The following is a 44,390-nucleotide window of genomic DNA, read 5'->3' as shown; positions in this document are numbered from 1 at the left end:
CACGAGAAAATCAGGCTAAATGTCTTTCATAAAGGCGATGAAAGACAAAACGCACGAGAAAATCAGGCTAAATGTCTTTCATAAAGGCGATGAAAGACAAAACGCACGAAAAAATAAAGCTAAATGTCTTCCATAAAGGCGTTGAAGGACAAAACGCACAAGGGTAGAGTCCATATCAATGCAGGATAAAATAGCGTCATAAATTTTGGGGAGGTACTTCCTTTTTTGCATCCTGAAAGCCTTACAGCTCAAGGGATGATATTTATGAAATTCATTTACTTCAATAAATATTTGATTTCCTTGTCATCTTCATATGGATTGAGTACATATCTGGCCGGAAAAGGCCTTTGTAGTATTCGATTAAATCACCATCCGGATTATACATCATCCGCTCGGTTGTTAACAGGTACATCTGATTGCTGATTTCCAAATTTTCAGCGTCATCATCACTTGGAGGCTCGCAAGAAACAATTTGTTCCGATTCCCAAAATTTGATTTTCAAATGGGATTCAAGAGTATCGTAAAGAATCGTCTGGGTAAGATCATAATTAATAAGCTGTTCCCCTAATGTAATAGGATAAAAATGTCTTTCTATGGCCACTGGTATTTGGTCTTTCAGCCTGAGTCTTTCAATGTAGTAGCACTCATTTTCATAATCAGGGATGTGTTTTAAATGTTCAGGTGCTGGCGTTTTTTTGCATTCCAGCAATTTAATTTCCAGATTTTTCGTTGCCTCCGTAAAACTGGACATTTTTAGCCATTCCTGCACAGGCTTGTTAGAGACAAACGTTCCTCTGCCGTGGCGTTTTTCCAAGATGCCTTCCTGAACCAGAGTGGACACCGCTTCACGCACTGTACTGCGGCTGACATCATACATATCCATTAGTTCACGTTCGCTAGGGATCTTTTCTTTATATAAACCGTCCAGTATTTGTTTTTCCAAGATGTTTGTCAATTGTACATGTAAGGGGATAGGATTATTTTCATCAAGCTTCACGAGGCATTCCTCCAAAAATTGTTGACACTACAAATAATTATACTAATTATTTCATGAAACATGAAATGAAAGCAAAGGTTTTTCCAGAAAAGCGAGTGGTTTTGAATGATTAAAAAACATAATGATCATTATTATAAATTATGATGTCGAAAAATTTGAAAATATCTGTTGACTTATAGATGAAAGCGCTCTATTATGAAAAAGAAGGAACTGGTACGGACGTCATGTTGTTTCAGTAATGTTTTTACACTGACTGGTACGGACATCATGTCGTCAATGACCCAAATCCAACAAAACGAAAAAGGAGCGTCCGAGATATGACTAAAGTTGAAACTGAATTAAAAAGCACCAAGGTTAAAATGACACCTAGCGAAGCAATTGTAGAAACACTTTTGGCGGAAGGTATTGATCAAATGTACGGCATATTAGGTTCGGCATTTATGGATATGCTTGATTTGCTTCCTGCAGCAGGTATTGAATTTGTTCCTGTCCGCCATGAGCAAAGCGCGGCACATATGGCAGATGGCTATACTCGTGTTACAGGAAAAGCAGGGGTTGTTGTTGGACAAAACGGTCCGGGGATTACCAACATGGTAACATCAGTTGCCGCGGCTAACATGGCTCATACACCAATGGTCGTCATTTCGCCATCAGCAGGGACCACATCGATTGGCTGGGACGGGTTCCAAGAATGTAATCAAGTCTCTGTATTTGAGGGTATCGTCAAAGAAACGGTTCCTGTCCCACATCCAAGCCGAGTGGCAGATTGTTTGCGGACGGCTTTCCGCATCGCCTATGCCGAACGCGGTCCCGTGCTATTTGATATTCCAAGGGATTATTTTTACGGGGAAATTGAAACCGAGATTTTGCAGCCGCATCAATACCGGGTTGAGCGTAAAGGATTTGGTGATACCAAAAAGCTTGATGAAGCAGTTGATTTATTGATAAAGGCTAAGAATCCCGTCATTATTTCCGGTCGCGGGGCTGTTGATGCCGACGCTATTGATACAGTTAAAGCGATTAGTGAACATCTGACAGCACCTGTTGCAGTGTCTTACATGCATAATGACGCGTTCCCTTGTGACCATGACTTATCAGTGGGACCAATCGGCTATATGGGTTCAAAAGCAGCCATGCACAGCTTAAAGGAAGCGGATGTTGTTTTAGCGATCGGTACCCGATTATCGGTGTTTGGGACACTGCCATGCTACGATATTGATTATTTCCCTAAGGAAGCTAAAATCATCCAAGTTGATATCAATCACCGCAATATTGCCCGGACACATCCAATCGAAGTTGGTCTCTTGGGTGATGCCAAAGATGTTAGTGATGAAATTTACAAACGAATATCTAAAAGAGATCCCAATCGCATCCAAAATGCAGACCGTCTGAACAAAGTTTCAAAGCGAAAAAACGATTGGGAAAAAGAGCTTGTTGACAGTGCAATGGTTGAAGGAAATCCGATGAATCCGAGAAGAGCACTGCTCGAAATTTCCCGTTTGCTGCCTGAGGATGCTATTGTGACTTCAGATATCGGCAACACATCATCGACATCAAATGCTTATCTTAAATTTACAAAGCCACGCAAACATGTTGCAGCTTTGACTTTTGGCAACTGCGGCATCGCATACCCAGCTGCCATTGGTGCAAAACTCGGCGAACCTGATTGCCCAGTCGTAGCCATCATGGGTGATGGCGCATGGGGCATGAGCCTTCATGAGGTAAGCACAGCGGTTGAGCAAAATCTGCCTGTGATTGCTTGCGTCTTTAACAATCGTCAGTGGGGCGCAGAAAAGAAAAATCAAGTAGACTTTTACAACAACCGGTTTGTCGGTGCAGACATCAGCGGTCCAAACTTTGCTGAAGTTGCCCGCAGCATGGGTGCAAAAGGGTTTTATGTTAATAGTCCTGAATCATTAATCGATGCGTTTAAAGCCGCTTTGGAATCAGATAAACCTGTTGTATTGGATATTCAGGTGGACGGTACGCAACTGGCGCCGCCATTTAGAAGAGATGCATTGAAAATGCCGACACGGTACTTAGATAAATACCAACACCTTGACTATAAAAACTGGTAATATACTTTTGTTTTAATTCAATAAGTTAGGAGGGATTTGTGTGAGTATTGATTTAAAAGGAGATAAGCTTGTGCAAACGGATGAAAAGCATCTGTGGCATGCTATGCACAAGCATGCTCCCGGGAAAAGTTCAATGATCGCAACGGAGGGACATGGCGCTTGGTTTAAGGATACGGAAGGCAAGGAGTATCTTGATGGTGTCTCGGGTCTTTGGTGTCTTAATTTGGGGCATGGCAGGAAAGAAATTGCTGAAGCAGCCTATAATCAGATGATGGCATTAAGTTATTTTCCTTTAACAAACAGCCACGTGCCAGCCATTACTCTTTCTGAGAAGATCAGCAGTTTCTTACCTCAAGACTACGTCACCTTTTTCTCCAATAGCGGATCTGAAGCAAATGAAACCGCCTTTAAAATTGCCAGGCAATATCATGCTCAGAATGGTCAGCCAGGTAAATATAAGTTTATTTCACGATATAGGGCTTATCATGGCTCAACTATGGGGGCCTTGAGTGCAACCGCTCAGGCGAATCGCAGGATGAAATACGATCCGGCGGCTCCGGGATTTCTCCATGTCCCACCTCCTTACAGTTATCGAAGTATGTTTGGTCCTGGTGAAGAAGGCGATTTAGCTGCTGCAAACTTTGTTGATGAAGCGATCAATTGGGAAGGAGAAGAGACCGTTGCCGGGGTTATTTTAGAACCAATCATATCCGGCGGAGGTGTCATCATCCCTTCACCCAATTATTTGAAACGCATATATGAGATTTGCCAAAAACATAACGTGTTAATGATCGTGGATGAAGTTGTGTCCGGTTTTGGCAGAACAGGTAAAATGTTCGGCTTTATGCACTCTGAGGGTGTTGAACCGGATATTATCACAATGGCCAAAGGCCTGACCAGCGGCTATCTGCCGTTGGGGGCGACAGCTGTTAAGGCTTCGATCCATGAATCCTTTAAAGAGGGTGGAAAAGATCATCACCTGCGCCATGTCTCGACATACGGCGGCCATCCCGCTTCATGTCAGGTTGCGTTAAAAAATATTGAAATTATTGAGAAGGAGAATGTTGTAGCAAGGGTTGAGGAGTACGGCAACACCATCTTAAGCGAATTATATGAGCTTAGCCAATCAGATCAAGTCGGTGAAGTAAGAGGTAAGGGCTTCTTGTACGGCATTGAAATGGTAAAAGACAAGTCTACAAAGGAACCGGCTTCTGATGATCTGTTAAATAAGATTATTGGAGAATGTAAAAACCGCGGTCTCATCATAGGCCGAAACGGTGATACCGTACCAGGCTACAATAATGTGTTAATTCTGGCTCCGCCTTTGACATCTACCGTTGAAGACTTAGAATTCTTGGTAAGTACAGTGAAGGACGTTATTTTCGAGCTGACAAAATAGGGAATAATCCGCTGGATTATTCCCCTTTTTAAAATATCGAAATCAATAAGGATTGATGGAGGTTTAATTATGAAGAACGGGCAGGAACCCCATTCGGAAGGTCTTAGTCGTTCATTGAAAAACAGACATATTCAGTTCTTGGCACTTGGCGGTGTTATTGGGGTTGGTTTATTTTATGGTGCGTCACAAGCGGTTAAAGTGGCTGGTCCGGCTGTGATTATTGCATACATTTTGGCTGGGGTGGTAGTGGCGATTGTGATGCGGGCATTAGGTGAAATGACGGTTGAGAAACCCGTAGCCGGCTCATTTAGCCGTTATGCAGGTGATCTTCTTGGACCGCGGATGGGCTTTTTGACAGGCGGCATGTGGTGGTTTTTTTGGGTTGCTACGGTCATGTCCGAATTGGCTGCGATTGGAAAGCTTATTCAATTTTGGTTTCCCGGCTTTCCCGCTTGGATTCCCGGGTTAATTGCTCTCGTTTTATTTACAGTGTCCAACCTGTTAGTTGTTAAAATTTTTGGTGAGCTGGAATTCGTATTTGCTATCTTAAAGGTACTTGCCATTCTGGCCTTTATGGTGTTTGGTGCATTAATTATCTTAACCGGGATCTTTAGCGATGGAAAAGTTGTCGGGCTAACCAACTTATGGGCAAATGAAGGCGGCTTCTTGCCATATGGGTGGATGGGCATTGTCATGGCCGTTTCATTGGTCATACAAGCCTATTCCGGCATTGAAACGTTAGCTGTTGAGGCTGGGGAATCTGATAATCCGATTTCATCTATGCCAAAAGCCTTTCGCAGTGTCACATACAGAATATCATTTTTCTATGTCGGATCAATTCTTATCATGCTCTGTGCTTATCCTTGGACAAATCTCGCACATGAAACGGGCAGTCCCTACGTGCTGTTATTTACACAAATAGGTGTGCCTGCAGCTGCAACCATTATTAATATCCTCATCATTTTCTCCGGGCTGTCATCATGTAACACAGGTGTTTATGGCGGCAGCAGAATCTTGTTCAGCATGGCTAATGATAAAATGATGCCCGCCGGCATAACGAAATTGAACAAGAACAAAGTACCCTATATATCGATATTTTCCACCTCAATTGCCATATCGATTGGAACGATCATTACTTATTTTTCACCTGATTATGTCTATATTTGGATCACTAGCGCTTCAGCATTTGCCTCAATTTTCACTTGGATTGTCATCATCGTTTTGGAGCTTATATTTAGGCAAAAAATTAGTAAACAAAACCAAACATTGCATTATCCGATGCCATTATGGCCGGGATTGCCTATTCTAGGACTTATTATGCTGGTGTTAGCACTTGGGTGTATCCTGTATTCTCCTTTAACAAGACTATCTGTTTTATCTGGCGTTATTTGGCTACTAATCTTAATTATCTATTACCAGCTGGCTATTGCCCCCAAAAATAGAGAGAGTATTAAAGAACAAGACATCAAGTTTGAAAAATAATCATTTCATTATTAAGGATGTGTTATCGATATGGGTGACTCAAATCGGCAGGTGAAAGCTGTTATATTTGATTGGGCAGGGACGATTGTTGATTACGGGTGCATGGCACCAGTGGTTGCGTTCAAGGAGGTCTTTCATCAAAAAGGAATTGATATTACCGTAGAAGAAGCAAGATTACCTATGGGACTGGAAAAGATGGATCATATTCGCACCATTCTTAAAATGGATCGGGTCCATAGGCTATGGCAGAAAGTGTATAAGCAGGCACCTAATGAGGACGATGTTCATGAGCTTTATTCTATTTTTGAGCCGACATTGGTTGATGTTCTGCCTCGCCATTCAACCCCTATACCAGGCGTAAGGGAGATCTTTACTGATTTAAGGAAAAAAGATATTAAAATCGGATCAACTACGGGTTATAGCCGAAAAATGATTAATCTCGTCGCCGATCAATTCAAAAAGCATGGTTTAGCGATTGATTCAGTATTAGCTTCTGATGATGTAACGGCAGGAAGACCTGAGCCATGGATGTGTTTGCAAAATGCTATAAATCTTCAAGTTTATCCAATGGCTCAAATGGTAAAAGTCGGTGATACGTTGACGGATATTCAAGAAGGGATAGAAGCAGGCATGTGGACCGTAGGTGTAGTAAAAGGCGGAAACGAATTTGGACAATCCGAGCGGCAAATAAAAGAGGCTGCACCTATTGAATTAGAAGCTCAAATTAAAGCGGCAACCAATAGATTTTATGAAGCGGGTGCAGACTTCGTGATTGACGATATCAGCGGGTTGACTGACGTTATAGCTACAATTAACAGGGGCTTAAAATCAGAAGTTCAAGCTATATAAAACCCATAATAACCTTTGATTATTTTTAGGTCCGTTGCAGTTTGGGACAAAACCCAATGCGACGGGCTTTTTTGTCTCTAAAAAATGTATGGAAATTAAGGTAACAAACACAAACCAATTAAAACAAATGAAACAAAATCAATTGACGTTTGTTTTAGTTTGTGTTAAAGTTTTTTGTAGATACAAGAAAGACTATTTAGAAGATTGCTAACACGGAGGTGATTGGCATTTAAATGTCATTGAGTTTAAACACTTATGACTTCCTTTAACTTAGTCGAAAACACAATAAGGGGTGCTGAAGAGGAGGCGGGGCACGATGACTGATCAATCTCTCAAATATGTAAAAGGGGTTTTTCTTGACTGGGCAGGCACTGTAGTTGATTACGGTTGTTTCTCCCCTTTAGATGTATTTATCGAGATATTCAAAAAACGAGGTATTGACGTCACACAAGAAGAAGCGCGCAAGCCAATGGGTTTATTAAAGTGGGACCATATCCAAGAAATGTGCAAAATGGAACGGATCGCAAATCTATGGAAGGAGAAATTTGGCAGGCTCCCGGAGAAAAAAGATGTTGATTCCCTTTATGCGGATTTTGAACCTATGTTATTTTCAATTTTGCCAAACTACAGCATGACTATTCCCGGTGCAGTGGAAATGGCAAAGAGTCTAAGAGCAATGGGATTGAAAATTGGATCGACAACTGGTTTCACACGCAAAATGATGGACATTGTTGCACCGGCAGCCGAAAAGCAGGGCTATGCCCCAGACTCGATTGTAACCGCCGATGAAATGCCGGCGGGACGGCCATATCCATGGATGATTTTCCAAAATGCTATTAATCTGGGCATCTATCCTTTGCAGCACGCCATTAAAATAGGCGATTCAATAAGTGATATTAAAGAAGGATTAAATGCAGGGGCTTGGACCGTCGGAGTAATCAAAGGCAGCAACGAACTTGGTATGACCGAAGAAGAAGTAAAGCAATGCGATCCTGACGTTCTAGCAGATAAGGTGGAGGCTGTTGGGAAGCGGTTTAAAAAAGCAGGGGCTCATTATGTCATCGAAAGTATTGGTGATATTGTCGAATTAGTTCCCAAAATAGATCTACGGATTTCCCAAATAGAAGGGAAGTAAACTTCAGCAGTTGAAACCGAAAGATTGTGTTATGAACCAATTGAAATAGGAAGGGGGAATACCGGTGAATGGACAAAATTATTCATTGGGGATGATCGAAACCCTTGGTTTTCCCGGGCTTGTCGCTGCTTCTGATGCCGCTGCTAAAGCGGCGGATGTAAAAGTTGTTACATACCAAAAAGCGGAGTCTGGGATTGTAACAGTCTACATTATTGGTGATGTGGCATCCGTACAGGCTGCGGTAAGCATTGGTGCATCGGAGGCGGAAAGGGTTGGACAGTTGCGTTATTCCCATGTTATCGCACGCCCCGATCAAGGTGTTTACAAATTAATTCGCCAGTTAACAGATAGGACAACAGAAAGCGTTGACTTGAAAACCAAACATTCGGAGCGAACAGACAACACGGAAGAGGAATTTTCAAATATTTCAAAAATGACAGTCCCTGAATTAAGAAAAATAGCTCATTCACATCCTGTTTTCCCACTTAACACACAAGAGATCAACACAGCCAAAAAAGAAGAATTGGTGAAACACCTGTCCGTGTTGGAACAGGAGAAAGGTGGCGATAAGACATGATGCTTGATAAAGATCTTTCATCTGTGCAAGAGGTAAGATCATTTCTTAAAACAGCACATACGGCGCAAAAAAAACTTGAAAAGATGACACAAAATCAGATTGACCGTCTGATCCAGACCATGTCAGATGCCGCCAAAAATCATGCCTATACATTGGCGGAAATGGCAGTATATGAAACAGGCTACGGAAAAGCAGAAGACAAATTAACGAAGAATTTATTTGCTGCGAACACGATTTACGATGCAATCAAAGATAAAAAAACAGTGGGTATCATCAATCGTGATGAGAACAATCGTGTTTGGGAAATCGCTCAGCCTGTTGGCGTCATTGCAGGGATTGTCCCTTCGACAAACCCAACGTCCACGGTGATTTTTAAGGCTCTAATTGCTGTCAAAGCCGGTAACGCCATTGTGTTTAGCCCTCATCCATCGGCAGCTAAATGCACATCTGAGACTGCAAAAATATTGCAGCAAGCAGCTTCTCAAGCTGGCGCTCCCGATGGTTTGATAACCTGTGTCACTCAACCGTCTCTTGCTGCTGCAAATGAGTTGATGACACATCAGTTAACCAATGTCATTCTTGCAACCGGCGGTTCGGGGATGGTTAAAGCTGCCTATAGCTCAGGAAAACCTGCTTATGGCGTCGGACCTGGGAATGTACCCGTGTATATTCATTCCAGTGCGGATGTACAAAGGGCCGTTCACCACATCGTAGAAAGCAAAACATTTGATAATGGAACGATCTGTTCTTCCGAGCAAGCCATTGTCGTTGATAAAAAAATCAAAAGAAAAGTTAAGGAGGAATTTAAGCGAAAAGGCGTTTATTTCCTAGATGATCATGAGAAAAAGCAGGTTGCTTCGATAATCTTGATCAACGGATCCTTAAACCCGAAAATTGTTGGAAAGTCGCCTCAGGCCATTGCGGAAATGGCAGGCATACTCGTTCCGCCATCCGCAAAGGCACTCATTGCCGAGGAAGAAAGTGTCGGAAAAGATTACCCTTTTTCAGTTGAAAAATTAGCCCCAATCCTAGCCCTGTATACGGTTGAAAATTGGGAGACAGCCAACCGGTTCTGTGAGGAATTGTTAAAGTTGGGCGGTCTTGGTCATTCCATGGGCATACATGCCGAGGATCAGCAGATTATTGAAAAGTTTGGTTTGGAAAAACACGTTTCCCGCCTAATTGTAAATGCTGGAACAACCTTCGGCGGCATCGGTGCAACAACAGGGCTGCAGCCGTCCATGACATTAGGGTGCGGTTCATTTGGCAATAACATTACCTCAGACAATATCGGCCCTCAGCATTTAATGAATATAAAACGGCTCGCTTTTGGCATTCAAGAAATGGAAAAAGAAGAACCAGCAATTCCAAGACAACAATCAAATAGCAATGTAACAATCAGCAAAGAGGAAGTTGCACAAATTGTAAAAAGTGTATTGCAAGAAATGCAATTTTAAAAAAATAAAGGGAGGCACAAACAATGGCAGGAGAAATGGGAGCATTAGGAATGGTAGAAACGAAAGGGTTAATCGGTGCAGTTGAGGCCGCAGACGCTATGGCAAAAGCGGCAAATGTCAAACTTATCGGGAAGGTTCATGTAGGCGGCGGATTAGTGACAGTTATGGTAAGAGGAGACGTGGGCGCAGTGAAAGCATCTACTGATTCAGGGGCGGCCGCGGCCGAAAAAGTCGGCGAGCTTGTTTCCGTTCATGTCATTCCTCGCCCTCATTCGGATATTGAGCTCATTCTTCCTAAATTGGAAGATTAACTTTTACCCATGGCTTTAATTACGGAATCTCAACTGCGCACCATGCTGAAAGAGGGGATTCCAAGTCCCTACCCTATTAATAAGGGTGACAGACTCACCCCCGCTGCAACTGACTTTTTAAAAGAAAGAGGTATAAAGCTTGATTTGCTTAGCACAATGTCTATGGCCTCTTCACATTTACCAGGAGACGCTTCAGGGAAATTAACAGTGCCGGTGGGCGTCTCCAACCGGCATATCCATTTATCCCCCGAAGATATGGAAAGACTTTTTGGAACAGGTTATGTGCTAACACCATTTCGGGATTTATCACAGCCAGGGCAATTTGCTGCAAAGGAAAAGGTCACCTTGCTTGGTCCCGATGGTTTGATTAAGGATGTAAGAATACTTGGTCCAACGCGAAAGGCCACCCAAGTCGAAATTTCAAAAACAGATGGCTTTCATTTGGGGATCCATCCGCCCATTAGATTATCTGGTTTAATAGAAGCTACACCTGGGGTCACATTAATTGGTCCAAAAGGCTGCGCTGTCTTGAATGAAGGTGTCATCGTTGCCAAAAGCCATGTTCATATGGGACCTGATGATGCAAAGCATTTCAAGGTAACTAACGGAGATAGTTTAATGGTAAAAACCGCAGGTGACCGTTCAGTTATTTTCGCAAATGTTTCCGTTCGTGTAAGTCCGGCGTACATTCTAGATTTGCATATTGACCGGGACGAAGCTAATGCGGCAAATCTTATAACCGGTGATAAGGTCTCAGTTATTGGAAAGAATGGGAAACTCCTTTCATGGAATGGGAGGTGAGGAAATGGATTTAAGAGAGACGGTCGAATCAATTGTCCGTGAGATTATTCAAACGATCAATAAAGAACGGGAACAGAAAGCCCAACCTAAGGTTTTGTTCATCTTTTGTGACAGTACAGCACATGAGGCCTTTCGAGATGACTTTATAAAGTTGAAAAATCACGGTATTTGCCATGATATCTTATTTCTAGATGGTGAGACATCATCATGGTTAGGTATAAATCATGTCGAGTGCCAAGGCGCCGGCAAAGTCATAGCAACGGATGAAAACGCCCCCGCACCAATTGAATTGCCAAAAGAATACGAAGGAATAGTTATCCCCGAAATAGATTTGGATAATGCGTTTCGGGTTGTGTCGGGTATGAAAGGAACGATAAAAGCTGAAATTATCTTCTCAGCGATTATGTTGAAAAAGCTTGTCATCATTGGTGAGGATAGTCCGGGAATAAAACGTTCCGATCGCCGATGTTTGAATACAGTTTCCCTTCCGGGTCCCTATCAAAAGCGGTTCCAACAATACGTTCAAGAAATGAAGGGATTAGGAATAAGGTTCCGAAACCAAAAAGGATTGATAGATACAGTTATTAATAGATTAAAGGCGGAGGTTTCAGAGAAACCGAATAGCTTGCCGGGTAAATTTAATAATAACCATTTAACATTTGGGGGGAAATTATTAACCGCTGGTTGGATTCAGTCACAAACCGATTTTCCTGATCAAACTATTTTCCTTCGAAAAGGAGCCATTGTCTCTCCTTTAGCTAAGGATTTGCTAAAAGAGAAAGGGCTCACCGTTCAAATTTTTAAGTAAAGGGTGAGCGTCATGCTAATAGGGAAGGTCATAGGGAGTGTTTGGGCCACACAGAAAGAATCAGGTATGGAAAACATCAAACTTTTGATTGTTCAACCTATTGATTCTAAGGGTCATCCTCTTATTGCTGCAGACCGAATAGGTGCTGGGGTTGGGGAACAGGTTCTCGTTACACGAGGCACTCCCGCCCACACTGTATGGGGTGAACAAAATGCTCCGATTGATGCAGCCATCGTCGGCATTGTTGATTCTTTGGAAATAAATGAGTAGGTCAAAAAAACATAGTGAGAGGGGAAATAAATAATGGACTTCAAGCACAGAGCCGAAAATCCTTATCTATTATTGACACCTGGACCGTTAACAACGACACCAAGCGTTAAAGAAGTCATGATGAAAGACTGGTGTACATGGGATGATGATTACAACAACCTTGTTCAAAAAATTAGAAAGAAACTCGTTCGATTAGCAACAACGAAGGAAGAGCTTTATACAACAATACTCATGCAAGGAAGCGGGACCTTTAGTGTTGAATCCGTTATTGGTACAGCTATTCCGAGGAATGGGAAGCTTTTGGCTTTAACTAATGGCGCCTATGGTAAACGGATTGTCAAAATTGCCAACAAGCTTCATATCGATACAATGGAACTGGATAGTGGAGAAAGAGCATTTCCGGATTTACATCAACTTGAAGAACAGTTAATGGCACACCCCGATATTACTCACGTTACAGTTGTTCATTGTGAAACGACGACCGGGATGCTGAACCCAATTAAAGAAATCGGCGACATTGTTAAGCGTTACAATAAAACGTATGTTGTTGATGCAATGAGCAGTTTCGGAGGCATCGAAATGGACATTGCTGACCTTGACATTGATTATTTGATTAGCAGCGCTAATAAATGTATCCAGGGGGTACCCGGATTTGGCTTTATTATCGCTAAAATAGATGTCTTTAAACAGTGTAAAGGCCAAGGAAGATCCTTATCATTAGATTTATATGATCAATGGGAAACAATGGAAAGTGATAATGGCAAATGGCGTTTTACTTCCCCAACTCATACTGTTCGAGCTTTTTATCAAGCTTATCTTGAACTTGAGGAAGAAGGGGGCGTGAAAAAACGTTGGGAACGTTATCACACGAATCAACGAAAACTTGTTGAAGGTATGAGAAAACTAGGTTTTGAAACATTGCTTGAAGATAAATGCCAATCGCCAATAATTACTGCATTCTACTACCCTAATAATGACCAATTCAGATTTCAAACTTTTTACGACAAATTGAAAGCAAAAGGCTTCGTTATTTACCCTGGAAAAGTGACAGACGTAGCAACTTTTCGTATTGGAAACATTGGCGACGTCAAACCGAATGATATTGAAAATCTTCTCAAAGCTATTGAAGAAAGCATGTACTGGATTAGTCCCCAGCCGCAATAATATTCATTTTTAACCAACCTTATATCATCTCAGAATGCGGGGCAACAAGAAGGGTAAGAGGTGTTATAAATGGGCATTGAGGTTGTTTTACTAAGATTAGGGCTTTCAGCGGTTTTAGGTATGGTGATAGGATTAGAACGCGAATTGAAGCAGAAACCGCTAGGATTGAAAACATGCATCATTATTTCAGTCTCAAGTTGCTTATTAACCATCGTTTCCATTCAAGGAGCGATCCATTACAGTGAAATGACGGATAATATCCGGACGGATCCCATGCGTCTCTCCGCTCAAATTGTAAGCGGCATCGGTTTTATCGGTGCGGGAGTGATTCTACGAAGAGGGACTCTTTCTGTATCCGGAGTGACAACGGCGGCCATCATTTGGGGGGCATCTGGTCTAGGGATTGCTGTAGGATCAGGATTTTACTACGAATCGATTACAGGTGGATTAATTATTTTATTTACGGTAAAAATTTTACCATTCCTTATCTCCCGTTACGGACCGAAAAAATTATCAGCTCAAGAATTGAAAATTTCAATCTTTATCAATGAAATAAATAAATTAACTGAGATTATAAATGAACTCAAAACCAATCAAATTAAAATAAAACATTTACGGATTAAAGATTTGCCAGAGGATAAATTTCAGATGGATTTAAATGTTCTAGTATTGGACCACTCCTATACAACGGATGTTTATTTTCTGATCCGAAACATTACTAGTGTTAAAAATGTTGAAATAGAAACCTATTAAATACCGCTTTCACAGAAAGAGACAAGTCACTCTTTCTGTCAGGCCTTTTTGAAAACGCTTGCACTCGACTTGGAGAATTATAGGCGGGGAAGGGAAATCCTTTTCCCGCCTTTTCGACAAATATCAAAAACAGAACCAAAATATGAGGAGGGACAGTATGAGCGAATCATCGTCACTAAAAAAAGGACTTAAATTAAGACATATGACTATGATTTCATTGGGAGGAACAATCGGCGCCGGGTTATTCGTTGGCAGCGGGGCAGTCATCGCAACTGCAGGACCATCATCTATTATATCTTATTTACTTGCAGGTATATTAGTCGTGTTTATCATGCGAATGCTTGGTGAAATGGCGGTCGCCCGGCCGGCTCTTGGTTCATTCGCCCAATACGCGAGGAATGCATTGGGAGATTGGGCAGGTTTTTCAGTGGGATGGCTGTATTGGTATTTTTGGGTCATTGTGGTTTCAATTGAAGCGACTGCTGGTGCGGGTATACTCCAGTCTTGGTTCTTGCATGATGTGCCGTTGTGGGTTTTAAGTTTGATTTTAATGGTTTTGTTGACACTAACCAATCTATTTTCAGTTCGTTCCTACGGTGAATTTGAATTTTGGTTCGCATCGATCAAAGTCGTGGCAATTACATTGTTTTTAATTGTTGGCGCCATATACATCCTTGGTCTTTGGCCGGGAACACACTTAAGCTTTAGTAACCTTACAACACACGGCGGGTTTTTACCCCATGGGGCAAGCAGCATGTTTGGCTCTATCATTACAGCCGTATCCGCATTTATCGGTGCGGAAATCGCGACCATTGCAGCGTCTGAATCGAATGAGCCGGGTAAGTCAGTGGCAAAGGCAACGACTTCAGTTATTTGGAGGGTTTTGATTTTTTACGTCGGATCCATTTTTGTTGTCGTAACCATTGTTCCTTGGAGTAATACCGACATTCTTCAGAGCCCTTATGTAAGTGTCATGCAGGTTCTCCATATACCTTGGATCAGCACAATTATGAACTTAATCGTCATGACAGCTGTGCTGTCGTGTTTGAATTCTGGATTATATACAAGCTCACGTATGCTTTATGCACTTGCTCATAAGCATGAAGCACCTAAGAAATTGCTAAATGTCAACCGGAAAGGTGTGCCCGTCATAGCCGTTCTCACATGTACAGTCGTGAGCTCTCTGTCAATCATTATGAGTTATACATCACCGGAAACAGTTTTCGCGTTCTTGCTAAATTCGTCCGGTGTTGTGGGGCTATTTATCTATTTATTAATTGCGCTGTCACAATTCAAGCTAAGAAGAAAATTAGAGCAGGAAGCACCTGAAGCTCTGAAGATCCGGATGTGGGGTTATCCCTATTTGACAATTCTTTGTATGCTTTCCATGGCGGCAATATTAGTATCCATGGCCTTTACATCGGAATTTCGTTCACAATTAATTCTTAGCTTTGTAAGTTTTGCTTTGATATTAGTGATCTACGTCATAAGAAATCTAATTATTAAGAGAAATGGAAATGTGCCGCAAGAGATCGACTTTAGTGCTAAAGAATAATTAGAAAAGCATCCTGGAAACAAGCAGGGCAACAATGACAACATGACGTCCGTACCAGTAGCCACAACTTAATAATAAAGCTCATTTTTGGAAAAGTCAATAGATTTGTCATTTTATAAAAGGAGTATTTGGAGGAAACCATTTTATTTTAAAGAGGGAGTTTTTAAAGATGCCATTTTTGGAGAAAAAGAAAAAGGCGCTAGACGAAAAGAGTCCTGTCCCTTTACATGTCCAGCTAACTGCCATATTAGAAAAACAAATAGAGAGTGGTTACTTTAATAAAAAAATTCCCAGCGAGCGGGAGCTGATGGAAACATATCATGTGAGCCGAAGTACGGTTCGTGTGGCTGTTTTAACACTTGTACAGGAAGGCATTTTGGAAAAGCGCCATGGCAAGGGAACCTTTGTATCGAACAAACCTGTACAAGGTTGGTTGAAAATAACGAATGACACTGAGAATAGTGCAGAACAGGATATTAAATTGCTTGACTATAGAAGAATATTAACGCCAGATCATATAAAATTGAAATTGGAATATGAAAATGAGTGTTACTATATTGAAAGACTCATGTTAACGGATCAGACACCAGTCGCGGTAGAAAGGCATTATTACCCAACGGAGGCACATATCAAAATAAACGCTTCTGGATCTGAACAAATCATTTCATGTGAACCGGTGAATAAAACGGATGCAGAAAATTTAAAAATAACCCGCGGTATGTACGTGCTCTCATCTGAAAGCATAATGTATAGCTCGAATGGTGATCTCGTTGAATACTGTAAAGGATTATTTCGTCCGGATTTGTCTCCAATCCATTTGAAAATGTCGCGTAATACCTTGACAAAATGTGAAAAAAGATATCCAATAGACTTGATATAAGCTAGTCACTATAAAGCTACATATGGACGGGGGAACAAAACGTGTCGTTACTTGGTGAGGAAAGAAAGCAATATATATTGAAAGTTCTTGATGAAAAGGGCAAGGTCAAGGTTAATGAATTGGCTAAAGATTTAAAGGTTTCAACGGAAACGATCCGCAAATATCTCGATCAAATGGATCGTGAAAATCGATTAAAAAAGGTATATGGCGGTGCCATTAAATCATCCTTTGACCTCATTGAACCTCCGCAAGATATAAGGGAAAACTTTTATTCCCTGGAAAAGAAGAAAATCGGCAAAGCCGCTGCGGAATTCATACAGGATAATGAGGTTATTATTATCGATGAAGGCAGCACAACACTGCATATCATCAGATATTTAGCCAATCAAAAAAACCTTACAGTCATAACTAATTCAGTCGCTGCTCTAAACCTGTTAATTGATTTTGAAAAAAAAGGATTGTACAATGGCACCGTCTTATTTATAGGCGGTAATGTGGATGCCAAAAACCTTAGAGTGTCCGGCTCAATTGCAAATCAGATCATGAGTAACTTTAATGCAGACAAAGCCTTTTTATCGCTTGAAGGTGTTTGCAAAGATTATGGATTAACAAGCTACAATTCTGATAAAGCATTGCTTTCACAAAAAATGATGGATTGCGCCAAGGAAACAACAGTACTTATGGATCACTCAAAATTAGGTGTTCGAAGTTATTATAAAATCGCAGATTTGAATAAGGTTGATCGAATTATATCCGACGAAATGCCTCCTTACGATTGGCAAGCCGCTCTTGAAAAAAGCAATGTAGAATGGGTCGTCGCAAATGAAAAAGAAGAATAAGTTAATTTACAAAAACCTGCTGTAAGATGAAGCGAATCATCCATACATCAGGTTTTTCAATTTTTCACCTTTTCATCCGAACGTACATTCTGTATGATATAATAATAGTAAAGTGTTTCGATACATAAATAAGGGGATTTTTTATGAAAGTAAGACAATCTATGGCAGATCTCCTTTCTGCTTTAAAAAAGAATGATAATATCGCCCATTGGCATACGATACCTGAACAGAAAGCAAAAATGACGCCCTTTCCAGAATATATGCACACAAAGCTCCGGGCCGCTTTGGAGAGAAAAGGCATTTCATCACTTTATAGTCACCAGGCTGAAGCGATGGAAGCTGCAAAGGCGGGTAAGGACATGGTTGCCGTTACACCGACAGCATCCGGCAAAACCCTGTGCTACAATCTTCCCGTCCTCCAGTCATTAATAGAGGACGACACTTGCCGTGCATTATATCTTTTTCCTACAAAGGCACTTGCTCAGGACCAGAAAAGTGAAATGAATGAACTCATCGATGAAATGGGGATTCCTTTAAAAAGTTATACCTATGATGGTGATACACCGGGGCAAATTCGACAGAAAATCCGCCATGCCGGCCATGTCGTAATTACAAACCCCGATATGCTTCATTCTGCAATATTGCCTCATCATACAAAATGGGTGTCACTGTTCGAAAACCTTTCATTTATTGTGATTGACGAACTGCACACATACCGCGGCGTCTTTGGGAGCCATGTAGCTAATGTCATTCGAAGACTTAAGCGGATTTGCGCGTTTTACGGCAGTGATCCCGCTTTTATATGTACCTCAGCAACCATTGCTAATCCAAGGGAACATGCGGTAAGACTGACAGGAAGGCAGATGCACCTCATTGATAATAACGGCGCTCCTTCAGTCCGCAAACATTTTTTATTTTATAACCCGCCGGTAGTCAATCAAGCATTAAATGTCCGGCGAAGCGCGACACTCGAGGTTAGGAATTTAGCGAAGGATTTTCTAAAAAACGGGATCCAAACAATCGTCTTTGCCAGAAGCCGTGTCAGGGTAGAACTTCTGCTAAGCTACTTGCAGTCAATTAATAAAGGGCGGACTGAGAGAGCAGCTGTTCGGGCCTATAGGGGCGGTTATTTGCCATCAGAACGCCGGGCGATTGAAAAGGGATTGCGGAATGGAGAGATCATGGGTGTTGTCAGCACAAATGCCCTTGAACTTGGTGTTGATATTGGACAGCTTCAAGTATGTATTATGACAGGGTATCCGGGAAGCGTTGCGAGCACATGGCAGCAAGCGGGGAGAGCCGGTAGAAGGCAGGATGAAGCTGTTATTATTCTGGTCGCCTCATCAAGTCCCCTTGACCAGTACATTACTCAGCATCCTGATTATTTCTTTGATCGCAATCCTGAAGAGGCACGAATTAATCCAGACAATCTCATCATTCTTGTCGATCATATTAAGTGTGCAGCCTATGAACTGCCGTTTAATGAAGAAGAGACGTTTGACGGGGTGGAAATACAAGATATTTGTCAATTCCTTAATGATCAGGATGTGCTTCATTTCCAAGCTGGCAAATGGTTTTGGATGAATGATGCTTTTCCGGCGACGAACATTAGTTTGCGCTCAGCATCGCAGGAAAACGTGGTCATCATCGATCAGACTGTCCAAGGAAATGTAAAAGTCATCGGTGAAATGGATCGATTTAGCGCGATGACGATGCTTCATGAAGAAGCCATTTACCTCCACCAAGGTGAACAATACCAAGTTGAAGAGCTTGATTGGGAAGAAAAGAAGGCCTATGTCAGACAGGTTGATGTTAATTATTATACAGATGCCAATTTGGCGGTTCAACTAGACGTTCTTGATGTCGATCAGGAGAACCCAAATGCCATCAACAGTTATGATGCGGCGTATGGCGAGGTTGTCGTCCGAGCACTGCCTACACTTTTCAAGAAAATCCGGTTTGAAACTCACGAAAATATAGGATGGGGCCCGATTTCACTGCCGGAGGAAGTCATTCACACAAGCTCGGCATGGATAAGCTTTTCTGCGGACCTTGTGGACCAGTTTGGCAAAGAAAACTTTGAGCAAGCCTTAATGGGACTCAGCAACGTTCTCAGGCATGCTGCGCCATTGTTTGTTATGTGTGACCCTGTTGACTTATCTGTTGTCCCCAAAATTAAGGCAACACATAATGAGCAGCCAACTATCTTTATTTATGACAAATATCCTGGGGGCATCGGATTAAGTGAAAAGCTTTATGACATGATGCCGCAATTATTGCAAGAGGTCAAAAGGATGATCGGCCGCTGCCCTTGCAGTTCCGGATGTCCATCATGCATCGGAACAGAAGGGGAGGGAAACTTAGGGGTCAAATCTTTGATCCTCAAACTATTAAAAGACCGGCAAAAGGATGAGTCAATGTGTCGTTAAAAAAACAGCTCGAAAGATACAAAACGCATCTCTCACGGGATACAAATGGCCTAACCCAAGAAAAACCCGCGATCCAAAAGGATACAGACAAACAAAATATTTATGATAAAGAATTGCTGTTCGCTGCTGAAAACCTGGGTGCCGAAATCAAAACTTTTGATGGCCAATTTGTCCTTGTGAGAACCGAGCAGTTCTCATTATCTGAACGCTTAGGTCCCTATAGCTTCGCATGTTTGTTCGATGTGGTTGCCGAATGGCAGAAGGATAGGGCCCCGCATCCGCTTTCGGCTTACAATAGAAGAGCGGAGGAGCTCTTATTTTTCGATACTGAAACAACGGGTCTTGAATCCGGCGCGGGACACATGATCTTCCTTATAGGCTGGGCCAAGGTAACGAGAGAAGGTGTGACATTAAAGCAATATTTTTTGCCTGGACCTGGACATGAGGCGGCTTTTTATCATCATTTTCTAACCGATTGTCATTCACTTAGCAATTTAGTTACTTTTAACGGGAAAGCCTTTGATTGGCCAAGAGTTAAAACCAGACACCAGTTCGTTAAAGACCAGGTGCCAAAGCTACCTGCTTTTGGTCATTTTGACTTGTTGCACGCGTCAAGACGACTTTGGAAAAGCCGGCTCGAGTCGACTCGGCTGCAAATGATCGAAAAGGAAATCCTAGGAATTAATCGGGATGGCGATATCCCAGGGCATATGGCACCGTTCCTCTATTTCCAATTTTTAAAGCAGCCAAACGCAGCATTAGTTGAGGGTGTGCTTAAGCACAATTTAGATGATATCAAAACATTGATTACTCTTTACGTTCATTTATCATGCAAAATTCTTCGGCCTTTTGATGCGGATGAGCGTGAGCTGTTTGAAATCGGCCGTTGGCACCAAAGTCTTAGAAATGATCAGAAAGCGATCGAAACATTTGAACAGCTGCTAGGGTCTCAGTCATTGCTTGGATCTCAAGCTAAGAAAAGCCTTGCCGCACTTTACAAAAAAAGAGGGCGCTACAAAGAAGCGCTCAGTTTGTACGAAGAATGTATACGCGAAGGGAAAATGAGAGACCCCGCATTGTATATAGAAGCCGCAAAGCTGCTCGAGCATCAATTTAAAGATATCGAACATGCCCTTCATTACACTAAAGAGGCATTACAGGAACTTGGAAGAATGCAGGTTCTTCTTAAAGAAAAGCAAGAAACCGAAAAAGAAAAGATTCTTCATAGGTATGAACGGTTAAAAGCGAAAAGGATTTGATATACCGGGAAGTTGGTCATGATTATTCCCCGGGCAAGCGCAAAAATCACTATTTTTCAGCAATCACACACAATTTTTTTACTATTTTTGATAAAAAATAACTTTTATCGACAACCGCAGCCATGTAAAATAATAAGAGATCGTGTAAACCAAATATAGTGTTGAATCGTCTTATAAGTGCAAAGTAATTTTTCGCGAGGTGTAAAGCATGACCAAAGTATTAATGTTCCTTTTTTTTGTAATGATTGGTGCGGTCTTTGTCGTAATGAATTCAGTTTGACAAAATTTTGACATCATAAATTAAAATCTTGTTCGAAGAATATAAAGGGTGTGGTCTCATGAATCAGACCCGGGTATTTGCTGTAACAGGCTATAAGCCAAATGAGCTTGGTATCTTTTCAGTTAAACACCCAGGTATTGAAATTATTAAGCATACTTTGCGATCACGAATCATACAACTTATCCAAGAAGGTGTTGAATGGTTTCTTGTCAGCGGCCAGCCGGGTGTCGAATTATGGGCTGCAGAGGTTTTATTACAGCTGAAAAATGAAGACTACCCGGCAAAACTAGGAGTTCTAATGCCCTTTTTGGAACAGGAAGCAAGGTGGCCTGAACCTGTTAAACAAAGCTATTATGATGTTCTCGCTAAAGCGGACTTTGTTGAAGCCATTACCAAAAGGCCTTACGAACATCCTGCACAATTACGTCAAAAAAATGATTTTATCGTTCGCAAGGCGGACGGCCTGCTTGTTATTTATGATGAAGAAAGCCCTGGTTCACCTGAATACTTTTTGGGACCAGCCAGAAGGAAAGCGGAACACAGTGATTTCACTATCATAACAATTAACCGATTCGATATTGACCTTGCTGCCCAAGAAGTAATGGAACAGGATCCGGATTATTGGGCGCACCCTTAATTGACAATCCTTCTTAAATTTGAAAAAATAAAAGGCATAGTGACGCGTAACTAGAGGTGATGTTCATGGAAAATAAGATTAGCCAGTTTACCAGTCAAGATATCTTGGACAAAGAATTTAAAACAGGACTTCGCGGCTACCAGCCGGAAGAGGTCGATAAGTTTTTGGACGACATCATTAAAGATTATCAAGCCTTTAATAAAGAAATCTCGCGGCTTCAACAGGAAAATCAGCGCCTAAAACAAGATATGTCAAGCCCCAAGCCTGAACAGCGCCGTCCTTTGGCCACACAGGGACAAACGAATTATGATATTTTAAAACGACTGTCTAATCTCGAAAAGCATGTATTTGGCAGCCGTTTAAGCGATTAGAAGACATTCTTTGGCTTGACATTTGTTTTGAAAAGTGTATAATTGTACTTTGTGATGCATTATTCAACGTTTGGGTAATCGCTGTAGCTGCCTTTCGCGGCTATAGAGGAAAGTCCATGCTCGCACGATCTGAGATGGTCGTAGTGTTCGTGCCTAGTGAAAAGATAAGCTAGGGTAGTCCGGCTATTGCTGGACTAACGGCAAGAGAAACGCCTAAGTCTATTGATATGGCCGAGTATCTTTGAAAGTGCCACAGTGACGGAGTTCTGCCGGAAACGGACGGAAGTGGAACGAGGTAAACCCCGCGAGCGAGAAACTCAAATTTGGTAGAGGAACTCTCCTGAAGGAAATGAACGGACGGAGGGACAGGCTAATCAGCCCTGTAGATAGATGATTACCGCCGCTGTACGAGGACGTCTCGTCCGCTTTAGTACAATGGAACAGAACATGGCTTACAAAACAAGAATAATGCACTGCTTAGAAATGACGAGCCCAATCCAGGGCTTTTTTTATTTCTCACATATAGTAATGTATAAGTGAAAACAATACATATGACATACATAATTAAACGGAGGAACGATACATGACCAAACCGTTATCACTCATCGCCACAACAGCGATGGGTCTTGAAGCGATCTGTGCTGATGAGTTAAGGAAATTGGGCTATAACGATCTTACTGTTGAAAACGGAAGGATCAGTTTTCCAGGAAATCCAATTGATATTGCAAGAACAAACCTCTGGCTCCGAACAGCTGACCGCATCAAATTAAAAATAGGGGAATTTAAAGTCACATCATTTGAAGAACTGTTTGAACAAACCAAGGCATTGCCTTGGACGGATTATCTCCCCGCAGATGCCGAATTTCCAGTCACAGGGAAATCTGTTAAATCGCAATTATACAGTGTACCTGACTGTCAGGCGATTGTGAAAAAAGCCGTGGTGGAAAGTCTTAAGCAGCATTACCATCAAGATTGGTTTGATGAGAACGGTCCGCTTTATAAAATTGAGGTCTCCATCTTAAAGGACATTGCCACGTTAACGCTTGATACAAGCGGTCAGGGGCTGCACAAGCGCGGCTACCGTTATTATCACGGTCAAGCGCCTTTGAAAGAAACCCTTGCCGCGGCGTTGATTTATTTAACAAACTGGTCACCTGACCGGCCCTTTGCCGATCCTTTTTGCGGATCGGGAACATTGCCAATTGAAGCAGCTATGATCGGTCAAAATATCGCACCGGGGTTTAACCGCGATTTCACTTCGGAACAATGGTCGTTCATCCCAAACCAGGATTGGAATAAAGCCCGCGAGGAGGTTGAAGATCTTGCAAATTATGATCAGCCTTTGAATATCCTTGGAAGTGATATTGATCATAAAATGGTTGAGCTGTCAGCAAATAATGCTCTTGAGGCGGGCCTTGGGGAATTGATTACCTTTAAACAAATGCAAGCGCGAGACTTTACGACAAAGTTTGATTACGGCTGTATGGTAGGCAACCCTCCTTATGGTGAAAGAATGGGTGATCATGATGCAATCGAGGATGTCAGCCGAAATCTAGGCGAATTATACAAAAAGTATGAAACATGGTCGTTTTATTTTATATCCTCTTTTGAAGGCTTTGAAAAATCGTTCGGAAAAAAGGCATCAAAAAAACGGAAGCTGTACAACGGCAGAATTCGAACAGACTACTATCAATATTTTGGAAAGCGACCGCCAAAAGAGTAAATATTGAAGGAATTAAGCAGGGACAGCACGAATTAACATAGTGATATCAAAATAGATAAAGGTTGTGGGTTCACTATGGCAACAATTAGAGAAACGGAAAACGCTTATTTTAAATATGTCAAAAAGATTATGGACTTTAATGAAGCGACTGCTTTAGCTGCATGGGACATGCGAACAGGCTCTCCAAAGAAAGGCGCCGGCCAGCGCGCGGAAGTAATCGGGACGCTCTCCGGAGAAATTTTTAACCTTTCAACATCTGAGGATATGAAGCATTTTATCGATACCTTATCCGACCCTGGCATTCAATCAGACCTTAGTGAGAAAACGATCAAATCTGTTGAAGAATCCAAAAGAGAATATGAACGGAATGTTAAAATTCCAGCTGAAGAGTACAAAGAATACGTGATCCTTCAATCAAAAGCGGAGACTGTTTGGGAGGATGCCAAGGCAAAATCTGATTTCAAAATGCTTGAGCCTTATCTTGACAAAATTGTTGATTTTAAGCACCTGTTTGTTGATTATTGGGGCCATGACGGTAACAAATATAATACACTGCTCGATTTATATGAACCTGGGATGACAGTCGATGTGATCGACCGTGTCTTTGGTCAGCTCCGGGATGGCATCATTCCATTGGTACAGGAAGTGGCTGAAGCCGCCGATCAACCGGAAACGAATTTTCTTTATAAACCTTTTCCAAAAGGACAGCAAAGAGCGTTCAGTATACATATTTTAAAAGAAATGGGCTACGACTTTTCAGCGGGAAGGCTGGATGAAACCGCACATCCTTTCCAAATTTCTCTGAACCCCGGTGATGTCAGAGTGACGACGCATTATGATGAATTCGATTTTAGAACAGCGGTTTTCGGGACAATCCATGAAGGCGGCCATGCCCTATATGAACAAAATATTTCAAAGGATCTCATCGGCACACCATTATGCAGTGGAACTTCCATGGGAGTCCATGAATCCCAGTCATTGTTCTTTGAAAATTTCGTTGGACGAAATAAAGCGTTTTGGGAACAATATTACGATGTTCTTAAAGAACATGCAGGCGGACAATTCGAACATGTTTCTGTGGAAGGTTATTACAGAGCCATTAACGTTGCCGGGCCGTCGCTTATTCGGATTGAAGCTGACGAGATGACTTATCCACTTCACATTATTGTCCGTTATGAAATTGAAAAAGCCCTGTTTAACGGAGATATAAAGGTTAAGGATTTACCAGGGGTTTGGAACGAAAAAATGGAGCAGTACCTTGGCATTAAACCCGATCATGACCGGGAAGGTGTGCTTCAGGACATTCATTGGTCAGGCGGTGATTTTGGTTACTTCCCATCTTACGCTTTGGGGTATCTTTATGCCGCCCAATTCAAACATACCTTATTAAAGGATTTGCCTGATTTCGATGATAACCTTCGTTCAGGAAGGATCCGTCCTATCCGCGAATGGCTGACCGATAAAATTCATCAATATGGTAAACTAAAGAAACCGATGGATATTTTGTTGGACGTAACGGGTGAAGAATTGAATGCCAAGTATCTGATTAACTATCTTAATGAGAAATACCGTGATGTCTATCACCTGTCGAGGGTAAAATAAGTTATAACAAATGAGGTGATAAGATGGCTATTGTTAATCCAAATCCAGAGGAAATTCAAGATATTTTAAAGCGAAGCAAAAGGATTGCAGTTGTTGGATTATCTGACAATCCGATGAGAACGTCCTATCAAGTCGCAAAACATATGCTTGATGCAGGCTATACAATCGTACCGGTTAATCCAACGGTTGAGAAAGTCTTCGGACTAAAAGCATTCCCTTCTTTAAAGGATATAGATGGGCATGTGGACATTGTCAATGTCTTTCGCAGAAGTGAATATTTGCCTGAGGTAGCTAAAGAGACCGCAGAAATCAGTGCGGACGTTTTTTGGGCGCAATTAGGTCTTGCTAACGAAGCAGCCTATGACTATTTGAAAGAGCGTAACATTACAGTTATCATGGATCGGTGCATTAAGGTTGAACATGCAAGCATTAGGGAATAAACTTCAAGGCCGCTTTAAGGGAGCGGCCTCTTATAATGCGGCGTATAATCCGCCGATGACTCGTCTATAATTTTTTCGTATAAGCTTCCGTATATTTATTATAAAACTTGTTCTTTTTTTAAGTAACTGGTTTAATACATAATGGATATGCCTTTCGGGTGTGAAATCCATTTTTCCTTTTTATGAAACACTTGTTCTGATATGCTTATAGATAGATGTTGATGTTGATGTTGACCGGTTTTAAGAGGGGGTATTATTTTGGCAGAACAAACCATTGCTTATAATGATGACACAATACAAGTATTAGAAGGGCTCGAAGCGGTCAGAAAGCGCCCTGGTATGTATATTGGATCAACAGACGCTAAAGGCTTGCATCATTTGGTATTTGAAATTGTCGATAATGCTGTTGATGAGGCTTTGGCAGGGTTCGGTGAGGAAATCACCGTGACCCTTCATAAAGATGATAGTGTCAGTGTTCGAGACTGCGGCCGGGGAATGCCAACTGGCATGCATCGAACCGGAAAACCGACACCAGAAGTTATTTTTACTGTTCTTCATGCTGGCGGTAAATTCGGCCAAAGCGGGGGCTACAAGACAAGCGGCGGGCTTCACGGTGTAGGCTCATCAGTTGTGAACGCCTTATCTGAATGGCTTGAGGTGACGATTAGACGGGATGGAGTGGTCTATAAGCAGCGATTCGAACATGGCGGAAAACCTGTTACCACCCTTGAAAAGCAGGGAAAAACAAGGGAAAGCGGCACAATTGTTCATTTTAAGCCGGATCCCGAGATTTTCAGTGTGACACACTACAATTTTGATACCTTAAGCGAAAGATTGCGGGAAGCTGCCTTTTTGCTCAAGGGCATGAAAATTGTTCTTATTGACCAAAGAACAGGGGAAGAGGAAGCTTATCAATACGATTCCGGTGTCAAAGCATTTATTGACTATCTTAACGAAGAAAAGGATACGCTCCATACTGTCGTTTCTTTTGAGGGTACAGCAAATGACATTGAGATTGAAGTGGCTTTTCAATTCAACGACGGCTATTCCGAGAACATTCTCTCCTTTGTTAACAATGTCCGAACAAAGGATGGCGGAACTCATGAGTCAGGCTTTAAGACCGCTGTAACAAGGGCTTTTAACGACTATGCCCGCAAAAACGGGCTTTTAAAGGAACGTGACAAAAATCTGGACGGCAGTGATATTCGCGAAGGCTTTACCGGAATCGTTTCCGTAAGAGTGCCGGAGCAAAAGCTACAGTTCGAAGGGCAGACAAAAGGGAAGCTCGGAACAAGCGAAGCACGCTCAGCCGTTGACGCCGTCGTATCAGAACAGCTTGCTTATTTCCTTGAAGAAAACCCAAAAATCAGTGAAATGCTGATAAAGAAAGCCGTGAAAGCTGCACAAGCCAGAGAAGCGGCCCGGAAAGCGCGGGAAGATGCCAGAAATGGAAAAAAGGGCAAGCGAAAAGACGCAATTCTTAGCGGAAAATTGACGCCGGCAGCATCGAAAAATGCCGACCGCAATGAGCTCTATTTAGTCGAAGGGGATTCCGCCGGCGGCTCAGCAAAGCAAGGGCGTGACCGAAAATTCCAGGCTGTTCTTCCTTTGAGAGGCAAGGTCATTAATACGGAAAAAGCGAAGCTTGCCGACATCTTTAAAAATGAAGAAATCAACACCATCATCCATGCCATTGGTGCAGGGGTAGGGGCCGACTTTAATCTTGATGATACGAACTATGAAAAAGTCGTTATTATGACGGACGCTGACACAGATGGGGCACATATACAGGTTTTGCTTTTAACCTTTTTTTATCGTTATATGAAGCCGCTTATTGAAGCGGGAAAAGTCTTTATCGCTCTTCCGCCGCTCTTTAAAGTCAGCAAAGGATCAGGAAAGAAAGAAATTATTGAATATGCATGGGATGACAAGGGGCTCAAACAGGCGATTAAAAAAATTGGCAGGGGCTACACCATACAACGATATAAAGGCTTGGGTGAAATGAATGCCGACCAGCTCTGGGAAACGACGATGAATCCCGAAACGAGAACATTGATCCGTGTGAAAATTGATGATGTAGCACGCGCGGAAAGAAGAGTGGCTACATTGATGGGAGATAAGGTTGAACCGAGAAGGAAGTGGATCGAATCACATGTTGCCTTCGGATTAGACGAAGAAACCAACATCTTAGAAAACGAAAATTTATCCATAACTGAGGAGGAGTCTAGATAATGGCCAATACTGAAAAGCTTTTGGATCTCCCTCTTGAAGAGGTTATTGGTGACCGATTCGGTATCTACAGTAAGTATATTATTCAAGAGCGGGCCTTGCCTGATGTACGCGACGGGCTAAAACCAGTTCAGCGCCGTATTCTCTATGCGATGCTCCAGGACGGCAACACAAATGATAAGCCTTTTAGAAAATCAGCAAAAACTGTCGGTAATGTGATCGGTAACTACCATCCGCATGGTGATACATCTGTTTATGACGCCATGGTTCGTATGAGTCAAGATTGGAAAGTGCGGAATGTTCTAGTTGAAATGCACGGAAATAACGGCAGCATGGACGGTGATCCACCGGCAGCAATGAGGTATACAGAAGCACGGTTATCACCCATTGCTTCTGAACTGCTAAGGGATATTGACAAAGAAACCGTAGCGTTTGTGCCAAACTTTGATGAAACGACCGAGGAACCTCTCGTTTTGCCGGCCAAATTCCCGAATTTGCTTGTGAACGGTTCTACCGGTATTTCTGCCGGTTATGCAACAGACATACCTCCTCATCATCTTGGTGAGGTGATTGACGCAACAATCTTGGCAATGGAAAATCCCGATTGTACTGTTGAGGATCTGATGACACATATCAAAGGTCCTGACTTCCCGACAGGCGGCATCATTCAAGGGGTAGATGAAATCAAAAAAGCCTACCGTACCGGCAAGGGCAAAATTGTTGTCAGGGCAAGAACCGAGGTTGAACAGATCCGCGGCGGCCGCGAGCAGATTGTTATTAACGAACTGCCTTATGAAGTGAATAAAGCTAATTTGGTGAAAAAGATGGAAGAGCTTCGTCTTGATCGCAAGGTAGAAGGTGTTGCCGAGGTCAGAGATGAGACAGACCGCACCGGTACAAGAGTCATTATCGAGCTGAAAAAAGATGGGGATGCAGCGGGTATTCTAAATTATTATTATAAAAACACTGACCTGCAAATCACCTATAACTTTAACATGGTAGCGATCCATCGCAAAACGCCAAAGCTCTTGGGCCTTAAAGAGATTTTAACAGCATACATAGAACATCAAAAAGAAGTCATCATCAACCGATCAAGACATGAATTGTCAAAGGCAAAGGAACGCCAGCATATTGTTGAAGGGCTAATCAAAGCGATTTCTGTCTTGGATGAGGTTATCCAAACGATCAGAGCTTCTAAAGATAAAAAGGACGCCAAAAACAACATTTTGGAAAAATTTGGCTTTACGGAAATCCAGGCGGAAGCGATTGTGAGTTTACAGTTATACCGTCTAACAAATACAGATATCCAGACACTTCAGGAAGAAGCTGCGGAACTGGAAAAAACGATAGCCCGTTTAGAAGACATATTGCATTCAGAGAAGACCTTGATCCGTGTCATAAAAAAAGAATTAACGGATATTAAGAAAAAATACGCTGATGGCAGAAGAACGACAATTGAAGATAAAATACAGGAAATCAAAATTGATCTTGAGGTCATGGTGGCCTCTGAAGATGTGATGGTAGCCTTAACAAAACAAGGATATATCAAAAGATCAAGTCTTCGTTCTTTTTCAGCAAGCAATGGGGAAGATGCCGCGATGAAAGAAACCGATCGCGTTCTCCTCCAACAAGAAATGAATACGACAGACACATTATTAGTTTTTACAGATACCGGTCGTTATCTATATCTTCCAGTTCATGAAATCCCTGATAAACGCTGGAAGGAATTAGGACAGCATGTCGCAAACCTCGTTCCAATTGAGCAGGACGAGACAGTCATAAAGGCGATCACGATCAAAGATTTCAGCCAGCCAGGCTATCTTACCTTTGTCACGAAACTTGGTTTAATCAAACGAACTGAATTGGCGCAATATAAAGCTCAGCGCCGCTCTAAGCCACTAATGGGAATCAAGCTCAAGAAGGATGATACATGTATTGATGTTCATTTGACCCATGGCGCGTCAAATATCGTTCTCGCAACACGCTTAGGCTACGGGCTTAGATTTGATGAGGAAGAAGCAGGGCTTGTTGGGCAAAGAGCCTCTGGCGTCAAAGCAATAAATTTGAAAAAAGATGACACTGTTGTCGGTGCAAAAGTATTCGAGGAAGGTGAACGACCAGATATTTTTATTGCCACACAGCGGGGAGCAGTAAAGAAAATGTCTATCATGAGCACACTTGAAAAAACAGCACGGGCCCGCCGCGGATTAACCATGCTTAGGGAATTAAAGGCTTCACCGCACCGAATCAGCGGCATAGAATTGGTTAACCACGATGATACCGTATGGCTTGCGACGGAAAAAGGTATTACAACTTCTGTGAAAGCCTCAGATCTTCGTGCAAGTGACCGCTATAATAATGGGTCATATGTCGTTGATCAGGATGAAGCCGGACCAGTCGTCAGCATTTGGAAGGATCTTAAGACAAAAGAGGATAAAGAGAAAAATTAACCATTTTAATTTACAAGGACAAAAGGTGTACAAGCAAGAAATTTGTTGTATAATGAACATAGAATAAGTCATGATGAATAATAATAAATAAAGGAACCACCGAATCTCTATCGGCGATTCCTGGGACAATAGACCGTACCCCATCAAGAGGGGCGGCTCCGCAAGAAATATCTTAAAACAGATAGACTTCCCTTAATGGCCTGCCAAGCTCAGAGGGAGGTCTATTTTCGTTTGTTCGACTGCATCAACGCAACTAAAGAGCCAAAGGCGATCATTAACGTCAATACTTCAAACACACTCAAGGCATCACCCCCTTATTATGGGAGTGAACCAGCCCCCCTTTGAGTAGGCCGATCTATTGTATACCCATTATAACACGTTAACTTAATGATTTTATGGAGAGATGGGCTTAATTTATGATAATTATTTATTTTATAAATATTAACTTTACGTAACTTATAGCAATGAGCAAGGAATAACGGCTATTGACACATTTATATCGTTAACCTAATATTATTATAGGTTAACGATATGAAAATGGGGGATTTACGATGATTCGTACAAAAACACTCGTCTTTATTTCTTTATTTGTTGCTATGATTGCTGTAATGGGACTGATTCCTCCAATACCATTGCCATTTATCGGTGTGCCGATTACCTTGCAAACACTTGGTGTAATGCTTGCAGGAGGATTGCTTGGCGCGAAAAAAGGGTTCACAAGTACGTTAGTGTTTGTGTTAATCGTTGCTGCCGGGGGGCCGTTCCTGGCAGGCGGAAGGGGAGGTTTTGGCACGATCCTTGGACCTTCGGGCGGCTATATTCTAGCTTGGCCAATCGGCGCACTTGTGATCGGCCTGCTAACAGAGCGCCTAAACGCCAGCAGCCGTTTTTATATTAGCAAATTGGTTGTTTCTTATATCCTTGGCGGCATCATCATTGTGTATGCAGGAGGAATATTTTATTACTCATGGGTCGCACATTCACCGTTAGGCATCACGGCGCTTGGCAACTTGGCATTTTTACCTGGGGATTTCGTGAAGGTAGCGATCAGCGTCGCTCTGACAGTTAAACTTAAGCCTTATTTTAATACAAAACGGACACATCATACCGCAGCATGACATCGGAGGCTTCATAAATGATTACAGATGGTATTTTTTATCAGGCAAAAAAACATCCTGAACAACAAGCGATTATCACACATCAAGGATCAATCTCATACACGGAATTAGCAACCACCACCCGGAAAATTGCTGGCATGGTCCATAAGGAACATACCTTGAAATCATTATATAGGCCATTGAGAGCCGGATTGCTTTTGCCTAATTCTAGAACCTTTCTGGAATGTTTTCTTGGCATCTCGCATAGCGGCAATATCTGCGCACCGCTCGATCCGAAGTGGACGAATCATCAGCTCAATGATGTGATTCACTTTTCAATGATAGATCTGTTGTTCACAACAGACAGCTTGCTTAAAAGGATTGATTTGCATCGTTTTAAAGGTAAAGTTATCGTGGTTAATTCTGTTAGTTGGATGAGGAAACAAAATCTGAGTGCAGACTCCCCAAGATCATCACAACGTGATTTTTATTTAGGCTACACATCAGGAACAACCGGAAAACCAAAGGGGTTTTTACGAAACCATGAGTCATGGACTGAAAGTTTTCGGGCAAGCAATGACCACTTTCTAATTTCGGAAACGGATACGGTGGCTGCACCCGGGCCATTTGTTCATTCTTTATCCTTGTATGCGGCCATACATGCCTTATCGATGGGCGCAAGCTTCTATATAACTGAACAATTTCACCCGGTTAAATTTATCAACGATATAACAACATACAATATTTCGACATTATATGTTGTTCCAACCATGCTTGAAGCGATATTGCGGTTTCCTGATAAAATGAAAAATGTCCATCTGTCAAAAATCATTTCATCCGGGGATAAATTAAGTCAAAAGACAGAAGAGAAAATAACAAACTTGCTCCCCCAGGCAAGTCTGTTCGAATTTTACGGCGCTTCGGAAACAAGCTTCATTACGGTTTTAGACCACAAACATAAACCAAAGAATGCTCAAACTGTCGGGAAGCCTTTCAATAATGTCGAGATATCAATCCGAGATCGGGATGGACAAGAGGTGGAGGCGGATGAGATCGGTATGCTCTATATAAAGAGCAATATGTTATTCACAGGATACGATCAATTGCCCGAACAAACCCGAGAGATTTTCGATGGCGATTGGATGACGGCGGGTGATCTGGCAAAAAGGGACTCAGATGGCTTTATATATCTGGCGGGCCGAAAAAAGAATATGATCATCAGCGGCGGCTTAAATGTATATCCTGAGGAAGTGGAGTCGGTTATTAAAAATTACCCTGGCATTACACAAACAGCTGTACTCGGCTTGCCCGATCCCTATTGGGGAGAAAAGGTTGTCGCACTGTTGCTTGAATCCGAAAGTATCCAGTGTACGGATAGTATGCTAGATGCCTATTCTCGTATGTATCTTCCAACATATAAGTGTCCAAAATGCTGGATTCGTCTTTCGGAATTCCCCTATACATCCAGCGGAAAAATTGCTAAAAAAATATTGAAGAGCAGTCTGATGAAGGATATGATTCATAGATGAGAAAAGCTGTTATCGTAAAAGCAAAACGAACCCCGGTAGGAAAATATGGCGGGATGTTAAAAAAAATTCCTCCTGAGCACTTAGCAGCAGCAGTTATAAACGATGTCTTAAGAGAATCGTCATGTCCAGCTGAGGAAATTAACGATGTCATTCTTGGTAATGTCATTGGACCAGGTGGAAATATAGCGAGATTGTCCTTATTGACAGCGGGGCTGCCTGTTGAAATTCCAGGCGTGACGCTGGACAGGCAGTGCGGATCGGGCTTAACAGCTATAAATGCGGCTTTGCGTCTCATCCAATCCGGTGCCGGCGATGTTTATTTAGCAGGTGGTGTAGAGTCAGCAAGTCTCGCCCCATGGAAAATGGAAAAACCTGCATCTGTTTATGACCTTAGTCCGCCCAAATTTTATACCCGAGCAAGGTTCTCACCAGAGACAATAGGTGATCCGGACATGGGTATAGCTGCTGAAAATGTGGCGCGAAAGTACGATGTTAGCCGGCAAGACCAGGATCGCTACGCTTTACATAGCCATCGCAAGGCTGTTTCCGCGGCGGCTGATGGTTTTTTTAGAAATGAAATCACGCCGGCGGGCGGGGACGATAGTAAACTTATCCGCGATGAATGCCCGCGCACCGACACGAGCTTAGAAAAGCTTAGCAAACTAAAGCCAGTCTTTGAAAGTGAGGGAACTGTCACGGCTGGGAATGCCTGTCCAATTAACGATGGGGCAGCCATCGCCCTAGTGATGAGCGAGGAAAAGGCGAAAGCGCTTGGGATGTTACCGGTCCTTGAATTTATAGATGAGACGACAGTTGGTGTTGATCCGAATATTCTTGGAATCGGACCTGTTCCGGCGGTCCGGAGGTTACTTAAAAAGCAGGGATTAATAAGCGATGATCTCGCTTACGTTGAATTTAACGAAGCTTTCGCCTCACAAGTTCTTGCATCACTTAGGGCTTTGAATATACCGGAGGATCGGGTTAACTTGAGGGGCGGGGCATTGGCCTTAGGGCATCCTTATGGGGCCTCAGGAGCCATTCTTGTCACCCGTTTGTGTGCAGAGGCACACCATTTCAGACATAAGTTTTTGCTTGCAACGATGGGAATCGGCGGTGGAATGGGGACAGCGGCGTTATTTAAAAGTGTCGTGTGAATGAGTATTGACCCTTAACCCTTTTCATTATAAAATCTTATTAGAATAGGCTTTAGGTGATGGAGTTCACCTTTAATCGCTTGCTGAAAGCTAATGACTCCTGCCGCAATGGCAGGAGTCTATTTTTTTTTAATAAAGTGCATAATTGTTAGAAGAAGGGTTGTGAAAAAGTGATTTATTTATTTGTCGGTGTGGGAGGAGTCATTGGTGCTATCCTCCGATACAGTGTGGGACTGGCACTAACAGGACAGGAGACTGTATTCCCAATCGCCACACTCTTGACCAATTTAGCAGGTTGTTTTGTGCTGGGGTGGTTTACAACATATCTTTCTAAGAGGATTCATCCATTCCTCGTAACGGGACTTGGGACAGGGTTAATCGGCTCTTTTACGACATTTTCGACATTCAGCGTCGAAACGGTGACACTTTTAAAAGCGGCATATGTTGGACCCGCCTTTTTGTATGTTTTTCTAAGCCTTTTTGGCGGGTTATTGCTATCTTATTTCGGTTATAAATGTGGTGAACAAATATAAAGGGAAACTTAGGAAGGAGGGGCTTTGATGATCGGTCACTTTCTATTAGTTGGACTAGGAGGCCTCTTTGGGGCAATTGCCCGTCAAAGAATCAGCACTTTGCTGAATAAAAGAACGATATCCGGTTTTCCGTATGGGACGCTGACCGTCAATCTGCTTGGTTCCCTTTTACTCGGGTTCATTGTCGGAAGCGGTCTGGCATCAACATGGGAGCTTATTGTTGGAACGGGATTTATGGGGGCTTTTACGACCTTTTCAACCTTTAAGATTGAAAACATTCAAATGGGCGCACATCAAAAATGGAAGATGCTAGTTGCCTACCTTATCATAAGCTACGGCGGGGGAATAGCCCTTGCTTTTCTTGGGATGATCGTTGGGATTAAAAATGCTATGTAAAAAAGGGAAGGAACAATCCTCCCCTTTTTAATCACGTTATCGTTTGACAACAAATGTTCCGGCAATCTTGTCATGGAGGCCGGTTTTACGGTCTGTGACACCAATCATGATAAAACCGATAAAGATAATAATGGTGGATAAAATGTAACCGAAATAACGGCCTACTGCGCGGCCAAAGCCGATACGGCCGCCATTGTGATCAATAATTTTCAAGCCGAGAAGCAATTTGCCCAGTGTGGCCTGGAGCTTTGTTGCCGGCAGGATGCCAAAGTACAACACAGCAACGATGAAATTGATGATTAACCGGCCGAAATAGGCGCCCATGTCAAATTGGGTGGGGTCTGCGGGGTTTGTCGCACTCCCGACTGTAACTGCAGCCACAACCCCGCTGATGATTCCAAGAATAATGGCATCAATAACATAGGCTAGCAGCCTAATCCAAAAGCCTCCATATCTCCTTTCCGCTGCTTCATTCATTTCTTCGTGTGCTAAATGATCCATAATAAGTCCCCTTTCCAAAAAAGCAAAATAAACGTATCTATATCATTATACGTTAAATTTAGGAAAGGGTTCCATAAAACTCGCAAAAAAGCCAGTCTATTTTCTTGAAGACACGACCACATGATACAGGACAGTATTGAGACTCTGCACAAAGAGATAGACAGGGATTGAAAAAAGAATTGTATAGCCGTGCTTATAATGATATACACCCATAACAACAGCGACATATTCAGCTAATATGGCCAGTACCGTCCAAAGAAGGATGTATATTAAATTATAGTAGCCTTTAACTTGAAACTTGTCATAAAAGTAAATGTATAAATAACTAATTGGACCATACATGGCATAGGCCAAGAAATCCATAAGCTCAAAAGAAGAGTATTTATTTATATCATAATAATCAAAAGGGGGAACACAAATCGTATTGTCAAAAATAATCACAAAGGTGATGCCAGCCAAAGTGAATAGGACCGATTGGAACAATGCAAACCTTTTTGGCAACAATAACTGCAGTGTATACATGACAACAATAGTAATAAGGATGAACCAGACATTACTATGATATGGTATATTATAACCGTTCATAAAGAACGCTTCTTCCTATTTATTAAGAGACTAAACCAAGCGGTCAAAAGCAATGACACTGCCAGATAAACAATGAGGAGAAGAAGTGATAAAACGTAATTCCAATGTATGTATGTTATCACTCTTAATTTTACACCTAGAATTTGCATCACAAGCATGAATAGTAAAGTGATAATGACTGCAGCACTTTTTGTACCCATTTTGTTTACAGAAAAAATATAGGTTAAACAAATCATAATCAAAAAAGGCAGCAGGATATTTCGGTTGATAACATAGCTGATAAATAGTTCCCTTGTTTGCGAAGGTAAATAAAAACCCATATTTAAACTAATGATGTTATTAAAAACCAATATAATGATGGTTGTGATCATAAAAATAAAAAGGAGCTTTTCTTTCCCAACCTTTTTTGGCATCACTATAAAATAGCCAACGACCAGCCATGCCAGAATGATATAAATGGTAAGTATCATAAAAAATCCCTCTCGAACAATTTACTTCTATTTTGACCTTGTTGAATGAGTTTTAACCATAGAATTCTTCGCTTTTCTATGCATGAGTTTATGATAAAATACCAATAGAATTATGTATTTTATATTAATTTAATTTAATTCCGGGAGTCGTGGTTATGGAAAAAAAAATAGTATTAACAGGCGGCGGATCAGCAGGTCATGTCACGCCTAATTTGGCATTGATTCCAAAATTAAAGGATCAGGGATGGCACATCTCTTATATCGGCTCACATCAAGGTATTGAAAGGGAACTGATAGACGACACCGGCATTCCTTACTATCCAATATCAAGCGGTAAGTTAAGACGGTATTTTGATGCAAAAAATTTCAAAGACCCTTTCAAGGTATTAAAGGGGCTCATGCAAGCTTATATTTTACTAAAAAAGCTTAAGCCTGATGTTATTTTCTCGAAAGGCGGCTTTGTTTCTGTTCCAGTTGTTATAGCGGGCTGGCTCAATAAAATTCCCGTCTTTATTCATGAATCAGATATCACGCCAGGCTTAGCCAATAAAATCTCAGTAAAATTTGCGTCGAAAATCTTTGTTACTTTCGACGAGGCAGCAAAATACCTCCCAAAGGAAAAGGTACTCCATTCGGGTTCACCCATTCGTGAAGATATTTTAACGGGTAACAGGAAAAAGGGCTTGGAATTCCTTGGTTTCAATGAAGCGAAACCTGTCATAACGGTGATGGGCGGCAGTCTAGGAGCTAAAAAAATAAATAATGTTGTCAGGGGCTCACTGAAAAGTCTATTGGAAAATTACCAGATCGTTCATTTATGCGGAAAGGGGAATTTGGATGCTGAATGTGACCATGTCCCAGGCTACCGGCAATTTGAATATGCCGGGGAAGAGCTGCCTGATATTCTTGCCGCAACTAACATGCTGATCTCAAGAGCAGGATCGAATGCCATCTTTGAATTTTTGGCCTTGCAAAAGCCAATGATTCTGATTCCTTTGTCTGCAAGTGCAAGCCGAGGTGATCAAATATTGAATGCCAAATCCTTTGAAAAAAAAGGGTATTGTAAAGTGATCACTGAAGAAGACCTTGATGGGGGCGTGTTGGAGAGGACAGTAACAGATGTCTATAAAAATCGCTTTGATTTTATAGACAACATGAAGAAAAGCGGCGCAAGCAATACGCTGCAAAACATCATCGATACGTTAACTAAAGGGAAAAAGAAGTGAAGGAAAGGAAAGGGAGAATAGCATATGTCTATTCTCCCTTTAATGCAACTGCTTTCTTTCGTTTTTGAACAATAGATAACCTTCCATACAAACAAACGGCTCCAACTGCAAGACCGGCAATCAGCCCAATCCAATAGCCAAATGGACCCATTGAGGAATAATTAGCTAAAATATAGCCGAGCGGTAAACCAATAACCCAATAAGAAATAAGTGCCATAATAAAGGTAACATTAACATCTTTATAACCCCTTAAAGCACCTTGTATTGGCGCGGCAATTGCATCCGACAATTGGAAGAATATTGCATACAATAGGAAATGCTTGATCATCTTCGCCACCTTATCACTCGTTGTATAAAGCATGGCAACCTGATCATTTAAGGCCAAAAGCCCCAAAGCAAAAATAACAGCCATTCCTAAAGCAATCCCAATACCGAGATAACTATATTGAATCGAATCTTTGAATCGATTAGCCCCCGCTTCAAAGCCAACAGCAATGGTCAGTGCCATTGATATACTTAGAGGAATCATGTACAGAAAGGAAGCAAAGTTCATCGCTGCCTGGTGACTGGCGATGATAAACGTATCGAAGCGGCTCATCAGCAGGGTCACGGCGGCAAAAATACTCGTTTCAAAGAAAATAGCAAACCCGATCGGCACGCCAATCTTCAGCTGTTCCTTCCATGCTCCGAAAGAAATGTGATAAAAGCGCTTGAATAGCCCGTAGGATGTGAATGGATTGATTCTTATAACAACAAATAAAGCTATAAAAGCGATCACCCAATAGGTAATTGCTGTAGCAACACCGGCCCCGACTCCGCCAAGCTTCGGGAATCCCCATTTGCCAAAAATAAAAAAGTAGTTAAAGATGACATTGACCGGCAGCGATGTCAGGGTGATAAACATGGTCAGCCTTGTAAAACCATGCGCATCTATAAAGCAGCGCAGCACAGTATAGATAAAAAGCGGAATGACGCCAAACCCAAGGGCTTTCAAATAATTGGCGGCTATTCTTTGGACTTGCGGATTCAAATCCATGCCATTTAATATTGGATCCACCACAAGAATACCAATAATGATAACAGCAATGGAAATAGCTATCGCTAAGTAGATGGCTTGTAAAAAAGAAAAAGGGACATCCTTTCTATTGTCTGCCCCAATAAGGTGGGATATTATGGGTGTCAGGCCAAGAAGAATACCGCTAAGGCCCGTGAAAACCGGCACCCATATGCTTGAGCCAATCGCCACACCGGCTAAATCGTCCGCTCCGGCATGGCCAGACATGACAGTGTCAAAAAAGGTCATGGCATACATCCCTAGCTGTGTCACAAGTATCGGAAAGAGTATGGATACAAGCAGCCGGAATTTTTGTTTCATAGAATGTGTTTGGTACATAAGCTTCAGTCCTTTTCAATACGCCTTGCTAGAAGGATTATATCACAGTGCCATAGAAATAGAATAAGAGAATGAAGACATTTAGGAGGAAGTTGACCATTGATAAACAATAAAATATTTTATACAGATCCTTATCAAGTTAGATTTAATACAGAGTTGATACAACAGTCACATGATGATAACGGACCATTTGCCGTCCTTAAGCAAACTTCCTTTTACCCGACAGGCGGCGGGCAGCCCTGTGACTTAGGTTCCCTTAACGGCATTGATGTTACTCAAGTTGAGGAAATCGATGGTGAAATCAGGCATTACTTAGAAAAAGCACTCCCCGAAACAACCTCTTCTATAGAAGGATTCATCGATTGGGAGCGCCGCTTTGACCATATGCAGCAACATACTGGTCAGCATATTCTGACCGCCGCATTTGATGAGCTGTTTGACATCAAAACTATAGCTTTTCATTTGGGAAAAGAAGTTGTCACCATTGATTTAGCCATTGAAGAATTGACGAAAGCGACGGCGAAACAAGCGGAAAATTTGGCTAATACCATTGTTTTTGAGAACCGCCCAATAACCACAAAGTGGATTCGGGAGGATGAACTTGATCAATACACCTTAAGGAAGCCGCCAATTGTTTTTGAGAACCGCCCAATAACCACAAAGTGGATTCGGGAGGATGAACTTGATCAATACACCTTAAGGAAGCCGCCAGCTGTAAGTGAAAATATTCGACTTGTGATCATTGATAATTTTGATTACAATGCCTGCGGCGGTACCCATCCATTCGGCACGAGTGAAGCGGGTCCGATTAAAATCATCGGCTGGGAGCGGCATAGACAGAATATCCGCCTGCAATTTATTTGCGGGAAGCGAATCATTCGTTTTTTTGAGAATAAGCAAGCGATAGTAAATGAAACGCGGCACCTTTTAAATTGCGGTGAAACAGAGCTGCCTGATCGTGTTGAAGCATTGATCAGCTCACAAAAGACGATGGAGGAACAATTACATCAAGCCAGCAATGAATTAATGATATATGAGGCCAAGGTGTATCTTCAAGAAAGTCCTTTTATTGCAAAAACATTTAAAGATCGGTCAATAAAAGAATGTCAGGAGTTAGCCCGTTATATCATCAATAACAATGATCATGCTGTCGTGCTTTTTACTAATATCATAGATGAAAAGCTTCAGATGATTTGTGCCAGGGGAGACAAGCCTGATATTAATATGAATGATGTCGTCAAAAAGGCATTGCCTTTAATAAATGGAAAAGGCGGCGGCAAGCCGGCTTTTGCGCAAGGCGGTGGAGAGGCATTGCTTTCAGGGAAAGAGCTGTTAGACCACCTCGAGAAATTAATAAGGGAATGAGATCTATTTTAGACATCAATGTTTTAGAGTGGGTCACGGATTCGATCGGACCAAATTCAGACATTACGTCAATTGAGCCCCTTAAAGGGGGCATCTCGTCATCCGTATACAGAGTAAGTGTTAAGAAAAACGGGGAAACAGAAACCTTCGTCCTGCGCCTTTTCACGAATGAAGAATGGCTGCTCGAAGAACCGGATTTAGCTTGCCATGAAGCTGAAAGTCTACAGGTTGCAAGAAGGACATCTTTGCCTGTGCCAGAGTTGGTAGCTGTTGATGAATATGGCAAAGCATGCGGGAAGCCGGCTGTCCTTATGTCCAAGTTAGCAGGGCATGTCGATCTTGACCCGGGTGAAAATTGGTACAACCAATTGGCTGCAGCACTTGTAAAGATACACACTGTTACCGCGGCATCACTCCCGTGGCACTATTTCTCATACACTGATATCTTAAGTGCGAGCGTCCCAAGCTGGTCTAATATCCCGGATCAGTGGGAACGGGCGTTTAAAATTTTAAAAGAAAAACCGCCGCACAATCAAACTTGTCTGATCCACCGTGACTTTCATCCAGCGAATGTCTTATGGAAGGATGGCCGCATAACCGGGATTGTCGACTGGGTCAACGCCTGCCAGGGACCAGCTGGCACAGACCTTGGCCATTGCCGCGCCAATCTCGCAATGTTGCACGGTGTTCCCGCTGCCGACCAATTCCTACAAAGCTATGAGTCTATTGCAGGTAGAGGGTCACTGTATCATCCTTTCTGGGATTTGCGGGCCTTCGCGGATTTTGCCCTCCCTGGGCCGCCAACTGTTTACCAAGGGTGGATAGATCTTGGTGTCAAAAACCTGACAGATGACCTCATGAAAAAGAGGACCGATGACTATTTAATTTCTATATTGGAGCGGTTTTTAAATGAAGCACTTTAATTTAAACGAATCTGAAAATATTTCTCCAGGATGGACGTTTTTTCCGCCACGCTGACAGGCACCTTTTCCTTTTTCCCATTGTTTGTGATAGTTAACGAGTTTCCTGACAGTGTGATCCGTCCGTCCATTGTTCCAATCGATACGATCTCCCTTTGTGTAAAATGAGATTTTGGCGAGGTTTGATTAAAATGGCAAGCCTCTGCAAACGCCGTTAGTTTCTTAGGTCTGCTATCGATGCGGTATAATGTATCCCATTCATAGCTGTCTTTTTGCCTTTGCAAATCATAAATGTTCTCCTTTACCTTAACGACACGGTAGATGCCGCTGACATCCTCCCTTGTTTCACCCGTTAAAGGCAGCGGCGTTCTTGCGGAATCGCCAAAACCGACATCAACCAAATAAGGCTGATCAATCTCTACAATGAGACAGGCATGGCTTCCTGCCAATGCCCAAGAGCCATCAGGGCGATTGATCGTGCCCGATACAAGCCGGCTTTTGAAGCCAAGGTTTTGTAATAGCCAGTAAAACAAGCCGTTCAATTCATAGCAAAAACCGCCGCGATGGTTTAAAACAACTTTCTCATAATAGGTTTCAACATCCAATGGGATAGGAACATGGCAGATCACATCCAAATTCTCAAAAGGAATATGGAGCATATGCCGAAACTGTAATTGTTTCAGATATTCGAGGTTTATAGCTATTATTTCATCGACACCGATGCGTTGTAAATATTGATCGATCTTCATCACAGGCAACCATCCTTTTAGTTAAAGCTTATAATAAATCGCCTTTGTGAACAAGCTATTAAAAACGTTGTTCGGGAGGATCATCATGGGATTTGGCTGCCATATTAGTATAAAAAAAGGCTACCTAGGAGCGGCCGAAGAAGCGCTGAAAATCGGCGCAGAAGCTTTTCAATACTTTCCGAAAAATCCAAGAAGCTTGAAGGTAAAAGCTTATGACGAGGAAGACGCCCGCCGCTGTGCCGCATTTTGTAAAAAACACAGCATAGTCTCCATAGCGCATACACCATATCCTACAAACCTTTCCGCTGAACAAACCAAATTAAACGATATCATCCCATCTGTTCTAAATGATTTGGATATTGCGGGTGCTTGCGGTTCAATCGGCATTGTTGTCCACTTTGGCACTTATAAAGGCGATGACCCCTTGGAAGGGTACAAGCGTATGATTGCCTCCCTTAATAAGATTCTTGCAGAGTGGGACGGCGACAGCCTTTTGCTTATAGAAAATAACGCCGGAAAAAATGGGCAATTGGGCCTTACCATTGAGGAATTAGTGAAGATCAGGGACCTTGTAGAAAGACCCGAAAAAATCGGTTTTTGTCTAGATACTTGCCATGCCTTTGCCAGCGGGCTATGGAATGGTGAGAATTGGGATCAAGTTGTCAAAAAGGGGGAAGGCCTCGGGTACTTTGATCATCTTAAAGCCATTCATCTCAATAATTCCATTTATCCCTCAGGTTCCAGAAAGGACCGCCATGCTAATATCCATAACGGGGAAATCAGTGTGGAGCAAATGAAAACCTTTATAACATCGAAAGTGGTGAAACATCTCCCTATGATTCTGGAAACTAGGTCAAATCAAACTTATACCCATAAAGATGAGATTGACTTTCTGAAAAAAATTGTGCATTAAAAAAACCGAATCGTCAATGTAGACGATCGGTCTTTTTATTTATACTTTAAGAAAGTTTAAATTCGCTAAAGCGAAAAAGCGGTATAAAGTATAAGTGCAACTAAGGCTTTCGCCGTTAAAAGCTTGGCGATAAGCCAAGTTTTCTTTATAGTATCAGAATTTATAAGTTGAGGCAGATTTATGTGTTGTCTTTTTTGGATTTGGGGTATATAAGAGTTATGGAGACAAATATTTTGCGACGTATATTTTTTGACCAACATCAACACTGGGAAAAATTTATTAACAAACATCATAGGAACCTTCGACCTATTGTGTTAAAAGAGGTGGAGAAGTTTAAGAACTGTGGAAATCCAAAGAATGGATTTAAATTATTTGTGTGCGAAGGTTGTCATGATGTAAAACGTGTTCCCTATCGATGTAAAGGGAGATTTTGCACGACATGCAGCAGTGGAGAAACGGAAGAATGGGGGAGACTGCTCCAAGAAGAAGTCTTTCAAGTCAATCATCGTCATGTCATATTTACAATAGACAAAGGTTTACGCGAGATTTTCTTAAAATATCGCGAGTTATTGAAAGACCTGATGGATGAAGCCGTACAGGTCATCCAGACTTGGTTTCAAAAGAAATTCAAAGTGACACCAGGTGTCATTGCCGGCTTACATACATTCGGAGCTCGAATGAACTTTAATCCGCATGTGCATATGTTAGTGACGATGGGAGGCATGAAAAAGAACGGTGAATGGAAAAAATATGATTATATCCCTTTTGCCATGTTGCGAAAGCA

At 42.1% G+C, this 44,390-nt stretch carries 42 protein-coding genes, 1 other RNA gene and 1 riboswitch; of the genes, 36 read left to right on the top strand and 7 right to left on the bottom strand.

The window, feature by feature from the left end:
* Positions 1-280: 280 nt before the first annotated feature.
* The gene (locus tag EV207_RS01885; protein ID WP_132743079.1) at positions 281-997 is read right to left on the bottom strand and encodes a GntR family transcriptional regulator; all 717 of its coding nucleotides are present in this window, start codon (positions 995-997) and stop codon (positions 281-283) included.
* Between the two features lie 317 nt (positions 998-1,314).
* Between EV207_RS01885 and xsc the strand changes: the two genes are divergently transcribed.
* From xsc to parC, 26 genes are all read left to right on the top strand, one after another.
* Complete coding sequence (xsc, locus tag EV207_RS01880; protein WP_132743077.1) at positions 1,315-3,075, top strand: sulfoacetaldehyde acetyltransferase; 1,761 nt, start codon at positions 1,315-1,317, stop codon at positions 3,073-3,075.
* Positions 3,076-3,115: 40 nt separating this feature from the next.
* Positions 3,116-4,474, top strand: coding sequence for an aminotransferase (locus tag EV207_RS01875; RefSeq protein ID WP_132743075.1), 1,359 nt, complete (start codon positions 3,116-3,118; stop codon positions 4,472-4,474).
* Positions 4,475-4,543: 69 nt separating this feature from the next.
* The gene (locus tag EV207_RS01870; RefSeq protein WP_132743073.1) at positions 4,544-5,956 is read left to right on the top strand and encodes an amino acid permease; all 1,413 of its coding nucleotides are present in this window, start codon (positions 4,544-4,546) and stop codon (positions 5,954-5,956) included.
* A 30-nt stretch (positions 5,957-5,986) separates the two neighbouring features.
* Positions 5,987-6,805 (top strand): phosphonoacetaldehyde hydrolase, encoded by an 819-nt coding sequence (gene phnX / locus EV207_RS01865; RefSeq protein WP_132743071.1) that lies wholly within the window; start codon positions 5,987-5,989, stop codon positions 6,803-6,805.
* 316 nt (positions 6,806-7,121) lie between these two features.
* Positions 7,122-7,940, top strand: a complete 819-nt coding sequence (phnX, locus tag EV207_RS01860; RefSeq protein WP_132743069.1) for a phosphonoacetaldehyde hydrolase — start codon at positions 7,122-7,124, stop codon at positions 7,938-7,940.
* 64 nt (positions 7,941-8,004) lie between these two features.
* Positions 8,005-8,517: a BMC domain-containing protein gene (locus EV207_RS01855; protein WP_243646912.1), complete on the top strand. Its 513-nt coding sequence runs from the start codon at positions 8,005-8,007 to the stop codon at positions 8,515-8,517.
* Positions 8,514-9,974: an acetaldehyde dehydrogenase (acetylating) gene (locus EV207_RS01850; RefSeq protein ID WP_132743067.1), complete on the top strand. Its 1,461-nt coding sequence runs from the start codon at positions 8,514-8,516 to the stop codon at positions 9,972-9,974. The genes EV207_RS01855 and EV207_RS01850 overlap by 4 nt, the downstream gene beginning before the upstream one ends.
* Positions 9,975-9,997: 23 nt before the next feature.
* A complete protein-coding gene (locus EV207_RS01845) occupies positions 9,998-10,285 on the top strand; it encodes a BMC domain-containing protein (protein ID WP_132743065.1) in 288 nt (95 codons plus the stop codon).
* Between the two features lie 9 nt (positions 10,286-10,294).
* Positions 10,295-11,086: a phosphate propanoyltransferase gene (pduL, locus tag EV207_RS01840; protein WP_132743063.1), complete on the top strand. Its 792-nt coding sequence runs from the start codon at positions 10,295-10,297 to the stop codon at positions 11,084-11,086.
* Positions 11,087-11,090: 4 nt separating this feature from the next.
* A complete protein-coding gene (locus tag EV207_RS01835) occupies positions 11,091-11,894 on the top strand; it encodes a hypothetical protein (protein WP_132743061.1) in 804 nt (267 codons plus the stop codon).
* A 12-nt stretch (positions 11,895-11,906) separates the two neighbouring features.
* Positions 11,907-12,164, top strand: a complete 258-nt coding sequence (locus EV207_RS01830) for a EutN/CcmL family microcompartment protein (RefSeq protein ID WP_132743058.1) — start codon at positions 11,907-11,909, stop codon at positions 12,162-12,164.
* Between the two features lie 33 nt (positions 12,165-12,197).
* Positions 12,198-13,328, top strand: coding sequence for a 2-aminoethylphosphonate--pyruvate transaminase (phnW, locus tag EV207_RS01825; protein WP_132743056.1), 1,131 nt, complete (start codon positions 12,198-12,200; stop codon positions 13,326-13,328).
* 69 nt (positions 13,329-13,397) lie between these two features.
* Positions 13,398-14,081 (top strand): MgtC/SapB family protein, encoded by a 684-nt coding sequence (locus EV207_RS01820; RefSeq protein ID WP_132743054.1) that lies wholly within the window; start codon positions 13,398-13,400, stop codon positions 14,079-14,081.
* Positions 14,082-14,238: 157 nt separating this feature from the next.
* Entirely contained in the window at positions 14,239-15,636 is a 1,398-nt protein-coding gene (locus EV207_RS01815) for an amino acid permease (protein WP_243646911.1), read from the top strand.
* A gap of 169 nt (positions 15,637-15,805) precedes the next feature.
* Positions 15,806-16,516 (top strand): GntR family transcriptional regulator, encoded by a 711-nt coding sequence (locus EV207_RS01810; protein ID WP_132743050.1) that lies wholly within the window; start codon positions 15,806-15,808, stop codon positions 16,514-16,516.
* Positions 16,517-16,557: 41 nt separating this feature from the next.
* On the top strand, positions 16,558-17,355 hold the full coding sequence (locus EV207_RS01805) for a DeoR/GlpR family DNA-binding transcription regulator (RefSeq protein WP_132743048.1): 798 nt from the start codon (positions 16,558-16,560) through the stop codon (positions 17,353-17,355).
* Positions 17,356-17,498: 143 nt separating this feature from the next.
* Complete coding sequence (locus EV207_RS01800; RefSeq protein WP_132743045.1) at positions 17,499-19,784, top strand: DEAD/DEAH box helicase; 2,286 nt, start codon at positions 17,499-17,501, stop codon at positions 19,782-19,784.
* Positions 19,775-21,043 carry a ribonuclease H-like domain-containing protein gene (locus EV207_RS01795; protein ID WP_132743043.1) on the top strand — a complete coding sequence of 423 codons (1,269 nt, stop codon included), beginning with the start codon at positions 19,775-19,777 and terminating at the stop codon, positions 21,041-21,043. The genes EV207_RS01800 and EV207_RS01795 overlap by 10 nt, the downstream gene beginning before the upstream one ends.
* 338 nt (positions 21,044-21,381) lie before the next feature.
* The gene (locus EV207_RS01790) at positions 21,382-21,960 is read left to right on the top strand and encodes an SLOG family protein (RefSeq protein WP_132743041.1); all 579 of its coding nucleotides are present in this window, start codon (positions 21,382-21,384) and stop codon (positions 21,958-21,960) included.
* 65 nt (positions 21,961-22,025) lie between these two features.
* Complete coding sequence (gene gpsB / locus EV207_RS01785) at positions 22,026-22,331, top strand: cell division regulator GpsB (RefSeq protein ID WP_132743039.1); 306 nt, start codon at positions 22,026-22,028, stop codon at positions 22,329-22,331.
* Between the two features lie 66 nt (positions 22,332-22,397).
* Positions 22,398-22,791, top strand: an RNA gene (gene rnpB / locus EV207_RS01780) — RNase P RNA component class B.
* 123 nt (positions 22,792-22,914) lie between these two features.
* Entirely contained in the window at positions 22,915-24,054 is a 1,140-nt protein-coding gene (locus EV207_RS01775) for a THUMP domain-containing class I SAM-dependent RNA methyltransferase (protein WP_132743037.1), read from the top strand.
* A 75-nt stretch (positions 24,055-24,129) separates the two neighbouring features.
* Complete coding sequence (locus EV207_RS01770; RefSeq protein ID WP_132743035.1) at positions 24,130-25,656, top strand: carboxypeptidase M32; 1,527 nt, start codon at positions 24,130-24,132, stop codon at positions 25,654-25,656.
* A gap of 23 nt (positions 25,657-25,679) precedes the next feature.
* On the top strand, positions 25,680-26,096 hold the full coding sequence (locus EV207_RS01765; RefSeq protein ID WP_132743033.1) for a CoA-binding protein: 417 nt from the start codon (positions 25,680-25,682) through the stop codon (positions 26,094-26,096).
* A gap of 258 nt (positions 26,097-26,354) precedes the next feature.
* Positions 26,355-28,328: a DNA topoisomerase IV subunit B gene (parE, locus tag EV207_RS01760; protein ID WP_132743031.1), complete on the top strand. Its 1,974-nt coding sequence runs from the start codon at positions 26,355-26,357 to the stop codon at positions 28,326-28,328.
* Complete coding sequence (parC, locus tag EV207_RS01755; RefSeq protein ID WP_132743029.1) at positions 28,328-30,775, top strand: DNA topoisomerase IV subunit A; 2,448 nt, start codon at positions 28,328-28,330, stop codon at positions 30,773-30,775. The genes parE and parC overlap by 1 nt, the downstream gene beginning before the upstream one ends.
* Before the next feature lie 221 nt (positions 30,776-30,996).
* Here parC and EV207_RS23825 read toward each other — a convergent pair whose 3' ends face one another.
* Positions 30,997-31,077, bottom strand: coding sequence for a putative holin-like toxin (locus tag EV207_RS23825; protein WP_424511341.1), 81 nt, complete (start codon positions 31,075-31,077; stop codon positions 30,997-30,999).
* 249 nt (positions 31,078-31,326) lie between these two features.
* On the opposite strand from EV207_RS23825, the gene EV207_RS01750 reads away from it, so the two are divergent.
* The 5 genes from EV207_RS01750 to crcB (EV207_RS01730) all read left to right on the top strand — a co-directional run bounded on the left by EV207_RS01750 (position 31,327) and on the right by crcB (EV207_RS01730) (position 35,484).
* The gene (locus EV207_RS01750; RefSeq protein ID WP_243646910.1) at positions 31,327-31,893 is read left to right on the top strand and encodes a biotin transporter BioY; all 567 of its coding nucleotides are present in this window, start codon (positions 31,327-31,329) and stop codon (positions 31,891-31,893) included.
* A 17-nt stretch (positions 31,894-31,910) separates the two neighbouring features.
* Positions 31,911-33,401, top strand: coding sequence for an AMP-binding protein (locus tag EV207_RS01745; RefSeq protein ID WP_132743027.1), 1,491 nt, complete (start codon positions 31,911-31,913; stop codon positions 33,399-33,401).
* Entirely contained in the window at positions 33,398-34,555 is a 1,158-nt protein-coding gene (locus EV207_RS01740; RefSeq protein ID WP_132743025.1) for a thiolase family protein, read from the top strand. The genes EV207_RS01745 and EV207_RS01740 overlap by 4 nt, the downstream gene beginning before the upstream one ends.
* A 46-nt stretch (positions 34,556-34,601) precedes the next feature.
* Positions 34,602-34,665, top strand: a riboswitch (Fluoride riboswitch).
* A gap of 60 nt (positions 34,666-34,725) precedes the next feature.
* On the top strand, positions 34,726-35,088 hold the full coding sequence (crcB, locus tag EV207_RS01735) for a fluoride efflux transporter CrcB (protein ID WP_132743023.1): 363 nt from the start codon (positions 34,726-34,728) through the stop codon (positions 35,086-35,088).
* 27 nt (positions 35,089-35,115) lie between these two features.
* Positions 35,116-35,484 (top strand): fluoride efflux transporter CrcB, encoded by a 369-nt coding sequence (crcB, locus tag EV207_RS01730; RefSeq protein ID WP_132743021.1) that lies wholly within the window; start codon positions 35,116-35,118, stop codon positions 35,482-35,484.
* A 36-nt stretch (positions 35,485-35,520) separates the two neighbouring features.
* Here the strand turns inward: crcB (EV207_RS01730) and EV207_RS01725 are convergent, their stop codons facing one another.
* The 3 genes from EV207_RS01725 to EV207_RS01715 all read right to left on the bottom strand — a co-directional run bounded on the left by EV207_RS01725 (position 35,521) and on the right by EV207_RS01715 (position 37,040).
* Complete coding sequence (locus EV207_RS01725) at positions 35,521-35,985, bottom strand: RDD family protein (RefSeq protein WP_243646909.1); 465 nt, start codon at positions 35,983-35,985, stop codon at positions 35,521-35,523.
* Between the two features lie 96 nt (positions 35,986-36,081).
* Positions 36,082-36,570, bottom strand: coding sequence for a hypothetical protein (locus EV207_RS01720; protein WP_132743019.1), 489 nt, complete (start codon positions 36,568-36,570; stop codon positions 36,082-36,084).
* Complete coding sequence (locus EV207_RS01715) at positions 36,567-37,040, bottom strand: hypothetical protein (RefSeq protein ID WP_132743017.1); 474 nt, start codon at positions 37,038-37,040, stop codon at positions 36,567-36,569. Before EV207_RS01715 ends, EV207_RS01720 begins: the two co-directional genes overlap by 4 nt.
* A 155-nt stretch (positions 37,041-37,195) precedes the next feature.
* Between EV207_RS01715 and EV207_RS01710 the strand changes: the two genes are divergently transcribed.
* Complete coding sequence (locus EV207_RS01710) at positions 37,196-38,266, top strand: undecaprenyldiphospho-muramoylpentapeptide beta-N-acetylglucosaminyltransferase (protein ID WP_132743015.1); 1,071 nt, start codon at positions 37,196-37,198, stop codon at positions 38,264-38,266.
* Positions 38,267-38,294: 28 nt separating this feature from the next.
* On the opposite strand, the gene EV207_RS01705 is transcribed toward EV207_RS01710, so the two are convergent.
* Positions 38,295-39,659 (bottom strand): MATE family efflux transporter, encoded by a 1,365-nt coding sequence (locus tag EV207_RS01705; protein ID WP_132743013.1) that lies wholly within the window; start codon positions 39,657-39,659, stop codon positions 38,295-38,297.
* Positions 39,660-39,758: 99 nt separating this feature from the next.
* Between EV207_RS01705 and EV207_RS01700 the strand changes: the two genes are divergently transcribed.
* Positions 39,759-41,024 carry an alanyl-tRNA editing protein gene (locus tag EV207_RS01700; protein WP_243646908.1) on the top strand — a complete coding sequence of 422 codons (1,266 nt, stop codon included), beginning with the start codon at positions 39,759-39,761 and terminating at the stop codon, positions 41,022-41,024.
* Positions 41,021-41,947, top strand: coding sequence for a phosphotransferase family protein (locus EV207_RS01695; protein ID WP_132743011.1), 927 nt, complete (start codon positions 41,021-41,023; stop codon positions 41,945-41,947). The genes EV207_RS01700 and EV207_RS01695 overlap by 4 nt, the downstream gene beginning before the upstream one ends.
* Here the strand turns inward: EV207_RS01695 and EV207_RS01690 are convergent.
* The gene (locus EV207_RS01690) at positions 41,944-42,693 is read right to left on the bottom strand and encodes an arylamine N-acetyltransferase family protein (protein ID WP_132743559.1); all 750 of its coding nucleotides are present in this window, start codon (positions 42,691-42,693) and stop codon (positions 41,944-41,946) included. The genes EV207_RS01695 and EV207_RS01690 overlap by 4 nt on opposite strands.
* An 85-nt stretch (positions 42,694-42,778) precedes the next feature.
* Here EV207_RS01690 and EV207_RS01685 point away from each other — a divergent pair, with 85 nt between their 5' ends.
* The gene (locus tag EV207_RS01685) at positions 42,779-43,606 is read left to right on the top strand and encodes a deoxyribonuclease IV (RefSeq protein WP_132743009.1); all 828 of its coding nucleotides are present in this window, start codon (positions 42,779-42,781) and stop codon (positions 43,604-43,606) included.
* Positions 43,607-43,824: 218 nt separating this feature from the next.
* A partial coding sequence (locus EV207_RS01680) for an IS91 family transposase (RefSeq protein WP_424511333.1) occupies positions 43,825-44,390 on the top strand: 566 nt, incomplete at its 3' end.

The sequence above is a fragment of the Scopulibacillus darangshiensis genome (assembly GCF_004341035.1).
GTDB classification, from domain to species: Bacteria; Bacillota; Bacilli; order Bacillales; family Sporolactobacillaceae; genus Scopulibacillus; species Scopulibacillus darangshiensis.
The sequence above is the reverse complement of the archived record's forward strand: the minus strand, read 5'-3'. Positions and strand labels throughout refer to the sequence as shown.

Excerpts from the sequence above, each read along its gene's own strand:
- crcB (WP_132743021.1), top strand. The coding sequence starts at position 35,116 with ATGATCGGTCACTTTCTATTAGTTGGACTAGGAGGCCTCTTTGGGGCA.
- pduL (WP_132743063.1), top strand. The coding sequence starts at position 10,295 with ATGGCTTTAATTACGGAATCTCAACTGCGCACCATGCTGAAAGAGGGG.
- EV207_RS01845 (WP_132743065.1), top strand. The coding sequence starts at position 9,998 with ATGGCAGGAGAAATGGGAGCATTAGGAATGGTAGAAACGAAAGGGTTA.
- EV207_RS01790 (WP_132743041.1), top strand. The coding sequence starts at position 21,382 with ATGAATCAGACCCGGGTATTTGCTGTAACAGGCTATAAGCCAAATGAG.
- EV207_RS01720 (WP_132743019.1), bottom strand. The coding sequence starts at position 36,570 with ATGAACGGTTATAATATACCATATCATAGTAATGTCTGGTTCATCCTT.
- EV207_RS01820 (WP_132743054.1), top strand. The coding sequence starts at position 13,398 with ATGGGCATTGAGGTTGTTTTACTAAGATTAGGGCTTTCAGCGGTTTTA.
- EV207_RS01690 (WP_132743559.1), bottom strand. The coding sequence starts at position 42,693 with ATGAAGATCGATCAATATTTACAACGCATCGGTGTCGATGAAATAATA.
- EV207_RS01705 (WP_132743013.1), bottom strand. The coding sequence starts at position 39,659 with ATGTACCAAACACATTCTATGAAACAAAAATTCCGGCTGCTTGTATCC.
- EV207_RS01765 (WP_132743033.1), top strand. The coding sequence starts at position 25,680 with ATGGCTATTGTTAATCCAAATCCAGAGGAAATTCAAGATATTTTAAAG.
- EV207_RS01775 (WP_132743037.1), top strand. The coding sequence starts at position 22,915 with ATGACCAAACCGTTATCACTCATCGCCACAACAGCGATGGGTCTTGAA.
- EV207_RS01685 (WP_132743009.1), top strand. The coding sequence starts at position 42,779 with ATGGGATTTGGCTGCCATATTAGTATAAAAAAAGGCTACCTAGGAGCG.
- EV207_RS01870 (WP_132743073.1), top strand. The coding sequence starts at position 4,544 with ATGAAGAACGGGCAGGAACCCCATTCGGAAGGTCTTAGTCGTTCATTG.
- xsc (WP_132743077.1), top strand. The coding sequence starts at position 1,315 with ATGACTAAAGTTGAAACTGAATTAAAAAGCACCAAGGTTAAAATGACA.
- EV207_RS01810 (WP_132743050.1), top strand. The coding sequence starts at position 15,806 with ATGCCATTTTTGGAGAAAAAGAAAAAGGCGCTAGACGAAAAGAGTCCT.
- phnW (WP_132743056.1), top strand. The coding sequence starts at position 12,198 with ATGGACTTCAAGCACAGAGCCGAAAATCCTTATCTATTATTGACACCT.
- phnX (WP_132743071.1), top strand. The coding sequence starts at position 5,987 with ATGGGTGACTCAAATCGGCAGGTGAAAGCTGTTATATTTGATTGGGCA.
- EV207_RS01815 (WP_243646911.1), top strand. The coding sequence starts at position 14,239 with ATGAGCGAATCATCGTCACTAAAAAAAGGACTTAAATTAAGACATATG.
- EV207_RS01750 (WP_243646910.1), top strand. The coding sequence starts at position 31,327 with ATGATTCGTACAAAAACACTCGTCTTTATTTCTTTATTTGTTGCTATG.
- EV207_RS01850 (WP_132743067.1), top strand. The coding sequence starts at position 8,514 with ATGATGCTTGATAAAGATCTTTCATCTGTGCAAGAGGTAAGATCATTT.
- EV207_RS01715 (WP_132743017.1), bottom strand. The coding sequence starts at position 37,040 with ATGATACTTACCATTTATATCATTCTGGCATGGCTGGTCGTTGGCTAT.
- EV207_RS01740 (WP_132743025.1), top strand. The coding sequence starts at position 33,398 with ATGAGAAAAGCTGTTATCGTAAAAGCAAAACGAACCCCGGTAGGAAAA.
- EV207_RS01725 (WP_243646909.1), bottom strand. The coding sequence starts at position 35,985 with ATGGATCATTTAGCACACGAAGAAATGAATGAAGCAGCGGAAAGGAGA.
- parC (WP_132743029.1), top strand. The coding sequence starts at position 28,328 with ATGGCCAATACTGAAAAGCTTTTGGATCTCCCTCTTGAAGAGGTTATT.
- phnX (WP_132743069.1), top strand. The coding sequence starts at position 7,122 with ATGACTGATCAATCTCTCAAATATGTAAAAGGGGTTTTTCTTGACTGG.
- EV207_RS01830 (WP_132743058.1), top strand. The coding sequence starts at position 11,907 with ATGCTAATAGGGAAGGTCATAGGGAGTGTTTGGGCCACACAGAAAGAA.
- EV207_RS01800 (WP_132743045.1), top strand. The coding sequence starts at position 17,499 with ATGAAAGTAAGACAATCTATGGCAGATCTCCTTTCTGCTTTAAAAAAG.
- EV207_RS01770 (WP_132743035.1), top strand. The coding sequence starts at position 24,130 with ATGGCAACAATTAGAGAAACGGAAAACGCTTATTTTAAATATGTCAAA.
- EV207_RS01745 (WP_132743027.1), top strand. The coding sequence starts at position 31,911 with ATGATTACAGATGGTATTTTTTATCAGGCAAAAAAACATCCTGAACAA.
- EV207_RS01835 (WP_132743061.1), top strand. The coding sequence starts at position 11,091 with ATGGATTTAAGAGAGACGGTCGAATCAATTGTCCGTGAGATTATTCAA.
- EV207_RS01710 (WP_132743015.1), top strand. The coding sequence starts at position 37,196 with ATGGAAAAAAAAATAGTATTAACAGGCGGCGGATCAGCAGGTCATGTC.
- EV207_RS01695 (WP_132743011.1), top strand. The coding sequence starts at position 41,021 with ATGAGATCTATTTTAGACATCAATGTTTTAGAGTGGGTCACGGATTCG.
- gpsB (WP_132743039.1), top strand. The coding sequence starts at position 22,026 with ATGGAAAATAAGATTAGCCAGTTTACCAGTCAAGATATCTTGGACAAA.